The following is a 57671-nucleotide window of genomic DNA, read 5'->3' as shown; positions in this document are numbered from 1 at the left end:
CACTAATCACCAAGTGCCAACTGGGGAAATAGTATATGTAAACAATGGACAAAGAAATTCAACCCTTTTAAGAAATCAATTAAGTTTGGTTAAGTCTTATGGCGATCATAGTATTAATTTTATTGGGGGTACAGAACTCAATTGGAATGAATATGAATCGCAAGATGATTGGTTGTATGGGTTTAACGAAAGAAATTATAAGAATATTGTACCAGACGCATACTCTGGATTAACAAATGCTTTTTCTTTGCCTTGGGTGACTACTTCCTTGCCGAGAGGAGGAAATAGCACAATGACTACATATAAGCTTTTCTCATTATATTCAAATTTAGCTTATACGTTTAAGGATAAATATACTTTCAGTGGAAGTGTTAGAACAGATGCATCAAATAGCATAGTCGACGACAATAGTAAAAGGTATTCACCATTCTGGTCAGTTGGTAGTAGCTGGCAATTGTCGAAAGAAGCCTTTGCTCAAAATATAGATTGGTTAAATCGACTGACCTTAAGAACCACTTATGGTGTAAATGGTAATGCCCCTACCTCGACAGCGAGTGTGCCTGTTATTCAATTTGAATCAGGAAATATACCATGGAGTGGAGCAGGTGCAGATAATGCGTATTTGGTTGAGTTAGGTAATCCTACTCTTGGCTGGGAAAAAGTAAAACAGTTTAATGTTGCAATAGATTTTGCTGTATTAGGCAATAAACTATACGGAAGCTTAGAGTATTATAACAAAAACTCCGTTGAGCAATTGGCATCCATTTCTTTACCATCAACAGATGGAACCACATCTCAGGTTTTCAATGCTGCTTCTATGACAAATAAAGGATTTGAATTAAACGTGAATGGAAATATTAATTTAGGTCCGGTAAAGTGGAATTCTACTCTAAACTTCGCCTATAATGATAATATGGTAACTGATGTGAAAGAGGTTGAAATACTACTTGGCTCTATAGGACGTAAAAGATTTGTAGAAAACTATTCATATCGACCAGCATGGTATTACAAATATAATGGTTTAGATGATAATGGTATACCAACGGTATTAGGTAAGAATGGTACTGTTTATGGTGCAGATATGTCTATTTCAGGTACTGGCGTCTCTGCAACAGATATATTGTGGAATAAAGGTAGCTACATTGCACCGGTAGTATCTTCATTAACAAACGAGTTTTCTTATAAAGGTTTTAGCTTATTGGCAACCATTACTGGTAAATTTGGACATTATATGCCTGTAAGTGGTTTTGGATATGGAACTTCTCATTTTACGCAAAATTATCATGAAAATCTTAATCAAATGATAAGTGGAAATGCTGAAGAAGTTGGTGAGTTTCCTTTATCTGATAAAGTAGTTCCAGGTTATGGTAATTATACTCAAAGTGCTAGCCTCTTAAAATCAAGACTTGAGGATGCATCATATATTAAGTTAAAGGATATTATGCTTTCTTATCAGCTCCCTAAGTCAATAATTTCAAAAATTGGTTGTTCTGGAGTTCGATTTTATGCTCAAGTGAGTAATGTTGGTTTGTTGTGGAAGGCCAATGATCTTGGGATTGATCCAGAATATCCCAAGGGAGGGTCATTCTTTAGACCTGAAAGAACGTATACGCTAGGCTTAAATCTTAAATTTTAATTAAGGAGGATTACAATGAAAAAATTACTATATATACTATTAACCGTATTTATCTTGACATCCTGTGAGACTTATTTGGATGTTAAACCGGATAAAAACAGACAGGAAATAGAATTAGTTTCTGATATAGATTTAATGTTCGACCGTACCTTCACGGGGTATCTGACCGATATAGACTTCCCAAATATTACTGGTGATCTGATATTTTATGAGAATGCTTACACTAGGTTAAGTGCTCAAATACCATTAACATCTGTTCAAGAAAGTGTTTGGAAAGACGAATTGTCAACTGTTACGGATAATTCATGGAGTCAGGCATATGAGGCCATATGGTTTGCCAATTACGTTATCGGCTCAATAGATGATTTAGAGGGAAATGCCTCTGATAAGAAGAATCTAAAAGCAGAAGCATATTTGCTTAAGGCATTTAAACAATTTAATTTGGCATTAAAACATAGTTTATACCCTTCGGTGGAGAATAAGGATGAACTAGGAATCATTATAAAAAATGAAACTGCGTTTGGACAAACTACTGTGAGGGCTACAATAGAGGAAACATTTGCTCAAATTGAATCAGACCTTATTGAAGGTCTTAAAATTGATAAATCAAGAACTGACAGCTGGAGAGAAAGTGATGCTTCAGCCGCCGCTTTAGCGGCTAGGTATTATCTATATGTTCACGATTTTGTCAATGCCAAAAAATACGCAGAAATGGCTTTGTCGCTTCACTCAACAATGGTTAATCTAGAAACAGATGTGTTTTTTATACCAGGTTTTGGAGGTAAATTAACGGGGAGTAATGCTTTTGTAGGAGCCCGTGCACCAGAATTTTATACGACAACTTGGGATAGTCAATATAAAATATACTATGAAATAACAAGCCCTTTCAAGATGGCTAGCAATGAATTGCTAGCTATATATCAGCCAGAAGATCTGAGACTACAATATTTTTATTCAGATGGGTTATTAAGTACATTTTTTGGTCTAACAGAGAATAATGTTTTATACAACAGAACACTTAATATGATGACTGGAACGGATGTTGCAGAGATCTATTTGATACTAGCGGAGTGTGCTGCCAGAAATAATGACTTGACGACTTGCATGCAAAATGTAGAAATAGTTAGAGAGAATCGATTTGATGGTGCGGATTATACGGCTTTACCAATTCCAGGAACTGTAAAGGAAGCTATAGAATTGATTGTTGATGAAAGAAGAAGAGAGTTCGCATTTACATCATTAAGATGGTATGATGTGAAACGTTTAAATGCAGAAGGTTTAATAGATCCGATAATTCTGTCGAAGAATTATTACGAAGTGGGAGAGACTGCTGTGGACTTTGATACACCGAAAGTATACACGCTTGAGCCAAATTCAAGAAAATATGCACGCCCTATACCTAAAGAGGTAATTATTTTAACAGAAGGGTCTGTTAAGCAAAATACCTACTAATTCATTGATAAACCAAAATTCTGAGATAGGAGGCAATTAGCCTCCTATTTTCAGCTAATGGCATAATTAACCTTAATTAACCTAAAAGAAGCAGTTAGTACTTTTGGGGTAACTGTCTGAGGTAATTGTGTGAAGTTGCTATTGGCTAGGAGTTTTAAGTATTTGGAACACTAATAATTCAACATAAGAGATATGAATTTTCAAAGAAATTTAAAGTGGTTATTGGTAGTTATTGTTCTGCCATTGATCTTTGCCTGTAATACAGATAAAACAAGTTATGAGCTAAAAATTAGTGGTGGCGAAAACTTACCCGAAGGAGCCAAAGCTACTATTACCAGAAGACGTGTAGATAGTATTAGATTAAAAGAAGTGCTGGTAGATGATACCTTCAAAAATGGTATTATCGCTTGTAAAGGCAATGTGGAAAGTGTTCATTTAATAAGTCTTAACTTGCGATCAGCAGATGGAAAACCTGTGTCACCTATTATTATAATGGCGCTTGAGCCAGGTAAGACTGAGATTAACTTTTCATCGGGTACAGATTTTACAGTAAAAGGGGGTAAATATAGTGAGATGCTTGTTAATCCGGTAAGTAGTGACTTGGCATGCCAAAAAGCGCAAAAGGCTGTAGTCGATTATATGATTAAAGGTTTTTCATATGAGGATGAGAAAGCTTTTAAGGAATATTACAGGCTTGTAGATGTTTCAACAAAAGCACGACGTAAAATTCTACGCCAAGTGTATCAACAACAGAATGATCCATTGGCGAAGTTTTTGTTACACAGGGCAGGTTACGTTTCTGGGGATTATAAAGCCGATATGAAAACTAAAGAAGAACTGGCTAACCAGTTGGGTGATAACCGAGAGGCTGTTATAGCAAAAGTTGAGATTGAACTTACAAAAAAGGCACGAATTATTCAAGCTACTTTAGATGTGGGAAAAACCATGAAAGATTTTAAAGCCAGTAATCTTGAAGGCCAGGAGATTCAATTATCTGAAGTATTAAAAAAGAATAAGTATGTGTTGGTTGAGCTATGGGCATCTTGGTGTGGACCTTGCCGTGCAGAGATTCCACACATGAAAAGAGCTTATGAGGAATATCATGATAAAGGCTTTGAGATTATCTCATTTTCATTAGATGATAAACGTAAAGCCTGGGAAAAAGCATCGATAAAAGACGGAATCCCTTGGATAAACACAAGTGATTTGCTAGGTTATAATAGCCCTATAGCTGCCATGTTTGGTAAGCCAGGTGTGCCAGCAAATTGGTTAGTGGATACGAGCACTGGTAAAATTATTGCCAAGCAAGTTAGAGGTGAGGCCTTGGATCATAAATTGGAGAAGCTTTTGAAGTAGCCTTTTTATTGAGGTACAATCTATTATCGTAAAATTTAATGAAACAAAAATTGAAATAAAATGAAAACACTAAAATTATTATTAATTGCTGCAATTACAGTTTGTAATTTTGCCTGCGCACAACAAAAACCAATCGAATACAGTTTAATTTCGGGTAAACTTGAGAATTATAACAACACTGAGTTAGCCTTATTCTGGCTTGATCGCTCAGAGCAAATCATTAAAGTTTCAGAAGATGGAACTTTTGCTGATACCATTAAACGAGAGGGTGAATTGTACCTGTATCTGGGAAGAGCATTAACCAAAATTTATGCTGTAAATGGTGCCGACTTAAAAATTTCAGCAGATGCTAATGATTTTTCAACCTCGGTAACAGTAAGTGGTGAAAAATCGGGTATGAGTAAGTATTTAATAAGCAAAGAAAAATCTCAAACTGTTGTAAGGAGTAATAGAAAAGCTATATTTTCGCTTGAAGAAAAGGCGTTTTTGGATAATGCCGATAAAAATTTAGCCCAACTGGAAGCTGAGCTCGAAAAGGTGGATGATATAACAGATGAATTAAGAAGCCTGGAAGAACGTCGCTTGAAAGCAGAGTATTTAACCTCATTGATTACATATCCTAATGCGCACAGAAAGTATGCTGAAAATGTGGCCTACGAAGCTTCGAAAGAATTACAGCAAGCGGTATCAGTAATTGATTATAACGATGGTGATTTATACAATTACTCGGTGGAGTATCGGTATTTAATAACGAGTGCTAGCAGCAATAAAGCTAGAAAATTGGTAGAATCAGGAGAGGCACCTACGCATGCCATTGCAAGTTTAATGGTAGCCGAAACAGTGCAAAACGAAAGCATTCGCGAAGATATGTTATATGCAACAGTTGCCAATAAATTTTCCTATTTCGAAAATATAGAAACGATATATGAGAAATACATGGCCTTGGCCAAAGATGAAGACAAGAGGGCGGCAGTAACTGAGGAATACAAATCGGTAAGCAAGCTTGGTAAAGGAAAACCATCGCCAAAATTTCATAATTACGAAAATCACGCGGGTGGAACATCATCGCTCGACGATTTCAAAGGCAAATATGTTTACATCGATTTATGGGCAACTTGGTGCGGACCATGTAAACAACAAATTCCTCACCTTGAAAAGATCGAGGAAATGTACCACGGTAAGAACATTGTGTTTGTAAGTATTTCAACCGATAAAAAAGAAAAGGGAAAACAAGCCTGGAGAAAGATGGTGGCCAACAAAGAAATGGGCGGTGTACAACTTATCGCTTCCGATGAGCAGTTTGCGAAGGAGTATTCCGTGTCAGGTATTCCGCGTTTTATCTTGATTGACCCAGAAGGCAATATTGTGGATAATAACGCTCCTCGCCCATCAGATCCTAAACTGATTACGCTATTTACAGAGTTGGGGCTTTAGGTATTATGGCTAAAAGAGATTTTAATAAAAGGTAAACGTCGTATCCATTTCGTAAGGTGATCAACGAATAGCAAGGGAGAAAACCTCTTAAAGGGAAAAACAGCCCTTGGATCAATAAAAGTGATTTGAAAGTTTATAAAAGCCCGATCGCAAAAATGTTTTCACAGCCAGCTGTTCCAGCTAATTGGCTGGTAGAAGCAAGCACTGGTGAAATTATTGCTAAGCATGTAAGAGGAAAAGCATTGGACCATAAGCTTGAGGAACTTTTAAAATAGCCAATATACTATAGAAGAACATAGAGCAATTTCTGAAAGGAGATTGCTCTAGTTGAACTTGGTCATTATGGTCTAAACAAACACATTTAAAAAGATAATTAAACTAATAAAATTAAACAATGAAACATTTACTAAGTATACTATTAGTTGTACTTGTGCTGATCTCATGTCAGGAAAAGAAAAGTGAAAACACTGCCAATGTAAAAATAAAGGTAGAAGGGCTGGATATTTGTGAATTCGATGTTAGAAGAGGTTTTGGTGATAAAAATCCTTTCAAAGTAAATATGGAAAATGGAGAGTTGTTATTGGAGATTCCCAATGTAACCGAACCTGAATATATACTTCTGTCATCTATGGAAGAAGGGACTCATTATGGTATAAGATTCTTTATTGAAAAAGGAGAGAGTAGCTTTGAGGGGAAATTGGTTCCAAACGAACAGTATCCTAAACATAAGTTTATAAAAAAAACAAAGCTAATAGCCTCTACTGTTAATAAAATTGACGAAGAATGGAATAAGAAACAGATGGATGTTTTCAAACGCTCGAATAAGTATTTCAAGGAGTATAACAGAGAAGAAGCAACAGCTTATTCTGATAAGTTGAGAGCTGAGCTAGAAGAATGGAAGCTTAATTGGGTAAAAAGCCATCCCAATAGTTGGTTTTCAGCTTATCAGGTGAATACTGTTATATCAGGAGGAAGTGATGTTGCTATGCATGAACTATTATTGTCCTATTTGGATCCTAAGATGGATAACAAGCAGGTGAGAAGCATGAAGGCAAAGATAAAAGAGATGAAGAATACTGATGTAAAGTTGGAAGATCTGATTCAAGCTAAAAACGTACACTATAAGGTTGATCAAACTTACAAAGGTTCAGATTTCAAGAATGTAACTTATATGTCAGCCATTGAAGGTAACAAGCTGTGTATGCTAAGTAAAGCAGGAGAGTTTAAGATTGTAGATGCCAATGGGAAGGTTGAGAGTTCTTTTCAACCTAATTCTAAAAGTCCGGCAACAAGTTTTGCAGTAAGCGGGGAGAGTGAGATTTATGCTTTAACTCCCAACTACAAAATCATTGTAAAGAAGCACAGAGGTAGAGAGATTAAAAAGCAGGTGGTTGATGGTGTTGCCTGTGTTGTTTTTGACGCAAAAGGAACAGAGAAGAAGCGATTTAAATTTGAGGGATTGGGAGCCGCTTCAGGCGCTAAATTTATGAATGACAAGCTGATTGTTTCAGACTGTAAAACTTCAAGATTATATATCTACGACGCAAAGACAGGAGAGAAAAAATCAGAGATTGCTGATATGCGAACATGTTGTGGTATCCTTGATTTCTGTATCGGGTCAGATAATCAATTGTTGGTAGCTGACTTGGGAGCATTTCGTGTTCAAGGCTACAAATTAAATGGTGAAAAAATATTGGCTTTCGGACAAAGAGGAAAAGAGTTGGAACAGTTTCACGGCTGTTGTAATCCTGTTAATATTGGTTGTTTGTCCAGCGGAGCCATTGTAACTGTTGAGAAAAGTCCTACGCGAATTAAAATTTACTCTCAAGACGGAGCACGTTTGATTGATGGAGTAGAAGAATTGGTTCAAGGGTGTGCATACATCCCAATGGCCATTGATAATAAGGATAATCTGTATTTAGCTTCTCCAGATAAGGGTTTGGTGAAATGTGTATCGGTAAAATCTTAAGGTTTATTTGTTTAAACAGATAAGGAATAGGCTATGTTTTTTGTGTTAGTCATAAATATATATTCATTTGATTTAGAGTAGAAATATATCCTGAAATGGGTACAGGGTGTATTTCATTAGATTAGTTATGGAGCAAGTCGTTTAAGGCTTGCTCTTTTTTACTTTCTTAAATTCAACATGCTTTATGGCCTGTTTTAGTCTTTTGGCGGGTCTGAATTTGATGTTAACCTTCTTAATTTTATCCGCTTTAACTCCTTCAGGAGTATCGGATGGTTCACCACTTATAGAAGGATAAATGATACCAATTCCTGGTATATCAACACTGTATCCTTCTTCCATATAATTTGCAATTTGAGATTCAAGAGCAAATAAAACATGTCTTATGGCGTGTTCATTTAAACTTGTGTTACGACTAATATCATTGCACATTTTTTCTATATCGATTTTCCTTGTTCTACAAATTTGAGGGTAATATTTAGCTTTTGCATTCTTTCTCAAGTTTGGATTCCGAATTGGTAATGCTTTGAATTCTATGCTCATTTGTTTTTTGTTTTGGTTTTAGCAAATTTCCTTAAAAAGGACAATTAAAACTGTTGGTAAGCTTCGCAAGATTGAGTTTTAATTTATGCAAAAACGCTGCCTACTTTGGCAGCGTTTCGGTTGTACGTTCCGCAAAAAATTGCGGAAGCTTTCGCAAAATGTTGCGGAACGTTGCGCAATTTATTGCGCAAAGCTTAAAATGAAATGCTACATTTTGTGATACTTTAGTTTTGTAAGCATTTCCTTTAATTTCTTGCCAGGCGTGAAAAGAATTTTCGATTTTCTCACACAATTGGCATTTACTTCGTCAGCAGTCTCAACTCCTTCGCTGCTCACGCTAATTCGGAAACTACCAATGTCTCCTAGTTTTACCGATTTACCATCGGATAGCTCACTTGGGATCACATCGATTAGTGCATACAATACGGCTCTGGTATCAGCACCACTTACCGTACTAATTAGAGCGATTTTTTCCGATAACTCTTCGATATCGATATTACCGCTAATCATGTTTGTAGCATAGAATTTTTTTTCTCCACCACCAGCTACACCTGGTTGGCCTTTTTCTGTGGCTTTAATGTTTATTGCCATAGGAATAAAGATTTTTATCAGCAATCCCTTTATTCTTCACTTTTAGTCAATATAAATAGCCATCTGTCCAGAGTAACTGAGTATTGGTATAAAAGCAGATGTAAGAACACAGTTTATTGCTGAATTAATGTATTTTTGAAAAGAGCCCATTGGCCTCCTCTTACAAGTGTGACCGGCAAGTTTTACCTGTTTGATGACCAGCCAATGGGTTGTCTTTTCAAAAGTTACACCCAAGTTAAATAAATGTTATGACAATTCCACCTGCCAAATGTGTCAAGTTTTTCAAACTCAACTAAATTAACTTTATTTAACAGATTCGGTTTTATTGGTGTATAGATTAATTGATCGGAATCATTTTTAGGTATGGCTTGTATCTAACAGACTTTTGGATTTTCCGTAAGCTTTTTTACTTTTACCACGGTTAATATGGAGCAACACGAACAAGATATCATTCAAAAATTCAAGAATGGAGATCAAACAGGTCTTCGTATGTTGTTCGATTTGTATTATACACCCCTTTGTGTATTTGCCTATAAATATTTCGATTCCTACGAGAAAGCAGAAGACATTGTGCAGGAAGCTTTCATTACCCTATGGGAGAAAAATAGAATGATTAATTTTACTGGTTCTATTAAATCTTACCTTTTTAGTATTGTTCGCAACAATTCCATCAATCAAATAAAGAAAGATCTAAAATTTCGATTCGAAGAAATGGAGAGTAAAGCCTACGATATCATCGAAGACAAATACGAAAGTCAGCAATTGGAAGAAAGAAAAGAAAGTCTATATAAAGAGATTGCTCTTTTGCCCGCCCAATGCAAAGCCGTTTTCGAAGCCATAGCTTTCGAGAAAATGAAATATGCCGAAGTTGCTGAAGATATGGATATATCCATCAATACAGTAAAAACACATTATTCCAGAGCTTTAAAGCAGTTGCGAAGCAATTTGGATGTATTGGTGATGATTCTACTACCGTAATCAGTTATCAGTTATCAGTTATCAGTTATCAGCGGATAGCTGAATGATTCAAGTTGTTTTACTTGAAAGCATTTGTGAACCTGTCAGCTTCTACATTCAATAGAAATAAAATTACGAATTGTCAATTACGAATTACGTTTTGCATACTCATTGTTCATTGTTCATTGTTCATTGTCAATTGTTCTGTACCTTAAAAGATATTTTTAAAAAAGTTGAAAAAACTTGTCACCCGTTTTCAAAAAACACACTTATAGCTATAAACAATGGGGAAAATGAACATTTCGCAAGAACATATTATAGAGTTAATTCAAGAATATCAACAAGGAAGAATTTCTGAAGAGGGATTTCAGAAACTTCAGGAGTGGCTGAATGAAGATGAGGCCAATGCTGATGAATTTGCCAAATACCTGGCTCTTTTTAAAGAAAGTGGGGCTTTGAGTAATCTGGATCAAATTCAAAAAGAAGATGCATGGTTGAACATTAGCAAATCTCTGTCGAAGCCTGAAAAGAAATCGAAAGTAAGAAGATTACATACTTGGTTGCCTTATGCTGCAGCAGTTGTGGTTTTATTTACAGTTGGCTATTTCATGATTGAGCAGGTAAGAACGGATTATGATTTTGGAAAGGATTACAATTTTGCGGAAATATCAAGCATTGGTTCAAAAAAGGCTGTACTTACACTTGAAAATGGACAAAAAGTGAACCTTGAGGAAAATGACAAGGAGTTGATTACTGAGGCAGATGGAACTTTGATTCAAAAGAATGCTGACAGCGAATTGATATATGATAATGCTTCTTCGGCTAAAGACAGAGTGATTTACAATCAAATTGAAATTCCAAGAGGAGGAGAGTATTCGCTGGTATTAGCCGATGGAACAAAAGTGTGGTTGAATTCGGAATCGAGCCTTAGATATCCTGTGCAGTTTGTGGGAAACAAAAGGAAAGTGGAATTAACTGGAGAAGCTTATTTCGAAGTAAGTCATAATCCAGATATGCCATTTATTATAGCATCGCACGATACCGAAATAAAGGTGCTGGGAACAAGTTTTAATGTATCAGCTTACCATGATGAGGAGCACATTTCAACTACTTTGGTTGAGGGTAGTGTAGAGCTAAGCTGTTTGGGGAATAAGGAGTTGTTGAAGCCAGGATTTCAGGCAACTGTAAAAAAAGGAGACAATCGATTTAAGGTAGAAAGGGTAAATACTAATTTGTATACCTCCTGGAAAGATGGAGTGTTCCGTTATAAAGATCAGTCATTGGAAGAAATTTGCCATCAGTTAAGCCGATGGTACAATGTTGAATTCTTCTTTACCGATCACAGATATCGTGAGTACCGATTTACGGGTGCAGCCAAGAAAAACAAAAGCTTGAACTTTACACTCGAAATGATAGAAAAGATGGCAGATGTACAGTTTGCCATTAAAGATGATAAAATTATTGTAGGGAAACCTGAATAAAGATATTGTGCTTTTGTGGCGGCCACCCCAAAGCACATAAAAAAAACAGGAAATGCGGCCACATTCCCTGTTTTACAAATAACAAACCATTGAGAATTGTGTCAATGGTAGTATTAATCTAGACCATAAAGTTATGAAAAAAAACCTTATGTGGAGGTGTATGTCACCTACCATTCGAAAAACCCTGCTTGTTATGAAGCTAAGTTTTATTTTAATTCTTGTTGGCAGCTTGCAGCTTTCTGCATCTGTTCTTCTCGGACAACAAGTTAGTGTTCAGGCCAAAACATCATTGGTTGATGTGTTGGAAGATCTGAATAATCAAACTGGTACTTATTTCATGTACAATGTAAATGAAATAGATGATGAGATTGAAGTTCAGCTGGATATGGAAGATGCCAGTCTGGAAGAAGTGTTGAATGAAATTTGTCAGCAAGCACCGGTAAAGTACGAAATTGTTGAGGATTTTGTAATCATTACCAAACAAGATCCTGTTCCTGTTATAGAGGAAGTGCAGGAAAAGAAAGAACTAAAAGGAAGAGTAACCGATAAATATGGGGAGCCTTTACCGGGTGTATCTGTTGTAATTAAGGGGAGCACAACGGGTGTTGCTACCGACATTAATGGGAACTATACTTTGGAATTGGAAGATAAAAATGCAGTATTGATTTTCTCTTTTGTTGGAATGTTGCCACAAGAAAGAAACTATACTGGCCAGATGGTTCTAAATGTAACATTGTTATCAAGCACCGAAGGATTGGATGAAGTTGTTGTAACTGGTTATTTTAATAAAGGGAAGACTGGTTTTGCAGGTGCTGTTTCAACTTTTAAGCAAGAGGATATTCAGAAAATATCAACTGGTAATATGTTGACGACACTTTCTGTATTGGATGCAGGATTTAGAATTCAAGAAAGTAACACTCAAGGATCAAATCCTAATGCCGTGCCTGATTTTACGATCAGGGGTAGAGGAAGTTTCCAAAATGAATCGACTCAACCAATATTTATTGTTGATGGATTTCAAAATACTGCTGAATATGTGATGGATCTGGACCCTAACCGTATAAAGTCAATGAGTATTTTAAAAGATGCTGCCGCTACAATTTTGTATGGATCAAGAGCTGGTAATGGTGTTGTTGTTATCGAAACAGTTGCTCCAAAGGCGGGAGAGTTGAGAGTAACTTATGATTTTAGACCAAATTTTTCTTTTCCTGATCTAAGTGATTATAATCTTATGGATGCGAGAGAGAAGCTGGAATTTGAAAAATTAGCTGGACTTTATGAAGGGAGTGATGCTGAAGATCAAATTGAAAAGAATAGATTATACAACGATAAGTATAAAATTATTCAGGAAGGCGTTGATACTTATTGGTTATCTCAACCTGTTCAAAATTCCGTGTCACAATCACATTCCCTTTACGTAGAAGGAGGTGTGGATAAGGTAAGATATGGTATTGATGCATCTTATCGAAATAACAGAGGAGTCATTAAAGACTCAGGTAACGATAAGTTTGATTTGGGTTTTAAATTGATCTATCGTATTGCTGATAAGATCACCATTCAAAATTATGCATCGTTTTCATAAAAGAAACGTTATGATTCACCCTATGGAAGTTTTAGTACTTATGCCTCTCTAAATCCTTACGAGAGATTTAAGGATGAAAATGGGGAAATGCTACCATTATTATCTAATGGTGATACCAACCCACTTTTTGATGCTAACCTCCCATTCAAAGATGAAACTATTTCGAATAATGTGATTGAACGATTTAACTTTGATTGGAATATTAATAAAGCGTTACGCTTAAAGGCTAGTTTTTATATTAACTATGGTGATTCGAATTCATCAAGTTATAGATCTCCATTTAGTTCATCCTATACATTGAAGCAAATCTTGGATGAAGGCTATGGTTACTTGCCTGTTGATAAAAGGGGGGAAATGTCTAAAAATGATAGTAAGTCACTAGATGTTTCAAGTAATGTTGTTTTAAATTACAATAAGCAAATAGGAAATCATACCTTGTTTTTTGGTCTTGGAGGTGAATTAGAATACAGAAAGTATGATGGTTATGGGTTTTCAGTTCAAGGCTTTCCGAATGATAAATTTCAGGATGTTGCATTTGCTATGCAATATAAAGAAGGATCTAAACCTTATAGTTCATCATCAAAATCAAAATCGGTAGGTGTATTTCTTAATGGGAATTATATTTATAATGATAAATATTTTGCGGATTTATCTATTCGTTACGATGGGTCATCTAAGTTTGGAGCAGATAATAAGTTTGCAGCTTTCTGGTCTGTAGGTGGTGGATGGAATATTCATAAAGAAAACTTTTTTAGTAATGGATTTTTGGAGGAGTTGAAGCTGAGATATAACTATGGTGTAACAGGAAATCAAGAGTTTTCAGCTCACCAGGCAATAACCACTTATGCATACAGAACAGACCTTTTATATGATAACACTATTTCAGCTACATTAAAAGCTTATGGAAATCCGAATTTGAAATGGCAAGAACAAAAATCTCACAACTTAGGATTAGATTTTGTTCTAAAAGAAGGAAGAATAAGAACAAGTCTTAATTATTATCAGAAGAGAACAACAGGAATGTTGGCCGATATTACAGTGGCTCCATCTCTAGGTTTTCCAAGTGGAACATACAAAGCAAATTTAGGGGAGATTGAGAATATAGGTTACGAAGCCAATATCAATGCTGTGCTAATCCGTAATCAGGAAAAGGATTTGGAGTGGGGTATTGGCTTACAATTAGCGCATAATGAAAGTAAGATATTAAAAATATCAGATGCCTTAAAAACCATTAATGATGCTAATAATGCAGCAAAAAAAGTTCCTGGCTTGGTGTATGAAGAAGGAGAATCATTAACAACGATTAAAGCCGTTAAATCTTTAGGTATTGACCCTGCGACTGGTGAAGAACTATTTCTCAAAAAAGATGGTCAAACTATTACAAGGATTTGGGATGCTGAGGATAAGATAATTGGAGGGAATTCAGAGCCTGTACTGTTTGGAAATATTAGTAATAATCTTTACTACAAAAGTTGGAATTTAAATATGGTTTTTACCTATTCGTTAGGTGGCGATATTTACAACCAAACCGTGGTTGATAAGATTGAAAATTTGAATCCAAATTTCAATGGAGACAAACGTGCATTGACTAATAGATGGAAAAAGCCAGGTGACGAAACATCTTATAAGGCAATTAATACAAGTGATAAAACTTTCATCTCAACACGCTTTATTCAAAATCAAAACATATTGCAGTTAAGTAATTTATCACTTTCATATCAGTTCGACAGTAAAAAATTATCTAAGTATAGAATTGATGCTCTACGATTAAGTTTTTATGCGAACGATCTGTTTAGATTATCCAATGTGGAAGTTGAGAGAGGTACGGATTATCCATTTGCCCGTAGCTTTGGTTTTGGATTAAATGTAAGATTCTAATGTGAAACGATTAAAAATTCTGTAAAAGATGAAACAAATATTAACATTCATAACCATATTTTCGTGCTTTTTGTTACTAACGTCGTGTAATGATTGGCTAGATGTTACGCCTCAGGGAGATGCTGAAGCCGAAGAACTATTGTCTACCACAGCTGGTGTTAATTCAGCTGTTGCTGGACTCTATTATAATTTAATACAAACTAATTCACATGCAGGGGATTTGAGTTTTGGCACCTTAGATGTTCTTGCTCAATATTATGAAGTATCTGATGTTAATCATCAAGATTATTATTTTGCACAATATGATTATAATAATATAAGAGTAAAATCGAGAATAAATTCTTGGTGGAAAAATTATTATCTGAGCGTTGCTCAAGCCAACCAAATTTTGTCTGAACTAGACAATAATAGTGGCAACATTGATACTCCAGAATTGTTCGAAGGAGAATTGTTGGCTTTAAGAGCATTTATACATTTGCAAGTATATCAGTTGTTTGGTCCTGTTGTTCAAAACCAAGCGGACCTGGAGCAAAAGGCGATTCCATATCGATACGAATTCAATGAATTGCCTACCGAGTTTTTAACATGCGAGCAAGTATTAACTAACGCTAAAAATGATTTGTTAAAAGCATTGGAGTTGTTGGAAAATGATCCAATAAGGAAAGGGCATAAGCGTTTGGATAATAATGAATCAATGCTGGCATATAATAATATCCTGGCTAATCGTGTTGGACGATTAAATTACTTTGCTGTTATGGGAATGCTTGTTCGTGTTGAACAATTGTTACTTAATCAAAGTGAGACTGATGGAGCATTCTATTGGGCTAACCGTATTGTAAAAGAAACTGAAAGTGGTGATCAAAATATTGCTTTTACTACCAAAGAGGAAGTAGAAGGATCAGGCCCTGGTGCAAGAGATTTATTATACTCATCGGAGATTATTTTTTCATTGCATATTAATAATTTATATAAAGTTGCAGGGAAAAAATTTTCATTACCAGGTTATAATGGAAAACAAGGCTTAATGCTAACTGTTAATAGCGCAAGTTTTGACAACTTTGTTAACTATGTATATGGTCGTGAGCCAGATGGGGCTGGTACAGATTACCGATTGAATTATTGGTTTAATCAAAACTCTGGTAGTTCCAACTTTCCTTTCCAAAAATATAGAGAACCAGAAGATCAAAATAAGATTTATAAAATCTCCTATCCTGAAGTAGCGGTGCTAAGATTGTCAGAAATTTATTATGCAATGTGTGAGTCGAAAATAAATGTTGATAATGTGAAAGCATTAGAATACTTAAATGAGGTTCGAACTAAGCGTGGACTTCCAGAATTGGATAATTCAGAAGCAGATAATGTAGCGATTTACCTGATGAGAGAAAGAAGAAAAGAGTTTATGGGAGATGGCAGAACGTTTTTAATCAATAAAAGATTGTTTACAAATATAGAAGCATCTTCTTCTTTAAATATTGAAGCTTCAAAAGCCATATTTGAGTTACCAATACCAGAGGATGAGTTTACTTATGGCCCGGAAGAAAAGAGCAGTAATAATTAAACAATTGGACTAATGAGAAAAGAAATTTTATATACAGGATGGCTTTTAATGATCTTTCTATTAAGTTCATGTGAAAGTGAGAATGAGTTTCTAAGTTTTAATAATGATAAGGCTTATATCTATTTTGATATGCCAAAAAATTATAATTCCAGAGGCGATGAATTAATTGAAAGACAAGATAGTTTGGAATATTCATTTGCATTGGATTTAAATGATGTTGACTCTTATATATTTAAAGTACCTATAGCTATTTCTGGGCTTCCTTCGGATATCGATCGATCTTACAAAGTTGAGTTAATTAAAGAGGAAAGTAATGTTGTTGATTCAGATTGGGATAAAACAGCGCTTATTAATCCGATTTTTAGAAAAGGAGTCATGTTCGATACATTGCTTGTAAAGGTGAATCGTACAGAGGAGTTAAAGTCTCAGAAAAAAAGTTTGATTTTACAGATTGAAGCCAATGAAAATTTCGAAAAGGGGCGAGAAGATTTGTTAACGACGAAGTTAATTTTTTCAGATATCTTGAATCCTCCAATTTGGTGGGAAGATTGGAAAGATATATTTGGCAACTTCTATCTGGAGACTTATCTGAAATGGCAGGAAATCTATTTTGAAGGAGCGGATCCTAATATACCACCTTCCTATATTAAAGTAAGTAAAGACTCGAATTTACCATATTATTGGGATAATATGCCGGTAGGAAGATCTGCGGGAAGCCAAAGCCATACTCCATCTGTATTCATGTTTATCGCACAATTGCGTGATTACTTTGAAAACAATGAAGTGTACGGAACAAACCCTGATGGAAGTAAAACAAGGATCAAAATCTATTAATCTAAAATTTAAATTATGAAATTTTCTAAATATATAATATTCGTAATGGCTATATTAGTTTATAGTTGTTCCGAAGATCTTGGAAACTACGATTATAAAGATCTGAATAACATCAGTGTATCAGATATTCCTGCAGACACATCTATTCAGGTGCTGAGTCGTTTGGTTTTGGAACCCATTATAGAAAGAGATTTGGTGGAAGATGAAAAGGCACTTGAATTTGTTTGGAGATTAGGAAATGATACGATTTCTACAGAGAGGAACTTGGATTACATCATTCCAACGAGCACTCAGTTTGGAACAAATGACTGTTTTTTTACGGTATTAGATAAGAATACAGGTGTTAGATATTATTTTGATTTTAAATTAAATGTGACATCAGCTTTTGGTTTTGGTTACTATGTGCTGTCCGAAAAGCAAGACCAATCTTCTTTAATATCATATCTTCGAACTGATTATGAAGAATATCCTGAATGGACAAAAACAAACATGATTGGAAATATTGAAATAGGAAATAAAGCCAGTCAAATGAGTAAAAAGTTTTCTTATCAATCAAGTTTTAGAGATTATGGATGGACTTTTAATATTCTAACTAAAGAGGGTGAATATCCATTAATTGAAACCAATTCATTTAGTTTTTTGCCTACTTCTTTAGCCAATAAGGACTCCTATGTAGGAGGAGCAAATGGAAAAGAGTTTGCACCTAAGGCACTGGTTACTGGAAATTCAGTGATTTACTTTCAGACAGGTGATGGATATGCTCCATATGCTTCAGGTCTTTTAAATCCTCCTGCTTCTTTTGGGCAGGATTATGAATGGACGTTGTCGGGCCTTTGGCAAATGGGACAATCGAGTGATGTTCTTTGGGGGTATGATAAAATATCTAATAAACTATATACTATAACCTATACTAAAAGTGATCCAATAAATGGGATTGTTGGGAATCCTTACTTGTATGATAATGTACAAGAAATTGAGGGACTTCCATCATTAGATGGTTATAGTGTTATGAATATGTTGAGGAATTCGTCATATAATGCGGACTATACTTCAAAGACAGAGAATCTTGATGTAGTTGTTTATAACAATTCTGGAATTACAATTCATAATAAAAAGACAGTTCAGGAATTAGAATGGTATCAACCTAAGGGAGATCCGGTAATTACTAATTCAAGTACGGCTTTACCAGTATCAGGATTAAATGATGAAAGTGTATGCCAGTTGGTTGGAACCAATTTTTATTTTATTATTGGTAATAGTATATACACATCACCTTCACTTAACCCTAAGTTAACTAAGATCGTTGATATTCCTGCTGAATTTGGTAAGCCTCTTAAATTTGAGATGAGTATTAAAGGTTCAAAGCTTTGGGTAGCTACATACGATGAAAGTAGCACTGAAGAGTTAAAAGGATCTGTTATAGTTGTTGACCCTGCAAATAAAACTATAGATAATACGTTTAAAAACGTTTGTGGAAAACCAGCTCAAATGCTTACTGCTGATGGAAATCCTTGGTGGTAAACATACATTTCTTTTATAGTCCTAATAGAAACTTTTAGGACAAATCTATTTCTACTTTGTTCAGACGATATAGTCAAAGAAATTATTATTGTTTGAGCAAAGTGGAAATAGCAAATCAATTCACTTTTTTAATACAATTGTTATGTATAGATTATATACGTTATTGGCATGCCTTACCCTTTTTTCTTGTGGAAACAGTAAGATGAAACTAAAGGTTGACTGTAGTGACCTTGAAAGTGCTGAAGCCTCAATACTTGTAAAGTCTGTAAAAGGATACGACACCTTGGCCCAGTTTAATAATTTTGTTGCCTATTTTGAGTATGAAACAGAAGTGGTTTCACCACGATATATTTATGTTAGTGTTGAGAATCAAAGGTATCCTCTTGGTATTATGCAGGAAACAGGAGAGTTTGATTTGAAAATGCTAAAGGGTGGAGCATTCAATTATACTGGGGGAAAATACGATCAGAAATTTCGTCAACTTTATCAGGATGAGAAATATCAGAAACACAATTTGCACTACCGTAAAGAAGCCGAAAAATTAGATTGGCAAACAGCAAATAGCAAAGAGAAAGAAAGAGTCTATGCCATTTCCGGTAAGGCTAATCAACGAATTGCAGAACTTTACGACAGTTTGAGATATATGAATCCTATACATGCCGTTTTAGCCTGTGGGGTTTCTCGTAATTTGGGATCTAAACCTGCTCAAACGATAAAACTAATTAATCAATTGGATCGCAAGGTTTACGAAACTGAGATAAAATATTGGAACAAGATATATAAAGAAACCAATAGCTTGATAGCCATTCAGAAAAAAGTTTCTGTAGGTAAAAAATTCTATGATTTCAACTTTAAGGATGTTGAAGGAAAACGAGTTGCTTTAAAAGATATACTGAAGGAAAACAAATATGTCTTGATTGAGTTTTGGGCAAGTTGGTGTGGTCCTTGTCGTAAAGAAATTCCATATCTAAAAAAGGACTACGAAGAGTATCATAATAAGGGCTTTGAGATTATCTCAATATCGTGCGACAAAGATGAAAGCCAATGGTTAAAGGCTCTAAAGAAGGAAAATTTACAATGGTATAATGTAAGAGATATTGATAGGTTTGCCGATAAATGTGGTGTAAAAGGTATTCCTGCCAATTGGTTACTTGATAATACAGGTGTTATTGTAGCTAAAGATCTTCGAGGGCATCATGTTGAAGAATTCTTGCAGGGATACTTAAAATAATAGATTTTGGTTATTAATGGTATATGTAAAAAAAATATAATGAGAAAATCAATTATAGCTATTCTGTTTATAGGGTTTTTAATAACAATCTCAAAGCTGTCTTTTTGTCAACCTGAAATTCATCAACACGGTGAAGTTTGGAATATTGGTGATTTTGGAGAGGATAGAATAAATATCATTTATATGGGTGATGGATTCACCAAAAAAGATCTTGTAAAAGGTCATATGTATGATTTAGCAGCTATAGCTTGTTATAATCGAATATTCTCAACTGAGCCTTTTAAAACATATAGGAACTATTTCAATTTTCAGGTTATTTATCTTGAAAGTAAAGATGAAGGTATCGATTATGGCGATGATGGAATCATAAAAACTACTGTGCTTAATTGTGGGTTTGGTAATTTTGGTAAGCAAAGAAATATTGGTTCATCTTCAGATGATAAAATTATATTTTATGCTGAAAAAGTATTAGGTAGAGAGAAATCTCCAAAAGATTTTATTATAGTTGGAGTAAATGATAAAAAATACGGTGGATTTGCTCCTTGGGAAAGTAATGTTGCTTATTACAGTGCTGCGGCTAAAACAGAAAATAGAGATGTGAATGCACTGCATGAATTTGGTCATGCTTTTGGTCTCTTGGCCGATGAATACAGTTTTGCAAAAAGATATTATTCATTGCCTGAAGAGTTTTATCTATACAAAAATACTGAAAGTGCGTATAATATTTCATATCATTCTGATCCTAAAAAAGTAAAATGGAGTAAGTTTATTGGCTTACCTGGTTACGAAGATATTGGTGTGTTTGAAGGCGGGCACACATATGAAAAAGGTTTGTATAGACCAACAAAGCAAAGTATAATGAGAGGTTTTAAGAAAACAACATTTAATGCTCCTTCTAGGTATCAAATTTATAATCGTATTCATAGTTTAATGGGGAAAGCATGTAGCTTTGAAGATTTTTTAAAAAATGATAAAAACAATAAATAATCAATTGTTATTTATATGTGAAATATGTTAATACTATGTATTGCCTTGTTTTCTTGTAATAAGAACAAAAAAATAGCTTGTAGCAAGCTTAAATGTACAAATGCTTCAATATTTGTAAAGTTGATACATGGTGCAACCTCTTGGCCCATTTCAAAATTATGTGATAAAAATAAGTACAATGGCTTAACGCTGTAGAAAAAGAAATTTACCATGGCACAAGGTAAGAGGTATGAAGAGTCTTATAGAAAAATGTAGTGTAAAGTGTATTCCTGCTAATTTCTTGTTTGGTAATAAAGGTACAATTGTGTTAAAAATTTTCGAGGACATCATGTTGAAGATTTTTTAGAAAAGAATTTAAATCATTAAGAACTTAAATTCATGTAGTAATTACATGAACAAATTTGAATATGAAAAAAAGATATATTGCAATATTAATAATTGGTTTTATTATGTCTTCTTGTAACAAAGAGGTTGTAACTATTGATGGTAAATTAATAGGATATGAGAATTCATCAGTAGAATTAAAGTTGAAAACCATGAATGATAATGAAAAAGTCATTTCTACTGATATAAAAGTAAAGGAAGAAAACTTTAGTTTTGAGATTAATGAAATAAAACCTCCATATAAGTTAACATTGGTTTTAGAAGATAAGAGAGAAGTAAATTATTGGGTGTTTAAATATGGGAAGTTTAGTTTTAATCTTAATTCAAAGAATTTATCTGATTTAAAAATCAATGATTCATTTGAGAATTCAGAACTTGCCAGGGTGAATGAGACATATAATAAGATGTACCTAAGGCCATTGAAAGAGCAAATGGATTGGGTAGCCAATTATGAGGCAACGGAGCACGAGGCAATTAATGAAGCGGATAAGGCTAAATTGAAAAGATACAAAGATCAGGTAAAAAAGGCCTATCGTTTGCGCAAAAAATCTATTCTAAAAACGATAAGGAAAGCACCTCAAAATCCTATATCTATGGCTTTATTTTTTGATGAGTTTGAGACGTTAACTTCTTGGCAAAAGAAAGAATGCCTTAAGTTGGCTCAAAAGTATTATTCTGATTGTGGAATTAATTGGCAGTTAAAAAATTAAAATACCCCTTATAACTGTTGAGAAACGTTTAGTTAGTTGGTAGGAGTAGAACCTGGTTTAGGCCTTGTTTTGTGTGAGGTGTGTCACAAGTTTTCATTTATATCATCTTTGGTCGGATCTGATTAAATGGAATTAAAACGAGGTCTTGGGGTCTACACTTTCTAGCCCTCCAATATTGTGTATATTGGTAATGTGTGTCATATTTAAGATCTATAAAAGCAGATGGAAGGAATGATTCTTCTATTAAGGACACCGAATCGAAATAATTAAGAATGAAACATTCTTCCATCTACTGTGATCAATTATTGATTTTTAAAGGTTTTAATTCCTGCAAAAACAGCTTTATCACCTAACATTCTTTCAATTCTAAGCAATTGGTTGAACTTAGAAATTCTTTCACTTCTGCAACCAGATCCCGTTTTTAAATGTCCTGCGCCTAATGCAACAGTAAGATCTGCAATGGTGGTATCTTCGGTTTCAGCAGAACGATGAGAAACAAAACAATTGTAATTATTTTCACTAGCTAGCTGCATGGTGTCCAGTGTTTCGCTTAATGTTCCAGTTTGATTGAGCTTGATAAGAATGGAGTTGGCCACACTTTTATCTATACCTTCTTGAAGGATCTTAGGATTGGTACAATAAATGTCATCTCCAACCAACTCAACTTTTTCTCCAAGTTTTTCGGTTAGCAATTGCCAGCGATGCCAGTCGTTTTCAGCCATCCCATCTTCAAGTAGAACGATTGGATACTTTTCAACCCATTCTACCCAAATGGTCACCATTTCTTCCGAAGTTTTAAAACTCTTATCGGATTTGAAGAAATGATATTGTCCATCCTTCCACATTTCACTTGAGGCAGGGTCCAGACAAATGGAAATATCCTGGCCAGCTACGTAACCAGCTGATTTAATTGCCTCCAAAATTACTTCAACAGCCTCTTCGTTAGATTTTAGGTTTGGAGCAAAACCACCTTCATCTCCAACAGCTGTATTGTATCCTTTTGAATACAATACTTTTTTTAATGAGTGGAAAGTTTCAATACCCATTCGGATGGCAGTTTCAAAATTAGGTGCATTATGAGGTGCTATCATAAATTCCATGAAGGAAGCAAAAGCAGATTGGTTAAAGGTGATGAAGAAACATGAATTCAATTGGATGAATGTTTTTGATACCGGAGATCAAATCATGGGAGGACAGTTTGGCTCTGTTGGGAAGAACTTATTAATCGATGCGAATGGAATCATTATTGGTTTTGACCTACACCCATTGGAGATTGAAGCCCTATTGGAGAAATGAGTTTTTCTTATGGGCTCCATATAAAGTAAAATTAACCTCTACAATTTAAGTATCGTACAATTTTATCCTCATAATTCCGGGAGTTTTTAGGTGAAAGTAAATGAAGCAGGTTAATTATGGAGTAGGCACAACCAATTGTGCCTACTCCTAATAAAGACATAAAAATGAAATCTTTTCAGGTTTACCTTTACGATTTGTCTCCCAAAGGTATTCATTTGATTAGTTGTAGGAGCAAGCTGTAATGGCTTGCTCTTTTCTTTCTGGCCTTTTTAATTCCATCTGCCGAAAGGCGTGTTTATAACTTTTAGAAAGTCTAAAGTTCATATTTATCTCAGGTCTCCAACCTAATGCCATTAAATTTGATTTTCAATCAAGTATTTCCAATTTTAAACTACTCATTTTGCTTATGAAATCATCTTTTTTAGTGACTAAAGTCGAAAATATGACGTTTAGCTCTAAAATGAAGTCAATTTTTAAGCTCGTAAAAATAGAAGTTGACTGAAAAATGATTAACAATAAAATAGTTCAAATGAACCTGCGATGAAATACGGACAAGCGAATTTATATACCTTATATATGTATAGCGGGTAAGTTTTGGGGATGAGCATAAACAATTTTGAGAGTAAGAATTACAAGAAATCCCGAAATTAAAGGGCTTGAGAGTGATTCTCTCATTATTTTGGTGAGTTCTCACACTTAAAAATGCTCAGATTAGAGTGTGAGAATCATTCTCACATGTGTGAGAGTGAATCTCTCACGTGAAAATCGTCAGTTTAGCTATTTTTTGACGATTCTCACATTTGAAAATTGCGATTTTCATGTTCAAGCTGGATATTTATATGTTTTTTGATGATTCTCACATTTGAAAATCGTCAGAATATAGTGTGAGAATTGCTCTCACATGTTTTTTGTGGACATTTTCACACGAAAATAGCCACAAAACACTCCAAAAAATCACTCTCACAGTTCAAGAAATGACCTCATAGGGATATAATAAAGCCGGATATTCTTAAAATGGATTAACATAAATTGGATCGTTTTTTTGGATGAAAAATTTTTTTTTGATGGACTGAATTATTGAAATGATTTTGTGATAATTTGTTATATCAATGAAAAGTTTTGAGGCTGTATGGTACTGTTTATAAGGAATTGTTGAGCTTTTCTCTTTTTGAAAACATCTTGCTATTTATGTTCTTGTTTGAGAAAATGAATGTTTTCGAATTTGAAAAATGAGATTTTCAAATTTTCTCATCTCTTATAGTAGTCATAAAAATGTATTATCAATTGTATAAGCTACTTGATAAAAGGAAGAGAAATAAATCATAATAATTGAATGAAATTTTTTATTGATTTGTGATTTGTTTTTGTGTTTCTCTTCTAATTTTAATAATGAAAAGTTTATTCTCGTTGAATTGATGGACTTGGATTGGTTGTTATATTGTTGAATCGTTCTGGCTTTTCGTTAAACCAATTTTCTTCCTAATAAGTTACGCTAACAATAAGAATTGTAACTCATTACAATTTGGTTCAACCATTGGGATGGAAGTTTTTTCTGTTCTGAATGTGTAAATCGATATAAATTTTTAAAGATTTATTTTATACGATAGATTTTAATGGGGTAAGCTCAAAAAAGAAATGACTAATCTAAATGGTTTATGATCTTGCCTCAATGTTGAATTAATATCTTATAGTTATGACTATACTTAAAAAACGACATGACTTTATCGCAGGACCTGAGAATATCTATGTTGATAAAGCCGCTGTCTACAAAAAGAAACTTCCACTCTACAAAGACATTTTAGGTTTAACAGATGAGGAAATTGCTGCTGATATTGAAATTATGGATGATGTTATTGCAAAAAAAGAGGCCAAAGACATTGCAGTAGCCAATGCCAGTGCAAAAATTGAGGAACTCAATGAGTCTAGAGGTATATTGACTCCTTACATGCGTAACAGAAGAGTTGAACTGATGGCTAAGCCTAATTATACCAAGGCAATTGGTGTCGATTTGGGAATTGAAATTACCTATACCAATCAGGATACTGCAGATATGAAGCCGGAAGTAAAAGTGGAAATGCAAGGTGGATATCCAACCATTAGGATTTCAAAACAAGGAACTGATGGAGTTCGAATTTACAGTCGAATTAATGGGGAAGGCCATTTTAAGTATTTGGATACCTGCAATGGAACCCAATACATCGATGTTCGCGAGAAGAGAGATGAGCAGTCTTATGAGTTAAGAGAATATACCTTCTTTTACATTGTTAAGGATACCAAAGTTGGGAAGGAATCGAATGTTTATAAGATCAGCTTTTAGCGGTAATTTTGATATATACGAATTAAAAAGGGCTAACTCATTTGCTTGAGTTGGCCTTTCATTTTTACTTCACAACATATCCAATGAGATGTTATCCTGACTTAGATTTCCCTCAAAATGTAGTAATTTAAATTATATCATATATAAAGATTGAATTGGTGTTTTGGAATTCCCTCCACTCCGTAGGCTTTTGCATTTTCCGTAAGCTTTTTTACTTTTATCGCAATAAATATGGAGCAACACGAACAAGATATCATTCAAAAGTTTAAAAATGGAGATCAAACAGGTCTTCGTATGTTGTTCGATTTGTATTACACTCCGCTTTGCGTATTTGCCTATAAGTACTTCGATTCCTACGAGAAAGCAGAGGACATTGTACAGGAAGCTTTCATCAATTTGTGGGAAAAGGAGAGAATGATAGAATTCACTGGTTCCATAAAGTCATACCTGTTTACTATTGTTCGCAACAATTCCATCAATCAGATAAAAAAAGATCAAAAATTTCGATTCGAAGAAATAGAGAATAAGGCCTACGATATCATCGAAGACAAATACGAAAGTCAGCAATTGGAAGAAAGAAAAGAAAAACTCTATAAAGAGATTGCTCTTTTACCTGCCCAATGCAAAGCCGTTTTCGAAGCCATCGCTTTTGAGAAAATGAAATATGCCGAAGTTGCTGAAGAAATGGATATTTCCATCAATACAGTAAAAACACATTATTCCAGAGCTTTAAAGCAGTTGCGCAGTAATTTGGATGTATTGGTGATGATTTTGATACCGTAAAGCTACAAGTGTAAAGTCAGCTCTTCTGGTCCCGAGAATCGGGATATAAAGTATAAAGTATAAAGTTGAGGAAGTAGCTATGAGTTCCGAACTTTGCATACTCATTACTCATTCAACTTTCCCATTATTCACTACTTTGAAAGATATTTTGGAAAAAAGTTGAAAAAACTTGTCACCCGTTTCCCAAAAACACACTTATAGGTTTAAACAATGAAGAAAATGCACATTTCGCAAGAACATATTATAGAGCTAATTCAAGAATATCAGCAAGGAAGGATTTCTGATTCGGGGGCTCAAAAGCTACAGGAATGGCTGAAAGAAGATGAGGCCAATGCGGAGGAGTTTGCCAAATATTTGGCTCTTTTTAAAGAGAGTGATGCTTTGAGCAAGCTGGATCAAATTCGAAAAGAAAATGCATGGTTGAATATTAGCAAATCATTATCGAAGCCTGAAAAGAGATCTAAAGTAAGAAAATTACATACCTGGTTGCCTTATGCCGCAGCGGTTGTAGTTTTATTTACAGTTGGCTATTTCATGATTGAGCAGGTAAGAAATGATTATGATTTTGAAAAGGACTACAATTTTGCGGAAATATCAAGCATTGGCACTAAAAAGGCAGTACTTACGCTTGAAAATGGACAAAAAGTGAATCTTGAAGAGAGTGACAAGGAGTTGATAACTGAAGCGGATGGGACTTTGATTCAAAAAAATGCCGATAGCGAATTGATATATGATAATGCTTCTTCTGCTAAAGACAGGGTGATTTACAATCAAATTGAAATTCCAAGAGGAGGAGAGTACTCGCTGGTATTAGCTGATGGAACAAAAGTTTGGTTGAATTCGGAATCGAGCTTAAGATATCCTGTGCAGTTTGTTGGAAACAAAAGGAAAGTGGAATTAACTGGAGAAGCCTATTTCGAAGTTACGCACAATCCGAGCAAACCATTTGTGATAGCGTCTCACGATACCGAAGTAAAGGTGCTGGGAACAAGCTTTAATATATCAGCATACGATGATGAGGAGCACATTTCAACGACTTTGGTTGAGGGTAGCGTAGAGCTAAGTTGTTTGGGCAATAAGGAGTTGTTGAAGCCCGGATTTCAGGCTACAGTAAAAAAAGGAGACAATCGATTTAAGGTAGAAAAGGTAAATACAGCATTGTATACCTCATGGAAAGATGGAGTGTTTCGTTATAAAGATCAGTCATTGGAAGAAATTTGCCATCAGTTAAGCCGATGGTACAATGTTGAATTCTTCTTTACCGATTACAAGTATCGTGAATACAGATTTACAGGTGCAGCCAAGAAAGACAAATCCTTGGACTTTACACTTGAAATGATTGAAAAGATAGCCGATGTAAAATTTGCTATTAAAGATGATAAAATAATTGTAGGGAAACCTGAATAAAGATATTGCGCTTTTGTGGCGGCCACCCAAGAGCACATAAAAAACAGGAAATGCGGCCACATTCCCTGTTTTAACAAATAACAACCATTGAGAATTGTCAATGGCAGTATTAATCTAGACCATAAAGTTATGAAAAAAAACCTTATGTGGAGGTGTATGTCACCTTCCATTCGAAAAACCCTGCTTGTTATGAAGCTAAGTTTTATTTTAATTCTTGTTGGAAGTTTGCAGCTTTCTGCATCTGTTCTTCTTGGACAACAAGTTAGTGTTCAGGTCAAATCATCATTGGTTGATGTGTTGGAAGATTTAAACCATCAAACAGGAACTTATTTCATGTACAATGTGCATGAAATAAACGATAAGATTGAAGTTCAGTTGGACATGAAAGATGCCAGTTTGGAAGAGGTGATGAATGAAATTTGTCAGCAAGCACCGGTAAAGTACGAAATTGTTGAGGATTTTGTGATCATTACCAAAAAAGATCCTGTTCCTGTTATCAAGGAAGTGCAGGAAAAGAAAAAATTGAAAGGAAAAGTAACCGATAAATATGGGGAGCCTTTACCGGGTGTATCTGTTGTAATTAAGGGTAGCACTACAGGTGTTGCTACCGACATCAACGGGAACTATACTTTGGAATTGGAAAATCCAAATGCAGTATTGATTTTCTCTTTTGTTGGAATGTTGCCTCAGGAAGTTGTTTACAATGGACAGGAGGTAGAAAACATTACATTAACTTCGGATACAGAGCAGATGGCAGAGGTTGTTGTTGTTGGATATGGAACAACTGCTGTTAGAGATTTTACAGGTTCGGTAGCCCGTGTTTCTGAGAAGGAGTTGGAAATGAAAAACGTTCCGTCTTCTATTTCACTGTTGCAGAATATGGCTGCAGGGGTAATGGTAAGCGGAAACACAGGTCGTCCGGGTGAAACGGTAAGAGTAAGAGTTCGTGGTGCCACATCGCTTACAGGTAGTAATGAACCATTGTATGTGATTGATGGTGTGCCAACCGATGATTCGGAGATTTTAAATTCCATTCCACCTTCTGATATTGCTTCGGTTGATGTGTTGAAAGATGCTTCTGCTTCGGCCATTTACGGATCAAGGGCGGCAAATGGTGTGTTGATGATCACTACCAAAAGAGGTAGATTGAATGAGAAAGCTAAATTTTCTGTTACCTACAATTACTCTACGGATTCTCAGATTAAAAATTTCTCAATGCTTAATGGAGATGAGTTCCGTTCTTTTTTAACTGATTTGGCCAACCAAACATTGGTAGTAGATCCGGGAAATAGAACGGCAGAGAACATTCTTGATCCGGATGGTGGATATGTTGGTGACGCAGACACCGATTGGTTTGATTTGGTAAAACAAACAGCAAACAGACAGAATGTAGACCTGTCAGTACGTGGTGGAAGTAAGGATATCTCTTATTTTATTTCCGGTTCCGTAATGGATCACAAGGGGATGGTTGTTCATGATGATCTGACAAGATATTCAGGTCGTGTGAATTTGGATATCAATATCAATCCTAAATTTAAAATCGGGACAAGAATCAATTTGTCTTACACGGATCAGAGCCAGTCAGGTACTTCCATGTTTTTAGCTCAGGGAGAACGTCCTGATTTACCAGTTTACAAAGAGGATGGTGTTACTTTTTATGAAGATAATCCAGTAGCAAATTCAACCAAGATCAATAACTCAGATGAATACAGGCTATCCGGTAACCTTTACGGAGAACTAACAGTATTGAAAGACCTGAAATTCAAAACTAGCTTTTCGGTAAATCAATACATGAATTACAATTATCAATTTTCACCAAGTTATTTGAGCTGGTACAATGAAGCATCGGCAAGTAAGGCTGAAAGCAGAGGTTACAATACGGTGCTTGATAATACCTTGAGCTATGCAAAAACATTTAATGAAGTTCATAATATTGACTTTGTAGGAGGTGTTTCTTACGAGGATTCTGAAAACCAGTCGGGATATCTTTCAAAGAGTGGTTTTGCAATGGATGAGATCTACACGAATGTTTCTGCAGGAACTGATTTTGATCGCTCATCGGATAGTAAGAGAGGGAGATCCCTGTTTTCTTCATTTGCTCGTTTGAATTACAAGTATAAGGATAAGTATCTTTTTACTGTTACTGCTCGTTACGATGGTTCTTCTATGTTTGGTAAGAACAATCGCTACGGATTCTTCCCATCGGGAGCAATTGCATGGAGAATCAACAAAGAGGACTTTTTGAGTGATGCTGACTTTATAAATGACCTAAAATTAAAAGTTTCAGCGGGTAAGACTGGTATTCAGAACTTAAATAGTTATTCGAACAGAGATTTGTACAGGGCTACCAAATATAATGATCAGCCAGGTATTGAGCATTCTCAGATAGGTAACAAAGACATTCAATGGGAGCTTTCAACACAGTACGATGCAGGATTGGATTTTGCATTGTTCAATTATCGATTGACAGGATCATTAGGTTATTACCGAAAAGATACAGAAGACCTAATAAGACTATTCTCTTTTCCTTCAAGTATGGCTGTAGAGGATATGTATTACAATATTGGGAGTGTAAGAAACCAGGGATTTGAGTTCAATATTAAAGCAAAGATTATTGATAGAAAAGACTTTGTGTTTGATTTGGGATTAAACCTTGCTACCAATAAGAATGAGGTTCGAAAACTGGAAGAAGAGGGTGCTGTGGAGAATTCTAGTGGAACCATTGTTCAGGGAACAGGATCACAGGTATTGGCAGTTGGACATGCCATGGGATCATTCTTTGGATATGAGTACAATGGTATCATTCAAAATCAGGAAAGAATTGATGAGTTGAATGCAAATGCTGTAGACAATGGACACTCTTCTTATTACGGAACATTGTATCCTGGAAACCTTGAATTTACAGACTTAAATGGTGATGGGAAAGTAGACAGTAAAGACAAGACAATCATCGGAAATCCTGATCCGGATTTGTTTGGAGGAATGTATACCAATATGAAATACAAGCGCTTCTCCTTAACTGCCAATTTTGGATTCCAGATTGGTGGTTTGAAGTACTATGGTAAAACATTACAAAATGTACCAAGTCAATTGGTCGGTCTTGTTGATTACAATTTGTACAATCGTTGGTCACCAGAGAATACCGATGCTGAGATTCCGGCAATTTATCTGGGACAGGGAGTTCCTGCATTGACTAAAATGAGTTTACACGATGCTTCTTATTTTAGATTACAGGACTTGAGGATTTCGTATGATATTCCAGAGATTAAAGGTTTACCTATAAGTGGACAAGTCTATGTGTCAGGAACGAATGTATTCACAATTACTTCCTATCCGGGAACCGATCCTGCGACAGTGAACGCTAATGGTAATTTTGGAGGTAACTATGAAACCAGTTATCCTGGAATTAGAACTTATTCAGTTGGATTGAAGTTAAACTTATAAAAGCAAATTCTATGAAAAGATATATAAATATATTACTAATCAGTGTTTTGCTGTTTGGTTGTTCAACAGATGATTTTTTAGAAAAATTGCCTCCGTACGAGGCTGATTTAGATGGGGCCATCACCAATGCTAAAAAGGTTGAATTGGCTTTAATCGGGGTGTATGCAAACTTATCTGCTGATGCTTACGATTCAAGGGATATTATGGTTGAAGGTAGTTTTAAAGCTGGTACCATGAGAAAACCTGAATGGTGGACAAGAGGAAATGCTGTTTGGTATTACGAACGCTACTGGCCAGTATTGTATGGTAATGGAAGTAATGAATGGTCCTATGATTATGGATTGATAAAGAATGCCAATTTTTTGTTGTCTGCTATTGAAGGAATTGATGATTTTGAAGGAAACAGAAAAGAAGAAATTGTTGGGGAATTACACTTCTTAAAAGCTTTGGCCTATGAAAGATTAATGCTACGATTCACCCAGCATTGGGATATGGATAGTAAGTTGGGTTTAATTATTCGTAACGATTTGCCTTCAATTGAAAATGTGAAGAAAGATCGATCTACAGTTGCTGATAGTTATGAAATGATTCTGGAAGAGTTGGAGATTGCAATAGATAAATGTCCTGACTATTCAGAATGTTCGCAAGCTTCAAAAGTAGCTGCCAAAGCTTTAAAAACAAGAGTACTTTTTCAGATGGAAAGATATTCAGATTGTATAAACATGGCAGATGAAGTATTGGCTCATACTGAAAATGCCTTGGCCCCTGATTATTCAACAATTTTCACTGATTGGGGAAGCACCAACGAAATTTTGTTCGGAAGAGTATTTGGAGATTCCGAAGCACCTAGTCTTGAAACGCGAATTACCTCTTTCAGTTCTGGTAAATGGGGACCATCATCAAATTATATCAGTTTGTTGGGTGATGATCCAAGGTACAATACAATTATTGGAGATACTGTAGAGGTTGATTATCGCTATGGAACAGCAGGAACTGTTTATGAAAACCCAACCGTTAAAAAGCTGGTGAATTCATCAAACAATTTACCATTAATGTATTTGCGTACAGCAGAAATTTATTTGTTGAAAGCCGAGGCTATCTATCGCAATGGAGGTTCTTATGACGATGCTTACGCACCAATTGCTGCAATTAGAGCGCGGGCAGGAGCCAATCCTGTTCCTCATGCAACACAAGAGGAAATTGAAACTGCAATTTGTAACGAGTGGTTAATCGAAATGTCATTTGAAAACTGGCATGAATATTTTGCATTACGCCGTTTTGGAGCAGAAAAATTATTGGAAAGAAATGATATTCTTAGAGAATCGTTAGATAAAGCCATTGAGAAGGGGAGCGATGCTGAAGCTCAATACCGTCAGCGTATTGAAGATTTCAGAATATCCTCAATCCCATCTAGTGAGACGAATGGAAATCCAGTAGAGCAAAATCCTGGTTATTAAAAATTCAAATAGTTATAAGGTATGCAGTTTCCGTACAGTACTGCATACCTAATCCTTATTTTAGATTGAAGATGACTTTCTTTATTAGTTCATTTTTAGTGGAGATATTGCTAAAAAAAATGGGGAGAATCATCACAATAAAAGAGATAGAATGATGAAGCTAAAAATATTGCAAATTTTATTGTTGCTTTTTCTTAGTAGCAGTGTTTTTGCGGAAAAAACAGAGGGAATTCAGTTTTTTCATGGCAATTGGAAAGAGGCCAAGGTAAAAGCTCAAAAGGAAGACAAGTTGCTATTTATAGATTTTTACACGCAATGGTGTGGACCATGCCTAAATATGGCTAAAACAGTGTTTGTTTTGCCAGAGGTTGGGGAATTCTACAATAGTAAATTTGTTTGCCTAAAGATAGATGCTGAAACAGAAGAAGGTAAATTGCTGGCTAAGAAATATGCAGTGAAATCTTACCCAACTTATGCATTCATAAAACCTGAAAACGAAAAGATTGTACACAGAAGTGGAGGGAGAAAATCATCAGAAAAATTTATTGCCGTTGGGAAAGCAGCATTGCAGCCTCAAACCACATCGGAATACATCCTTTCACAATATGATGAGGGGAATCGTGACCAGTATTTTATGATCAATTACGTAAGGTATATGTCATCAATTTACAAACGAGATGCTGTAAAGGCAGGCTTCGATGAAATCATTAAGAATGGAGGAAAATTAACCGAACCTGTAATATGGAAACTGTATAATGATTGCATTTTAGGATATGATAATACATATTTGAAAGAGGTCTCCGATAATTACAACAAGTTTGTTGAACTATTTGGGAAGGAAGAGGTTGATAAGAAGTTGGCAAATGAAACACAGTACTGCAGTGCAGAAGTAATGACTACATTGTGTGATTTTGAAGGAAAAGAGTTTAATATTCGATTGAAGAAGATTTCTGATAATATTTATTCCAAAAAGGATTATAAGCAGGCTACAAAATCGATCGATGCATTGTTAGCTGATTCCACGCTTAACAAACAAAAGGTGATTGATCGATTAAAGTTCTTGGTAAGGCTAAACAAACGTTACGGACCAGATTATCCCGATGAATGGTTTTACAAATGTGTAGAGTATTTGCGTTATATCGCATACAATGATACCACAAGGGATGATGCGAGAATACATTACGATTATGCCTTGGCCCTGGAAATGATGCTTGAGAGAAGCGCCAAAACTGGAGTAGAGATTCCTAAAAATCTACAAACAGCACCTGAGCTTGGCAAAAAGGAATACTCAAGTCGTCCCACTGAGTTAAAGATGAAGCCGAAGTATCGAAAAAAATAAATGCCTAACAAAAGAGGGTGTCCAAAAAGTTCAATATTATTGTCATTCTGATCCCGAGGACTCAGGAGAAGAATCTGTCCCTTTGATTAACAGATGTTTCACTTCATTCTACATGACATTGTATTCGATTGAACTTACTTTTTGGACACCCTCTTTTTTATTTTGAAAGGATTTTAGATTCCTACAAATACTTTTTTACAATCTCATCCATCTTCTCCAATTCCGATTTTACCCATTTCGAAGGAAAGAAGGGTTTGCAAAGTTCTTTTAATTCTTCATTCAGCACTTTTATCTTACTCACATATTCTTCTTTGGGTGATTGTGTCTGAAGTTTGTCATACATTAGAATCATCTGTCGTTTTGCCCAAAAATAATCTGAAGGAGTGTTGTGTGCTTTTTCAAGCATTTCCTGAATAGATTGTATTGCCTTTTCATAATCTTTAGATAGTCGACTGATGGTAAATTGTGTCATGTAGGCTGAGCCAAATGTTGGCATTTCAGCTATATATTTACTAGCATATTCATTAGCCTTTTCTTTATTCTCAAGGTTTAGATAGCATCTCGAAAGCAGATTGTATTTGTAAGCTGGCTGTAATTCCAATTGATTCACTTTTTCAATCATCTGAAGATAATCTTCCTTTTCCAATTTCTTTTTTTTGGAATAATTTTCCCTATACCATTTTTTAAAGACCAATCTGTTTTTCAGGTAATCTTCATCAGGTATAGTTTGTTTCTCTTTATAGATAGAAACATCTTGTGTCGCAATATCATATTCTAAAAATTGATTGCATCCGGCAAGCATTTCGCCATAGGCAAAATAGATTTTTTGATTGGTGTTGTCCATGATGCAGGACTTTACAGTGATATCATTGTTTATGGAACATCCCCATGAAGTATCATGTGGCAATTCGTAGTAGGCGGTAGACGAAACCATTTGGTATGCCTTTTCTACCAAGTTTTTGTTAGAGATGTTTTGGTAAAGCTCTTTAAGCTTGTCTTCTCGTGTGATATTGCTTTCTCCATGCATGTTAATCGGACTGTATTCAAATCTTCCTTTTTCAGATACAGCAAGGTTGGTAACACCAACATAATTATCCTGCATTTTATTTTTGATGCATTGTCCTCTGGTCAATTCATACATCGCACCCGAATGATCCTTATTGCTACCAACGGTGATAAACCAGCCATGTGTGCTGTAATTGTTAAAGATTTCATCAACCTCGTTCAATTCATCTGCATTTTCCATTACATAGCGCAACTCAAAAGGCATGGGCATGCCAGTCACATAATCACTTTCCATTTTGTCTTCGGGTATTGGGCAGCCATTCATATTAATCGACATACTTAGCCCATTGTGATTCATACCCGTATAAGCACCGGGATAGCATACGAAACTCAGAATGGTAGTTGGAATTTTATCCTTTCGATGATAATTCACAATTAAAGGGAACTTGGTGAAAACTTCAATTCCAGGCCAGTCGAGGTTTCTGCCATGCACTATGCCATTCTCATTTTTTAAAACAAAGGAAGTACAACTAATCTCAAAAAAGATTTGAGGAAAGTAAGCAATGGTTTTTACATCTCGCAAGTTTAGGTCGCAACCTTCAGCCATTCCTTCCAATTCTTGTATAAATTCTTTAGGCATCCGCTTTTCTATTTTCCTGATTTTGGATTGCAATACCATATTGGCAATCCATTTTTTTAGAAAAAACTTGCCAACATATTTTTCCACAACACTGTCAACTTTAACCTGCATTTCCACGATTTGATCATTCATTAGAACGCCGTACTGTAAACCCATTTCGTAAGAGTCACCTTTAACAGTTAGGAAAGGAACTCCTTCCTTTACAAACAGACTTCCCTGGTGAAAGGTTCTGATTCCGTTTTTTTCATTGTATTGGTAATCTTTTGCGTAAATCAGCAAAGAGGATAGAAGAAGAGCTGTTAAAATGCTCAGGTGTTTTAATTTCATAGCAATGATACTTAGCTTAACAATTGATTTAGGTTTTGAAAGTTATACAAACTTTTAACAATTTATTAATTGCCAGCCAAGTATTGTGCCAAATGATCATGTGTAAGATTAACAGTAAGTTGAGAAATGGGAAGGAGGATAATTGTTGGATTATCCAACAGTATATGTTCGATTACGATAAACAATCTTTATTATTGTTCACTGTTAATATTTCACTCCTGTTATTATTTCCGACAAGTCCCATAATTTCTTAGCAATTCCTTCATCATGAGAAAGTTTATTTGATTTTACTTTTACCGGATATCCTTGCATTTCGAAGAATTTAGCCGGACCATAGTAATCGCCTGCTTTTGCATTGGGGTCGAATCCCGCACGAAGCGATGGTAAAATCCCCATGGCAGGAACTTGTGAGAAGAAATTGTTCAGAAATCGAATTCCTCCTTTATGTCTTTGTAGTTCGGTTCTTGTCCAACCAGGATGAGCTGCAGTTACCATGGGTGCATCAGCATCATTTTTGAACTTTCTTACCAATTCGTAGGCAAAATACAGGTTTGCTAATTTGCTGTCGCCATATGCCTTGTTGGTATTGTATTTTCTGTTTTCCCAATTCAGGTCAGATAAATTAATATTTCCGAATTTGTGTGCAACACTTGAAGTAACTACAATTCTTGAATTCTTGGTCTTTTTAAGCAGAGGCATTAAAAGTCCTGTAAGAGCAAAATGTCCCAAATGATTGGTTCCCATTTGCACTTCAAAGCCATCTTCTGTTTTGCCAAAAGGACACATCATGATACCAGCATTATTGATGAGAACATCCAACCGGTTGAAATACTTGTTGAAGTTTTCCGCAAAATCTTTAACCGATTCCAAACAGGTTAAATCAAGTGGCATAACTTTAATAATGGCTTTCGGATTTGTATTTTGAATTTCAGCAGCAACCAGATCTCCTTTCTCTGTGTTTCGTACTGCCATAACCAGAGTGGCCTGCTTATCAGTCAGAATTCTCACAGCTTCTTTTCCAATTCCACTTGTCGATCCCGTTACAATTATAACTCTTCCTTTCTGATTTGGAATATTGGATTCATCCCATTTCATGTTTGTCATACTTTTTCTTTTAAATTATCTTATTTTGTTGCTAATGACAAAATTAGAGGAGTCTAATTTCAAAAATGTATAGTAATTACTGAAGCTTGTACTCTTTTTACAGTTAAAATGAGATTTTTAACGATTAAGTCTTTACTCTACCATTTTATTAAAATTAATGATTAGCTTGTTGTACGTGTATTATAATTCTTGAATCAGATTAAACTCTTTGGCGTTGGTAATTTGCATTAAATCCATTGGATTTAGTTTTACTCTAAAATTTACTTTTCCACCGCTAACAATAATTTGCTCCATTGATACAGAACTAATCTCTAAAAAGGTTTGGTATTGTTTTTTCATGCCAACCGGCGAGCATCCTCCTTTTATATAGCCAGTGTTTTGTAACAATTCCTTTTCGGGTAACATCAAAATTTTCTTTTCACCTGCAGCTTTAGCAGCTTTTTTCAAATCCAATTCACTCGACAGCGGAATGATAAAAACGTAGAGCTCATTGCTAATGCCACGTGTAACAAGAGTTTTGTGAATAAGAGAAGCATCAGGATCACTCATGTCTCTGGCTTTTAGATTGGTGGAATCTTTCGCCTCATAGTTAACTCTATGTTTATCAAGTAGTCGTAATGCGTTTGTTTTAATCGTCTTTGCCATAATGTTTAATTCTTAGAGGCGAAATTAAAAAAAATGGATTAGTCAGGGAACAATATGATCTTTTACCAAGAAAGTTTTGGAAGTAGGGGGATATATTGCATTCCAAGTTTAAGGTATAAAAAAAGACCCATCTTTGTTTGATGAGTCTCTTCTGGTGAACACGGAGGGAGTCGAACCCCCAACCTCCACAGCCGTAATGTGGTGCACTATCCAGTTATGCTACGCGTCCGTTTCCTTAAAAAGGCGGTGCAAATATAGGAAAAATTACCCATTAATTGCAAGTCTTTTCAGTAGAAAATACGAAAAATCATCTTTTTTGTTTTACAATCAAGTAATTAAATTTTGATATTTATTGGATGATAGATTAGATCCAATTTTTATTTTTTTGAGCTTGATTTTATCAAAGTTTATTGCATAAAAAAAGACTCATCTTAGTTTGATGAGTCTCTTTTGGTGAACACGGAGGGAGTCGAACCCCCAACCTCCACAGCCGTAATGTGGTGCACTATCCAGTTATGCTACGCGTCCGTTTTTCCTTAAAGGCGCTGCAAATATAGGGAAAAATAGAAATGCAATGCAAGTGTTTTTTATATTTTTTTTGTAAGATGAAACTTCCAGAACCCTTTCCAATTCTTAAAAAACTATAAATCTTTCAGATAGAAGGAAAAGATCAATCGAAAAAAAATTAATTTTACATTTACTGGAATTTAAAATCATCAGTTGATGTAATTCTCTAAGTATTTTTCTATTTTTGTTATGTAAAACCAAATTGACTTTTAGCAATGAAGAAGTTTCTTAAAATTTTCGGAGGAATTGTAGTTTTCCTTTTAGCACTACTGATTATTCTACCTTACTTTTTTAAAGATCAGATATTTGAAAGGGTAAAAGCTGAAATTGATAACAATGTTGATGCAAAAGTAGAAATCGGAGATCTTTCTCTATCAATGCTTAAAAACTTCCCAAACCTTTATATTGAATTGCAAAATGTAAGTGTGGTGGGTAAAAATGAATTTGCATCGGATACATTGGCTTTTGTAGGCAAACTTTATACAGCTGTAGATTTATCTTCAGCTTTATCAGGATCGCAAATTAAAGTAGGTGCGATTGTGTTGGCTGATTCAAAAGTAAATGCGAAAGTTTTAGAAACAGGCAAGGCCAATTGGGACATAGTAAAGTCAACAGGCGAAGAAGTTGTGGAAGAGGAATCGGGAGAAGCTTCTGACTTTAAAGTAATTTTTGATGAGGTTAGAATAGAAAATTTTGGATTGCTATATGATGATGCCGCTATGAAGGCTGTTTTTGCGGTGGAAGATTTGGATTTGAACTTAAGTGGTGATTTTTCGGCAAAGGAAACCAACCTAAATGTTGCAACCACTTTAACCGGTATTAGTGTTGATTATGAAGGAGCCAAATACTTGAACAATGCAAGCCTGAATTTAACTGCTAATCTTGCAGCTGATCTTGAAAACATGATCTTTAAATTCATGGAAAATCAATTGGGTATTAATGATCTGCACTTTGGGATTGATGGTCAGGTAGGAATGCTTGACAATGGATATAGCATGGATATTAAATTAAATGCTGAGAAGACAGATTTCAAATCATTATTAGCTATGGTGCCTGAGGTATTCAAATCTGATTTGGAAGGTCTGGAAACTTCAGGTGAATTTGAATTAAATGCTTTTGCAAAAGGAGAATACAAAGAAGAATTGTATCCTGCTTTTGGAGCCAAATTAAAAGTGGGTAAAGCAAGTTTAAAATATGCTGACTTGCCAGAGTCAGTGCAGAACATTCAGATTGATGCCCAAGTGAATCATCCAGGAGGTGAATTGGATTTGCTTACAACAGACGTCAATAAATTCCATTTTGAGGTAGCCAACAATCCTTTTGATGCAGAATTACATATAAAAAATCCAATAACAGATCCACTTTTAAGTGGATTCTTTAAAGGAATTGTTGATTTTGAAAAGATTAAGCATGCCATTCCTATGGACAGTATAAATATTGCTGGTATGGTTAATTCTGATGTGGTTTTTAAAGGGCGCTACTCGGTAATTGAAAAAGAGGAGTTTGAGAAATTTATGGCGAAAGGAAGTGTTGTGTTGAATAATTTTGTATTCACAACACCAGATTTTCCACAAGGAGTTAAAATCATAAAATCAGTTCTTGATTTCACTCCACGTTATATTAGCCTTAACTCATTTGATTCTAGAATTGGAAAATCAGATATTCAGCTGAAAGGAAAGATTGAGAATTACATTCCTTATGCAATGAAGGGGAAAGTTCTTAAGGGTAATTTTAATATGAGTTCGAAGATGATGGATTTGAACGAATTCATGACCGCAGAAGCTGAGGAAGTTGAAAATTCAGCAGATACAGTTCCATTGTCGGTTATCGAGGTTCCTGCAAATCTAGATTTACGATTAAGTTCATATTTTAATACCATTCGTTTTGATAAAATGGACATTAAAGATGTTAAAGGATTAATCGTGGTAAAGAATGCATCAGCCAAGCTTACCAACCTTTCTATGAATATGCTTAAAGGGAATATGACCATGAATGGAATGTACAAAACCATTGATGTGACTAAGCCTGAGATTGATTTTGGTTTAGACATCAATAATTTTGATATCAACAATGCATACCATTCACTAAGTATGATTAAGCAAATGATGCCAATAGCCATGAACTGCGAAGGAAAGGTTTCATCGGATATGAACATTACTGGTTTGCTTGATTCTGAAATGAATCCAATTCCTGCAAGTTTAAATGGAAAAGGAGCTTTACATTCTCGCAAAATCTTAATTAAGGAAAACAAGGCTTTTGATGCTTTGGCTGCAGCCTTAAAAAATGATGAATACAAGAGAATTTCTGTTACTCAATTCGATATGGAATTTGAAATCACAAATGGAAATGTGCTTGTGAAACCATTTACGACTAAAGTTGCAGGTAATCCGGCAACCATATATGGAACACAGTCGGTTGATGGCAAGCTTGATTTCACCATGGATATGAAATTGCCAAAAGAAGATTTGGGAGGTGATATCAACAAACTTTTTGCCCAGGTACCAGGTCTTGATAATGTACCAGCATTTGATGTAGCAGTTAAAATTACCGGAACGGTTGATAATCCCGTGGTAAAGCCAGATTTAAGCAAGGCAATAAAGCAGGCTCAGAAAGCAATTGCCAAAGAGTTAGAAAGAAAAGCCAAAAAGGAATTAGAGAAAAAAGGAAAAGATCTGTTGAAGAAACTATTTAAGTAATTACTAGAAAATAATATTGAAAGCGGATGACTATTGGGTTATTCGCTTTTTTTGACTTTAGTGCAATAAAAAAGGACGGCAACCACTCCGTCCTTTTTCATATTCACTTTAAAACCTGAACTTTCCATGGAAAATTCATAAGCAATATATGAATAAAATTAAAATGGAACAATTTAATAGATTAAAAATAATTAAACAGGGTGTTGTCGAACAGATTAAATATCATTTGAATAATAGCTTTAGAAAAGGAAAAAATAGGAGAGTATATAAAATACAAAAGAGGATGGTAACCACTCCATCCTCTTCTATCTATTCACTTTAAACCTTAAAAACGGAAATCGTTTTGAATCTTCTACGCCGTATGTTTTTAAAAGGTTCTAAAAAAAGTGGTATTTTAACTCATTCTAAATAATTTCAAAGGCGAAATTTCAATAATTCTGACATGGTTTTGTAATATTCATGCTCAATTTCAAGATAAGTATCAACACTTTCGTAATAATAAATATTCTCTGTAAGGTATTCAATACTTGATATTTCGCCAAGGGTTAAGGCCTTTTGAAGAAGTGTGTCGTAATGCTTCTCTGTAAAAACCCCTTTATACTCTTTCATACTTTTCTCAAGGTTCAAAAAGTTTCGAAAAAGTTTCAGAAATTTATTCTCAAGTTCCATTTTGCCAATTAAATATTCTTCTCTATTAAATTGTTCCAGCAACCTTGCTCTTTTAACTTTGTTCTTATTTTCCCATAAAGGAATGCTAAGTCCAAGTTTAATTCCATTGGCTTGTTTCATGATATCAGAATTTAAATAGCGATATCCAATGCTAAACTTGGGTAGCGAGTTTGTTTTTACAAGAGAAGTTTCTTTGGCAGAAATTTCCTCTTTAGTACTCAATAGCTTTAATTGTGGATCAGCATTCAATGATTGAGTTAATAATTCCTTCATACCCTGATCGATACTCATTAAAGGATATTCAAGCAAGTTGAGATCAATTTGCTTACCTCCGTTTAGTTTAATAAGATCATCAGTAAGGTTAGAAACTTTACTCTCAATCATTTTTAATTGATTTGCCGTATTCAAACGAAGCATTTTAATCTTATTGGCTTCAAGAATGGTTGCATCTCCTTCCTCCAGTCTTTTTTGGAACAAATCATTTAATCTTTCCGCATTGGTCAATCTGGATTGAAGTTCTGCTTTTTGTTTGTTGTAGTAAATCAGCTTAATACAAAGCAGTTTTGCTTCCAACAGGATGTCTTGTCTCGATTTTGCTTTGTAGTTTTCCGTATTGGCAATTTGCGCCTTTTTAAGTTGATTCTTATACAGGTAACTTGTCGGAAAATCAAAACTTTGACTTACCAATATTTCATATGGTTTTCCTTCATCTGACGAAAAGCTTTTTTCCCATTCCAGTTCAGGATTGTCCAAATTGGTTTGCGCTTTGAATCCTAGATTCTGTGCTTCAAAAAACTGTTCGTTTGCTTTTAGTACAGGATTGTTCTTCTCGATTGCAGAAAGCACATCCTGAACAGTATTCTGAGCCTTTGCAGAAAGGCTCAGAATTGATATCATGATTACGAATACAATTTTATTCATCTTCTTGTTTTTTCTTGTTTAACACCAAATAAACGATCGGAATAACATAGATATTAAGCAGGGTAGAAGTAAGTAAACCACCCAATATTACAACTGCCATTGGGCTCTGAATTTCATTACCAGGCTGATCGCTTGCCAAAGCCATTGGAATTAATGCCAGTGCTGCCGTTAATGCCGTCATCAAAATAGGACTTAGTCGATTCACCGATCCATTTAAAATGATCTCTTTTAACTGTAATCCTTTTTCTTTTAGGCTCTGATAGTTGGATATTAGCAAAATTCCATTTCTGGTAGCAATTCCAAATAAGGTAATGAAACCAATAATTGCGGGAATACTTAGCATGCCTGAAGTGAAGAAAATGGTAAATACTCCACCAATTAATGCCAAAGGAAGGTTAAGCATGATGATTCCAGCCAATTGAGAACTTCTAAATTCCTGAAATAACAACAGAAAGATGATTAGTAAACTGAAAATCGAGGTGATCATTAAAACTTTTGATGCTTTTGCCTCACTTTCGAACTGTCCTCCGTACTCAATACGATATCCTTCTGGTAATTTGATATTCTCATCAACACTGTTTTGTATGTCAGCTACAATGCCACTTAAATCTCTATCGGCAACATTGGCCGAAACAACCAGTTTGCGTTGTACATTTTCCCTGTTTATGGTATTTGGTCCTGATAAAGGTTGGATATCCGCCACATAGCTAAATGGAATTTTTTTCCCATCCCATGTGTCAATTAGTGCATTTCTTATGGCTTCAATACTTCCTCGATTCTCTTCGTTATATTTCACGATCAGGTCAAAAGCTCTGATCCCTTCAAATACATCAGAAACCTTGGCGCCACCAAATGCTACATGAATAAATTCCGAAAACTGGGTGATGGAGATGCCGTATTTTGCCAGCATATCTCTTCTTGGTTTAATTCTTACTTGGGGGATTTCTACCTGCTGTTCAACGTTTACATCCACTACACCTTCAATAGTTGAAATAGATGTTTTAATTTGATTCGCAGTCTGAAACATGAGATTCAAATCGTCACCAAACATTTTGATTGCAATATTGGCTTTTGTACCAGACAGAATATGGTCAATTCTGTGACTTAAAGGCTGACCAATAGCAAAGTTTACTCCTTGAATTTGATTCAACTTCTCACGTACCTCCTGTAGAAATTCTGATTTACTTCGATCGGTCAAAGTAAATGGAACTTCTATTTCCGAAGTGTTTACACCAAAAGAGTGTTCATCCAATTCTGAACGACCTGTTCTTCTGGCTGTCAATCGAACTTCGGGAATAGTAAGAAGTGCTTCTTCAGCCAAGACCTTAACTTTATTTGATTCCTCAAGAGCAATTCCTGGTTTGGTAATGGCAGTAATGGTTAAAGAACCTTCGTTAAAATCAGGCAAGAAGTTGCGTCCAAGGCTTGTTAAAGTAATAATGGATGCAATAAACAAAACACCAGCACCACCTAATATTAATTTTTTGTGATTTAAAGCTTTTTGAAGCGAACTCTTATACCCTTTATTTAAACGAGACACCAACCAACTCTCGTTACTCTTTTTATCAAGCATTTTATCGCTTGTAAGCATGAAACTACACAAAACGGGAGTCAGAGTAATGGCTACAATTAATGATGCAAATAAGGCAACGATAAATGCGATGCCAAGGGGTTGTAGCATTCGTCCTTCCATTCCGCTAAGGAAGAAAAGAGGTAAAAATGCAGCAATGATGATAAAGGTTGCATTAATAATGGATGATCGAATTTCGCAAGAAGCATCGTAAACTACTATTAAAGGATTTTTACGTTCTTCTTTTGGCAGAAGATGATTTTGTCGCAATCGCTTGTAAACATTTTCCACATCAATAATGGCATCATCTACCAAATCACCAATGGCAATTGCCATTCCTCCAAGCGTCATGGTATTAATGGTAATGTCTAAAAACTTAAGGGTAATTACAGTTACCAATAAAGAAATTGGAATCGCCAACAGTGAAATCATTGTAGTTCTGTAATTCATTAAAAACAGGAACAGAATTACAATTACAAAAACAGATCCTTCCAATAAGGCTTTTTGCACATTGCCAATGGATGAATTAATAAAATCCGCTTGTCGGAAAATGTGCGTATTTACATTCACACCCTCAGGTAATGATTTTGCGAGTTCTTCAATCGAAGCATCAAGCTTTTCTGTCAATTTTAGAGTGTTAACGCCAGGTTGTTTTTTAACGGTCAGCAAAACCGATTGTTTGGCATTAATGGTTCCCAATCCAATTTTAGGAGCTGCTGCAGCTTTAACTTCAGCAATGTCGCTAATTCGGATGGGTACATTCTTATACATTTTTACAACCGAATTGCCTAGCTCTTCAAAATCAGAAGTTCTCGCAATTCCTCTAATGTTGTATTGATTTCCATATTCGTTAATGAATCCACCAGCTGAGTTTTGATTCGTAGCTTCAGCCGCTTTCATCAACTCATCGATACTTACATTATAGTATCTCATTTTTTGTGGGTTGGCAAGAATCTGATATTGTTTGTATTCTCCACCAATAACAACAACCTGGGCAACACCATTAATGGCAAGTAAATGTGGCCTGATAGTCCAGTCGGCAATGGTTCTTAACTCCATAGGGTCAACATTGTCCGATTGAAGTCCAATCATTAATACTTCACCCATAATTGAGGATTGTGGTGCAAGAGTAGGGTTACCAGCACCTTCGGGTAACATTTCAGACAAAGGCATTAGTTTCTCACTAACAATTTGTCTGGCCTTGTAAATGTCAGTTCCCCATTCAAATTCAATCCAAACAATCGAGAATCCTGCCGATGAGGATGAACGTAATCTTCTAACATCAGTGGCTCCATTTACGGCTGTTTCTATTGGAAAAGTAACAAGTTTTTCTACTTCTTCCGGTGCCATACCGTGAGCCTCGGTCATAACAACTACTGTTGGAGCTGTTAAATCCGGAAACACATCCACATCCATATTTAATGTAGTGTAGCTGCCACCAATAATGAGTAAGGCAGAAACAAACATTACAAGAATGCGGTTGTGTAGCGCATATTGTATGATTTTATTTAGCACAATGTATCTTTTTAAATTCTTAATTCGGTTAATTGATCCAGGCTCCTAGTGTTCGTGAGAATGAGCTGGTAATGATCCTGCAAGGGAAGCAAGTTTTACAAAGTATGCTCCTTCGCTAACCACTCTTTCGCCAGCACGAAGACCTTTTATGATTTCTACCTCACGACCATTGTCGGCACCTATTGTAATAAATCTTTTCTCAAAGCTTTCACCTCCGGTTTGTACAAATACATATTTCAAACCTTGATCTTCAAGAATTGCCGATTTTTCGATGTGCAATACATTTTTGGTATGTTCAGATTTTAGATAAACCTCAACAAATGAGCCTGAGTATAGTTCTGGCGTTAAGTCCAATTCAAAATACAATGGCGTAGTATAATCATCCTCATGAATATCTTTTCCATAGGCTATCATTCTGCCATTTAGCTCTTCGGTGCTAAATACCTTATTGCGATAAGGAAGTTTAAAGTTTGCCGATTTAATATTAGGAAGTTCTTTTAAATGCTTTTGGTAAACATCCGCTTTCAGCATCAATTTTGAACCCTGATCTACTTTGGCAAGTACAGTACCTTTTTCAACATATTGACCTTCGTTCACAAATACGTCGCAAACAAATCCGTTTACCGGAGAAAGAATGGAAAGTCCGCTGGCATTATAGTTTTTGTTGATGCTGTTGAATTTAACTTGGGCATTTTCGTAAGCCGCTTTAGCTTCTAAAAATGTTTTTTCCGTTACAATTTTATCTTCTCGCAAAGAGCTTGCTCTATCGAACTCAGCTTTGGCTTTTTCAAGTTCCAGTTTTGCTTCGATATATAGAGTAGACAGGTTGTTACCAGCCAATCCTTTCCCGGTAATGATAAATAATGAAGTATTCTTGTCAACTGTTTTACCTGCAACAATATCGGTAGAACTAAAATGAACTACACCACTGGTTTTGGCAACCACTTGCTTTTCCATATTAACCGCAGGTTGTAATGTACCAGTTGTTTTGATAATGTTTTGGAAGTTTGAATTTTTAACTTCAGAAGTAGCAAAATCAATTTTCCAGGCTTGTTCTTTTAAAAAGCCAATTTCATTATCACTTGATGTTTCATGATCATCTGCATTATCAGCATCTTCATGATCTTTATAAACAGGGATGTTTTTAGCTACGAACTTTTCTTTGCCATACTTCGAATTTACCTCAAATACCAATGTAGCTGAGCCAGCCTTTTTAGGCATTAGTGCAGGTGTGAAAATACCATCTCTTGCAGGCGAATTTACCGTGTTCGAGTACCCTTTTCCTGCTACCATTAAAATGACTTTAACGCTTCCTTCGGTGTAAGGTTTATAGGTTTTAAGATTGGTTAAATGTGTAGTAAACTTCGAAACATGATCCAGCATGAGTTTAGGAAACTCCACGAATAACTCCGTATTCTCGTTGTACAAGGTCAAACTCATTGTTGAATGATCCTCTTCATCATGTGCTGCGTGAGTATCAGGGCCATGTGCGTGTCCGCCATGATCGTGTCCATGCGAATTGTTATTTGGTTTACATGCTATTAAAAATGATAAGGCTAAGCTTATCCAGATATATCGTTTCATTTTTTTCTCTTTCTTGTATTTATAACTCAAAATTTCATTAGCTGAGTCGGAGTTAACTTTCTCCAACTCAGCTTTAATGTTTAAGGTCTACATGATTTTTAGTGGGTGAGTTACTAAATAGTACTTAAAATTAAAATGTATAGTGTAAACATTACAATCACTCATTTAAGCTTGTATTGAATAAACTGATTTAAAAAACATTTTCGTACACACTTTAAGTACTACAAGTATTCTAAGTACTTTAGGCACTTCTTTAGAATTACCCATTATAAATCATTCAGCACCATGTTTAATGTTTGTGTCCGTGGTCGTGATCGTGGTCATGTCCATGATCGTGACCTTCTTCGTGCTTGGTACTGTCTACATCAAATTCTTCTTGATGGTGAGCATCATTATCATGAGAATGTGAATGAGCTCCATCACCGTGGTCATGATCGTGATCATGTCCTTCATGAGAATGGATTTCTTCTTTTTTCTCTGATTTTTTACCTGCATTACCACAGGAGGTAAGTACTAGTCCACAAATGGATAGGACAAATAATAATTTTTTCATAGGATTGAAATTTGAGTTAGGTTGCAGATACCAGTTGATAATTCACTTAAGAATACCTGGTGAAAGCTCTACAACTTTTGTTATAAATAATTTGAATGTTTTGCGTATTTGTACATGATTTTATTGTACTATAATATATGATACAATAATATCATGACAACTTTAATAAGTTGTTGAATTTCAGCCTTAGGCTAAGAATGAATTGGGCGGACCTCTCCTGTGAGGAATGAACCTGATCGGCTCGGGAGTTAATTTTTGATTGCGTAAATTAAAGCTTTGAAGCTTTTGAGTTTCTTCACAATCTAACTGAATGTTATCCGATTGTAAAAAAACTTTGTAGGCATTATCCTTCTGAACTCTATTGTGAGTTAGAATACAACATGTTTCCGCATTTGCTTCATGAGAATGGTTCCAATGAATACCATTGTGTTGGTGTGTATTGGCATGTGAATGTTCATATAGATGCTGATGAACCTGAATTACCGAAACATGATTGTGATCATCAATCTGGTGTAGGTGATGATTATGAGGAATGATATCATGAGCCAACAATACCAACATTGGTATTATCATTGCTAAGCACATCATATAATTTTTCAAATTCCTCATTTACGAAAATGTTTGCGACAAATATAAATTTTCAAAGATAGAATTCCAATACCTAAATCATATGATTATGATTTCTTTAACAAAAAATCCATGAAATACATTTCATGGATTTACAAATATATAGAATTGTTTAGCTGCTAATATAGTTCGTGGCTAATTTTACCTTCGAGTTTTTTAGCAGGATTTCCTACATAAACACCCCATTCTTCCGTTTTTTGTTTTGTTAAACTTGCACCCATAGCAAGTAAAGTTCCTTTTGCCAAATGCGAATAATCTCTGATGGTAGCATTAACACCCAAAAAACAATGCGATTCAATGGTGCAGTGTCCCGACATTACAACATGTGATGTAAAAAGCACATGATCTTTTATTTCACCATGATGACCAATGTGGTTACCGCTCCATAGAACTACGTTATTGCCTATTTTGGTGAAAGGTTGTAATGTGTTATCCTCAAGAATAAAACAGTTTTCTCCTATTTCATTGCCACATACCGTTGCTTTTGAGCTGATGTATGAAATGTATTCATAGCCTTTTTCTTTTCCGGCCAGGTATACTTTCTCTCTTAACTGATTCATTTTTCTTCCAGTCATGGGGGCAAACAATTTGTATTGGCTTGGTGGATATTTATCTTCCAAACTTTCGAATGCAACCACTGGCAGTCCTTTAAATGATTTTTCTTTTAGATATTCCTGGTTTACAGTGAAAGCAACTACTTCGTTCTCACTATCATGCTCAAGGTACCAATGAGCCAATTCGGCTGTATCCAATATTCCGAAAATAATAACTTTAGCCATGTTGAAATTTGTTTAAGGTGAATGATTAAGAAATTTTGTGATAACCTACAGTACTTGTGAATATTGTAGATTATTTTGTTATTCTATTTAAATTACTGAATATCACAATGCAAAACAAATTTGATTTTACATGATTAGGAATAGGTGCTTCGAAAAACGCACAAAAAAAAGCTCGCAGAATATTCTGCGAGCTTTTCAATATTTTTAATCTAGCCTTAAGACTCTTTGCTACATTCTTTTTTGCAATCACTTTTGCATTCTGTTGTTGCTTCTGCTTTGTGATGATCACATTCTCCAGAGCATTTTTTTTCTGTAGTTTCTGCAGTGGCTTCAGTTTTTGTACCGTGAGCACAACCAGCACATTCTCCTTTACATTCTTCTTTTTTCTCAGCAACTACTTCAGTTTTTTCTTTTGAACAACAAGATTTTTCTGATGTAGCTTCTTTTTTAGTTTTGTTTCCACAAGAGCTTAGTACGAATCCGCAGATTGCGATTGCAAATAATAGTTTTTTCATTTTTCTGATCTATTTAATAAATAATAATTACCCCGTTGTTTAACGAAGCGTGAATATATCTGTTATTTGCGGGTTTTGCAAGCTCTATAAAGAATAGATTTGTTAAAAATGTTTTAACAAACATCTCTTTGTAATGTATGCTTTCTAAGAAAAAAATCAATAAAAATATAAATTAAATCAAGTTAAAAGCTTGACATATAAATATAAAAATGCTAAATTGGTGTGTTGCATAATAAAAAGGCATACGTTAAGTGTATTGTGGAATCCTATTAATCCTAAGAAAGCACGTGGATTCTTTTTTAAAACAAGAGAAAGTAGCAAAAGGGAATCCGTTTGTAGAAAGAATGAACGAGTAAGTAGCAAAAATGAACGAATAAGTAACAGGAATGAATAGGTAAGTAGAAGAAATGAATCGATTTGTAGGAAGAATGAATGAGTAAGTAAGAAGAATGAATGGATTAATAGCAAGAATGAATGGATTAATAGCAAGAATGAATGGATTAATAGCAAGAATGAATGGATAAATAGAATGTTGAATCGTGAAGTTGAGATTTATTAAGGAGAAGGGGAAGACAGATTTTAAATGAGAAGAATTGTTTAACCAACTAAATAATAATAATCAAACTAGAAAATCATGGCAAGTTATTTTAAATTTAGACGTGAAGAATTACCAGTTGTAGGTCATTTACTATTAAGCTTATTGCAACGCGATAGAGTAAAGTTCGAAGAATACTCACCAAAATACAACGATGAATTCATTGCTTCTGTAAGTACTCAAATCCACAAGGTACAAGATTTAACAACTACCCAATCCCTAACCGGGGAAATCAAAACCATAACCAGTGAATTGTATCAAAGTTTGGATGATTTGATTCCTAAACTAAACAGATTGGCCAGCTATGTGCAATCTGCAAACAAATTGCTTGTGGTGAAATATGCCGACTTTGGCATTCGTGAAGCTAGAAAAGATATTAGAAAAAGAAATGTTGAAGCATATTGCGCAAGGCAAAAAGTAATTGAGCAGAATATTGCCAAAAATATCGATCAGCTTAAAGCAGAAGGTTACAAAGAGGAATTTGGCCTTGAAATTCAGTCTGACACAAAGGCTATTTATGAGAAAAATCTTCTTCAGGAGCAGAAGTTAAGAGAACGCAAAGAACATGTAAACAATAATCTTGGCGAATTTGATATTCTTTGGACAATGCTTTCGGATATATCGAGAAAAGGAAAAGTAGTAATGGCTCATGACAAGCAAAAAGCAGAAGAGTACATGTTTACCCATATCATTAAAAAAGTAAGAAATGTTTCTGTTAAGAAGACTCCTGTTGTAATAGCTCCTCCAGTTGTAACAGAGCCAGCAAAAGAAAAAGAAGAACCTCAAATGGAAAATGTTGAGTCGTAAATAAAATAAAAAAAATAGTAAAGAGACTTAAACTCTATTAAAGGTCTCTTTATTTTTTTTGTTTGAGAAAATAATGTCAATAATTTAACTAAATCACAAAACAAATGAGAGAATTAAAAAAACTAAGCTTGATTTCGATTTGCCTACTAATAGGTTTTATTGCAAATGGGCAAATTCAGTGGATGAGTTCATATGCCGAAGCAAAGAAAATTGCTAAAGAACAAAACAAACTAATAGTAGTAGATTGTTGGGCCAACTGGTGCGGACCTTGCAAAAAAATGGATGAGGATGTTTGGGAAAAAGATGATATGGAAATTTACGCTGCAAAATATGTTTTTGTGAAATTGGATTTAAGTAGCGGTTTTTCAAATCCAGATTTTCTGGTAAAAGCAATACCAAAAATTTTTATTACTGACGCATGGAATAATCAGTTTGAGTCCATTACTGGGTATCAATCGCTTAAGCGAATGGAAAATTTACTTACTGCTTACAGTTTTTCTTTAGAAAATATTTATAAATCTACAGTTGAATTTGAGAAAGACGATGAAAATGTTGATAAGGCATTGCAGCTTGCAATGTGTTATCAGAAGCAGAGTACGTTAGTTGAACATGATGCTAAAAAATCTCTTAAATATAAAAGCAGATTTTGCTTTAAGCAGGCCGAGAAACTATTAAAAAAATCGAAGAATAAGGATTTATCACAAAAAGTACAGATACTATCTTGCTTAAATAAAAGTGGTAAGAAAGCTTTAAAAGTTTTAAGTTCTTGTAAACCGTGCAACGAAGAGAATGGAAATTTGAAAGCAGCATTACTCGCGAGAATTTATTTGTCTTTAGAACAAGTTGATAATGCTAAAGAGCAATATGCAAAAATAAAAGACTTGCAACTTCCGTATTATGATTTTATTGCATCGGAAAGAAAACAGTTGCAGTAAGTCAATAGATATTGGGTTTGCAGATTTTAAGGAATAAAAAATAAGTGTATCTCTAACATGAAAGGGATACACTTATTAAAAATTTGTGATTCATTGGAATCATCTGGTCACACGACCCACATTGATCATTACTTTCTGAAGGCATAATTGTATTCTTTGTTGTTCGAAACTAAACGTACTTTGTACTCTCCTTCAGGTAAGGCTGCAACATTAAACTTCTTTGAAAAAGTTGGAGCTGATGTATATGATTCTTCGAATACTTCATTTCCCAATGCATCAGTAATAGAAAGGTTGAATGTTTTATTTTCAAAAGCAAGGTAACTAACATACAAGTTGTTGTCTGCAGATCTGAAAAAAGTTTTTTCAGCAAGTTCTTTAGAGTCTGTAACTTTAAGTTTTTTTCCTTCAATGACGAACTCTTTTTCAACATTTTCTTCTGCACCACTTAGTACAATTTTGTAAATACCATCTTCCAAATAAGAAAAGTCAAATAGTTTCTGATCGGTAGTTGCGCTATTTACTTTTTTAGAGTAGTAAAGGTTTCCTTCTCTATCGTAGATTTTCATTTTTAAAACCGATTCAGTAGGGTTGATGATAGAAACGATAGATAAATCTGTATCCAAATATGGATTGATTTTAATGTTACCAGTGGCAAAAGCTGAACTTGCGCCTAAGAATAGTAATGCTCCCAATACAATTCCTTTTAGATTTACTTTTTTTGTTTTCATACGAATAATATTTAATAATTAAATGTTAATAAAATCAGCTCTTGATTATTCTCTCATGCTGACATTGTAAATCTATGTATTATTCGTAGAAATGATCTAAATAAAATTCCCTGAAAGTGGAAAAATAACAAAAAAATGAACTTATAACGGTTGCGGAAACTCCCGAAATTGTTTGCGTTACATTGATTTAATAAAGAATTTTGTCATTATTAACATGATTTGTCCATTTTTCATGTTTATGATAACGTTTACGGAAAATTGCAAAAAGGTCAAAACGTCATTTTTTAGCTTGTCCTGATAAAAAAGTGATCAAAAATGTTGGAAATCTTTGTTTCGAAAATGCTCATTTGGACCATTAAAACTTCATTCCCGTTTCTTTTTGAAGAAATTTATTCTGTGTCGATTTCTAATCACAGATTAATATATTTCATCAATCGTTTTGATTGCTGATAGGTATTGAACTATTTTTGGTGCAAAATTTTAAAAATATGCGAATAAAGTTTAAAGCATAGACTTAAAGATTATCTGATAAAAAGAATTTGTGCTTGATGGGCATTGGAAGGACATGCTACTTATCCGAAGAAAATTTTTAGAAAGGCGGGGAAGCTTCGAAGAATTGAGAAGATCACCCCGCCGCACTTAAAGTTTTCAAGTAGAAGAAGATTGTTCTTACGCGCCCTTCCCGAAGCTTCGGGATTGTTTACTTTCTCATCAATGGAGAAAGTAAAAGCCTTCCGGCTTGAGGAAAAAGGCATATAGGTAATTTTCAAACTATAATTTGCATATCATACCAATAGTGTTTAAAAATTAAAATGGTATTATGAGCTACCAAAACTTAATAGACTTTTCAGTTCATCCATCCGATGTAGATCGATTCGATAACAAATGGGAGGGATTAAAAGAATATATCAACACACAAGAATTAGATGGAGTAGAGTTATTAATAGGTTACGATCATCCATCTGACGAAATCCCAAAGGAGGTAGTAAAATCAATTCATTTGCCTTTTTGGGTAACATGGTTGGATGTTTGGCGAAAAGGAGAGGAGGCTGCAAAATATTATTTCCCGGATGTAAATACTGATTATTTGCAATTTTGTTGTGGAGGAAGGAATGCTTCCGAAATGGTGCAAACGCAAAAAAAGTTATGGGAGCAAGCAAGTTTGTTTAATCCAGCTCATGCCGTTATACATGCTGCCCATGTTGAGTTAGATCACGCCTTTTCACGCGATTTTACTTATAAGAATATCGAAGTGAGTTCTAATTTGGCCGAGATGCTAAACCGTACGGCACAAGAATTCACCGATGGAGAACCTCCGGTTACTTTGGCTATTGAAAATTTGTGGTGGCCAGGTTTGGATCTGCTATTTCCAGCAGAAGTTGATGATTTTGCAGGAAGGTTAGAGTTTAGCAATTGGAATGTTTTGTTGGACACAGGACATTTAATGAATACAAATCCAGCTCTGCGTTGCGAGGATGAAGCTATCGATTTTGTTTTGGATAGAATATCAAGATTGTCAAAAGATGTACAGGCCAAAATTAAAAGTTTGCACCTGAATTGCAGTTTGTCGGGAGAGTATCAGTTAAAACAGATACAAAATGGTTTTCCTCAGGATTGGGAAAAACTTACTCATCGCGAAAAATATTCGGCAGCTCGTAAGCATGTTTTGCAAATTGACCAACATTTGCCATTTCAAACGGAGCGTGTGAAGGAGATTATTGCAGAAGTGCAACCAGAGATTGTAGTTCATGAATTTATCACAAAAGATATTGATGAATTTACAGGCAAATTAGAAGTACAGCGAAATAATTTATTGTAGGACACGCCATGGCGTGTCCATTTTTAGATCATCTATTTTATACGATTCCATGTATTGTATATGCATCCCGAATAATCTTTTCCTGGAGCAGCCAATTCAAATCCTTCTTTAAATGTGTTTTCGTCAACGATCTCAAAAGTGATTCTTGCCCTAAATCCTTTAGGAACATTTTCTACCGCTTCTGTTTCAAAAACAAATACACCTTCTTTCGAATTATCCAATACAAATTGATTTACATAGCCTTCGATATTAAACTGTCGATAGATGATTTTCTTACGAAATCCATCGAAACTAATGTATCCTTTATCGATATGTAATTCGCCTTCAGGATATTTTTCGCTTGGTTCAAACTTGGTTTCTACATTTAATGTAATGTACCGACCATTCATTTCTGTTGCAAAAGATTGCTTCCCAATTCCTTTTCCAGCTTTGCCGGTTGTCTCACTTTCCCAATTCCCCATAAAATACTCTAGACAAGAGAAATGTTCTGGTAATTTTTGATCTTGTGCCATCCCAATAAGTGGGAAGAATAGCAATGCGAATAGTAGTTTTTTCATATTTGTTGATTTGTATAATTTAGAATGAGAAAGGTACCATTTATTTGAATTTGTTGAGTTATAGTTTGTTTAATTAATTGACATTGCAGGTAATTCTGCGTAAATTCTTATTTATTTTAAATTAGGAGGATTTAATAATGGAGTTATCACTTTACGAAAGATTAGGCGGAAGCGAAGGGATTACAAAAATAGCTTGTGATACTGTTGACTTACATCTAAAAAACCCGACAATTTCACCACGTTTTTTTAAGAGCGATGTGGCTGCGTTAAAAATAGCAGCTGCAACTTTTTTTATTATGGGAACAGGTGGTCCAAGTGTTTATGAAGGAAAAGATATGTTATCTACTCACAAGGGAATGAACATTAGTGATGTTGAGTTTAATGCTGTTCTGGATGATATATTGCAGGCACTTGAAATGAATAATGTTGGACAAAAGGAAAAAGAAGAAGTTCTTTTTGTTTTGTATGGTATGAAGAAAGATATTGTGGCAGTATGACACAATTTAAATTTCAGAGTGAGCGTAAGTGAAACTGTGAAATTGCCGATATATAATTAGTTAGGCATGTAGAGAGTAATGCGAACAAATGGCTTTTACTAATTAATAATCGGTATATTACCATATTGAATGTTTTTTTAAGAGATTAGATCCGCCTTGGTTTGATCTCTTTTTTTTATGAATTCAAGCATTTCCAATTGTTCTAAAACTTATTTTTATTTCCAAAATATTGCATAGCTTTGCAGCAATTGGGTTTCTTGTCTCAAGAATGAAAAGGGAATTTGGTGAAAATCCAAAGCTGTCCCCGCAGCCGTAATACTTTCTTAGGATAGTTAAGTCGGAATACCTGCCTAATTAATGAAACTATTTCGTGACTTCGGGGAACTGAGTAACGGGAGTATAATTTTAAGAATTGTATTTTCTTATCATCCTTCCCCACAATAATTTGTGGAAGAAATGAACTTATTAAAAACGATCGGCCTAAACTTGTTGCTTCTGACTGTTTTAGGTTTTGTTGCATGTCAATCAGGAGGGCAAAAAAAGAAGACTTTACAAAATTCAGAATCAAATGTTGCTGATAAGGCTTTTTATCATCAAACAAAACTGAAGTATGCAAAAGGATTCGAAATCAAAATTCTTGATAATAATTTGAAGGAATTGATAGTTTGGGATCCTTGGAACAAAGGCAAGGTCTTTCAGAAATATTACCTTAAAAACAGAGGAGACAAGTTTGAAGGGCAAATTCCTGATGATGGTTTGTTGGTAGAAGTTCCTGTTAGAAGTATTGCCGCGCTATCGAGTACGCAAATCGGAATTTTGAAATTCTTAGGTGTAGAGGATAAAATAGTAGCTGTTTCTTTGCCGAATAGGATTTACGATGAAGAAATCGACAAGAAAGCTAAGTCTGGTAAAATTCAGGCGGTAGGTCATGCAGAAACCTTAAATTTCGAAAAAATTGTTGAAATTGATCCTGATTTGGTGATGGTAGCAGGTTTTATGAAGATCACCGATCGTGAAACCAAATTAATGCAAGCTGGATTGCCTGTTGCATATAATATCGAATGGATGGAAGCTTCGCCTTTGGCTCGTGCCGAATGGGCCAAGTTTATCGCTGCCTTTTTTAATAAAGAAGCTGAGGCTGAGCAACACTTCGATGAGGTTGAAAAAAGGTATAATGATTTAAAATCAATTGTAACTACTGTTAAGAATAAACCTACAATTCTTTCAGGATATAACTTTAAAGGCACTTGGTATATGCCAGGAGGGCAATCTTATTTGGCTCAATTTCTTAGGGATGGAAAGGCTGATTATTGTTGGTTTTCGGATAGTACAAGCGGGAGTATGCCTTTAAGTTTTGAAACTGTGTTCGACAAACAACATGATGCCGATATTTGGTTTGGTCCCGGACAATGTAAGACAATAAAAGATCTGGAGAACCTTGATGATAGGTACACATTGTTTGAGTCGTACAAAACAAAGCAGGTATATTGTTATACCAAAAGAATGAAGGAGAGTGGTGCCAATGATTGGTTTGAATCTGGAGTAATGCAGCCTGATGTGGTATTTAAGGATATTATTAAAATTCTGCATCCGGAGTTGTTACCGGATTATGAATTGCATTTTTATCAGAAACTGAATTAAAAGAACTATGATTTCTCAGAAAGGTAAAATTGTATCTATTTTATTTGGAGGTTTAGGCCTTATCATCATTACTTTATTATTGCTAGATCTAATTTTTGGATCAGTAAATATTCCTTTTGAGAAAGTGTTTGCGATATTGGCAGGAAATGAGGTGAAAACTTCTTGGAATTATATTGTTCTTAATTTTAGATTGCCCAAAGCATTAACAGCTATTTTTGTAGGTGCAGGATT

The 57671-nt window shown here is 34.9% G+C and carries 43 protein-coding genes, 2 tRNA genes, 1 pseudogene and 1 riboswitch (2 of these 47 cut by a window edge); of the genes and pseudogenes, 29 read left to right on the top strand and 17 right to left on the bottom strand.

Annotated features, from left to right (window positions below):
- From M0051_RS00670 to M0051_RS00650, 5 genes are all read left to right on the top strand, one after another.
- Positions 1 to 1636: the end of a SusC/RagA family TonB-linked outer membrane protein gene (locus M0051_RS00670; RefSeq protein WP_306739619.1), read on the top strand. 1994 nt of this gene lie to the left of the window's left edge; the window shows 1636 of its 3630 coding nt (coding positions 1995-3630); the start codon falls outside the window, past its left edge; it ends in the stop codon at positions 1634 to 1636.
- A gap of 54 nt (positions 1637 to 1690) precedes the next feature.
- A complete protein-coding gene (locus M0051_RS00665) occupies positions 1691 to 3088 on the top strand; it encodes a RagB/SusD family nutrient uptake outer membrane protein (RefSeq protein WP_306739618.1) in 1398 nt (465 codons plus the stop codon).
- Positions 3089 to 3280: 192 nt separating this feature from the next.
- Positions 3281 to 4444 (top strand): TlpA disulfide reductase family protein, encoded by a 1164-nt coding sequence (locus tag M0051_RS00660; RefSeq protein ID WP_306739617.1) that lies wholly within the window; start codon positions 3281 to 3283, stop codon positions 4442 to 4444.
- Positions 4445 to 4504: 60 nt separating this feature from the next.
- On the top strand, positions 4505 to 5878 hold the full coding sequence (locus M0051_RS00655) for a TlpA disulfide reductase family protein (RefSeq protein ID WP_306739616.1): 1374 nt from the start codon (positions 4505 to 4507) through the stop codon (positions 5876 to 5878).
- Positions 5879 to 6272: 394 nt separating this feature from the next.
- Positions 6273 to 7847, top strand: a complete 1575-nt coding sequence (locus M0051_RS00650; RefSeq protein WP_306739615.1) for a hypothetical protein — start codon at positions 6273 to 6275, stop codon at positions 7845 to 7847.
- Between the two features lie 141 nt (positions 7848 to 7988).
- On the opposite strand, the gene M0051_RS00645 is transcribed toward M0051_RS00650, so the two are convergent.
- Both M0051_RS00645 and M0051_RS00640 read right to left on the bottom strand, forming a co-directional pair.
- Positions 7989 to 8387, bottom strand: coding sequence for a DNA-binding domain-containing protein (locus M0051_RS00645; RefSeq protein ID WP_306739614.1), 399 nt, complete (start codon positions 8385 to 8387; stop codon positions 7989 to 7991).
- A 207-nt stretch (positions 8388 to 8594) separates the two neighbouring features.
- On the bottom strand, positions 8595 to 8978 hold the full coding sequence (locus M0051_RS00640; RefSeq protein WP_306739613.1) for an HU family DNA-binding protein: 384 nt from the start codon (positions 8976 to 8978) through the stop codon (positions 8595 to 8597).
- Between the two features lie 426 nt (positions 8979 to 9404).
- Here M0051_RS00640 and M0051_RS00635 point away from each other — a divergent pair, with 426 nt between their 5' ends.
- From M0051_RS00635 to M0051_RS00590, 10 genes and pseudogenes are all read left to right on the top strand, one after another.
- Positions 9405 to 9956 (top strand): RNA polymerase sigma factor, encoded by a 552-nt coding sequence (locus tag M0051_RS00635; RefSeq protein WP_306739612.1) that lies wholly within the window; start codon positions 9405 to 9407, stop codon positions 9954 to 9956.
- 272 nt (positions 9957 to 10228) lie between these two features.
- A complete protein-coding gene (locus M0051_RS00630) occupies positions 10229 to 11416 on the top strand; it encodes a FecR family protein (RefSeq protein ID WP_306739611.1) in 1188 nt (395 codons plus the stop codon).
- A 133-nt stretch (positions 11417 to 11549) separates the two neighbouring features.
- A complete protein-coding gene (locus M0051_RS00625; RefSeq protein WP_306739610.1) occupies positions 11550 to 12998 on the top strand; it encodes a carboxypeptidase-like regulatory domain-containing protein in 1449 nt (482 codons plus the stop codon).
- A 45-nt stretch (positions 12999 to 13043) separates the two neighbouring features.
- Positions 13044 to 14876 (top strand): annotated as a pseudogene (locus M0051_RS00620) (TonB-dependent receptor domain-containing protein); the annotation flags it as partial.
- 28 nt (positions 14877 to 14904) lie between these two features.
- Entirely contained in the window at positions 14905 to 16434 is a 1530-nt protein-coding gene (locus M0051_RS00615; RefSeq protein WP_306739609.1) for a RagB/SusD family nutrient uptake outer membrane protein, read from the top strand.
- 12 nt (positions 16435 to 16446) lie between these two features.
- On the top strand, positions 16447 to 17268 hold the full coding sequence (locus M0051_RS00610) for a DUF4843 domain-containing protein (protein WP_306739608.1): 822 nt from the start codon (positions 16447 to 16449) through the stop codon (positions 17266 to 17268).
- Between the two features lie 45 nt (positions 17269 to 17313).
- Complete coding sequence (locus tag M0051_RS00605) at positions 17314 to 18789, top strand: PKD-like family lipoprotein (protein WP_306739607.1); 1476 nt, start codon at positions 17314 to 17316, stop codon at positions 18787 to 18789.
- A 142-nt stretch (positions 18790 to 18931) separates the two neighbouring features.
- Positions 18932 to 20020 carry a TlpA disulfide reductase family protein gene (locus tag M0051_RS00600; protein ID WP_306739606.1) on the top strand — a complete coding sequence of 363 codons (1089 nt, stop codon included), beginning with the start codon at positions 18932 to 18934 and terminating at the stop codon, positions 20018 to 20020.
- 39 nt (positions 20021 to 20059) lie between these two features.
- Positions 20060 to 21007 carry a M64 family metallopeptidase gene (locus M0051_RS00595; RefSeq protein ID WP_306739605.1) on the top strand — a complete coding sequence of 316 codons (948 nt, stop codon included), beginning with the start codon at positions 20060 to 20062 and terminating at the stop codon, positions 21005 to 21007.
- Positions 21008 to 21414: 407 nt separating this feature from the next.
- The gene (locus M0051_RS00590; protein WP_306739604.1) at positions 21415 to 22101 is read left to right on the top strand and encodes a hypothetical protein; all 687 of its coding nucleotides are present in this window, start codon (positions 21415 to 21417) and stop codon (positions 22099 to 22101) included.
- Positions 22102 to 22403: 302 nt separating this feature from the next.
- Here M0051_RS00590 and M0051_RS00585 read toward each other — a convergent pair whose 3' ends face one another.
- On the bottom strand, positions 22404 to 23192 hold the full coding sequence (locus M0051_RS00585) for a hypothetical protein (RefSeq protein WP_306739603.1): 789 nt from the start codon (positions 23190 to 23192) through the stop codon (positions 22404 to 22406).
- A 7-nt stretch (positions 23193 to 23199) separates the two neighbouring features.
- Here M0051_RS00585 and M0051_RS00580 point away from each other — a divergent pair, with 7 nt between their 5' ends.
- From M0051_RS00580 to M0051_RS00550, 7 genes are all read left to right on the top strand, one after another.
- On the top strand, positions 23200 to 23397 hold the full coding sequence (locus M0051_RS00580) for a hypothetical protein (RefSeq protein ID WP_306739602.1): 198 nt from the start codon (positions 23200 to 23202) through the stop codon (positions 23395 to 23397).
- A gap of 1693 nt (positions 23398 to 25090) precedes the next feature.
- Complete coding sequence (locus tag M0051_RS00575; protein WP_306739601.1) at positions 25091 to 25714, top strand: hypothetical protein; 624 nt, start codon at positions 25091 to 25093, stop codon at positions 25712 to 25714.
- A gap of 231 nt (positions 25715 to 25945) precedes the next feature.
- Positions 25946 to 26497, top strand: coding sequence for an RNA polymerase sigma factor (locus tag M0051_RS00570; RefSeq protein WP_306739600.1), 552 nt, complete (start codon positions 25946 to 25948; stop codon positions 26495 to 26497).
- Between the two features lie 210 nt (positions 26498 to 26707).
- Positions 26708 to 27904: a FecR family protein gene (locus tag M0051_RS00565; protein ID WP_306739599.1), complete on the top strand. Its 1197-nt coding sequence runs from the start codon at positions 26708 to 26710 to the stop codon at positions 27902 to 27904.
- A gap of 129 nt (positions 27905 to 28033) precedes the next feature.
- Positions 28034 to 31348, top strand: coding sequence for a TonB-dependent receptor (locus tag M0051_RS00560; protein ID WP_306739598.1), 3315 nt, complete (start codon positions 28034 to 28036; stop codon positions 31346 to 31348).
- A gap of 11 nt (positions 31349 to 31359) precedes the next feature.
- Positions 31360 to 32805 (top strand): RagB/SusD family nutrient uptake outer membrane protein, encoded by a 1446-nt coding sequence (locus M0051_RS00555; RefSeq protein ID WP_306739597.1) that lies wholly within the window; start codon positions 31360 to 31362, stop codon positions 32803 to 32805.
- A gap of 151 nt (positions 32806 to 32956) precedes the next feature.
- Positions 32957 to 34144 carry a thioredoxin family protein gene (locus M0051_RS00550; RefSeq protein ID WP_306739596.1) on the top strand — a complete coding sequence of 396 codons (1188 nt, stop codon included), beginning with the start codon at positions 32957 to 32959 and terminating at the stop codon, positions 34142 to 34144.
- A gap of 181 nt (positions 34145 to 34325) precedes the next feature.
- Here M0051_RS00550 and M0051_RS00545 read toward each other — a convergent pair whose 3' ends face one another.
- The 5 genes from M0051_RS00545 to M0051_RS00525 all read right to left on the bottom strand — a co-directional run bounded on the left by M0051_RS00545 (position 34326) and on the right by M0051_RS00525 (position 38393).
- Positions 34326 to 36116, bottom strand: coding sequence for a C45 family peptidase (locus M0051_RS00545; RefSeq protein WP_306739595.1), 1791 nt, complete (start codon positions 36114 to 36116; stop codon positions 34326 to 34328).
- Between the two features lie 204 nt (positions 36117 to 36320).
- Entirely contained in the window at positions 36321 to 37220 is a 900-nt protein-coding gene (locus tag M0051_RS00540) for an oxidoreductase (protein WP_306739594.1), read from the bottom strand.
- 180 nt (positions 37221 to 37400) lie between these two features.
- A complete protein-coding gene (locus M0051_RS00535; protein WP_306739593.1) occupies positions 37401 to 37865 on the bottom strand; it encodes a YbaK/EbsC family protein in 465 nt (154 codons plus the stop codon).
- A gap of 152 nt (positions 37866 to 38017) precedes the next feature.
- A tRNA-Arg gene (locus tag M0051_RS00530) sits at positions 38018 to 38094 on the bottom strand.
- 222 nt (positions 38095 to 38316) lie between these two features.
- A tRNA-Arg gene (locus M0051_RS00525) sits at positions 38317 to 38393 on the bottom strand.
- Positions 38394 to 38647: 254 nt separating this feature from the next.
- Between M0051_RS00525 and M0051_RS00520 the strand changes: the two genes are divergently transcribed.
- Positions 38648 to 41128, top strand: coding sequence for an AsmA-like C-terminal region-containing protein (locus tag M0051_RS00520; protein ID WP_306739592.1), 2481 nt, complete (start codon positions 38648 to 38650; stop codon positions 41126 to 41128).
- A 414-nt stretch (positions 41129 to 41542) separates the two neighbouring features.
- Here M0051_RS00520 and M0051_RS00515 read toward each other — a convergent pair whose 3' ends face one another.
- The 7 genes from M0051_RS00515 to M0051_RS00485 all read right to left on the bottom strand — a co-directional run bounded on the left by M0051_RS00515 (position 41543) and on the right by M0051_RS00485 (position 49861).
- Positions 41543 to 42718: a TolC family protein gene (locus M0051_RS00515; protein ID WP_306739591.1), complete on the bottom strand. Its 1176-nt coding sequence runs from the start codon at positions 42716 to 42718 to the stop codon at positions 41543 to 41545.
- Positions 42711 to 45803 carry an efflux RND transporter permease subunit gene (locus M0051_RS00510; protein ID WP_306739590.1) on the bottom strand — a complete coding sequence of 1031 codons (3093 nt, stop codon included), beginning with the start codon at positions 45801 to 45803 and terminating at the stop codon, positions 42711 to 42713. The genes M0051_RS00515 and M0051_RS00510 overlap by 8 nt, the downstream gene beginning before the upstream one ends.
- A 45-nt stretch (positions 45804 to 45848) precedes the next feature.
- Positions 45849 to 47387: an efflux RND transporter periplasmic adaptor subunit gene (locus M0051_RS00505; protein ID WP_306739589.1), complete on the bottom strand. Its 1539-nt coding sequence runs from the start codon at positions 47385 to 47387 to the stop codon at positions 45849 to 45851.
- A 289-nt stretch (positions 47388 to 47676) separates the two neighbouring features.
- A complete protein-coding gene (locus M0051_RS00500; RefSeq protein WP_306739588.1) occupies positions 47677 to 47940 on the bottom strand; it encodes a hypothetical protein in 264 nt (87 codons plus the stop codon).
- Positions 47941 to 48126: 186 nt separating this feature from the next.
- On the bottom strand, positions 48127 to 48549 hold the full coding sequence (locus tag M0051_RS00495; RefSeq protein WP_306739587.1) for a hypothetical protein: 423 nt from the start codon (positions 48547 to 48549) through the stop codon (positions 48127 to 48129).
- A gap of 137 nt (positions 48550 to 48686) precedes the next feature.
- On the bottom strand, positions 48687 to 49346 hold the full coding sequence (locus M0051_RS00490) for an acetyltransferase (RefSeq protein ID WP_306739586.1): 660 nt from the start codon (positions 49344 to 49346) through the stop codon (positions 48687 to 48689).
- Between the two features lie 215 nt (positions 49347 to 49561).
- On the bottom strand, positions 49562 to 49861 hold the full coding sequence (locus tag M0051_RS00485) for a hypothetical protein (RefSeq protein WP_306739585.1): 300 nt from the start codon (positions 49859 to 49861) through the stop codon (positions 49562 to 49564).
- A 634-nt stretch (positions 49862 to 50495) separates the two neighbouring features.
- Between M0051_RS00485 and M0051_RS00480 the strand changes: the two genes are divergently transcribed.
- Both M0051_RS00480 and M0051_RS00475 read left to right on the top strand, forming a co-directional pair.
- A complete protein-coding gene (locus M0051_RS00480; protein ID WP_306739584.1) occupies positions 50496 to 51263 on the top strand; it encodes a hypothetical protein in 768 nt (255 codons plus the stop codon).
- A gap of 104 nt (positions 51264 to 51367) precedes the next feature.
- Complete coding sequence (locus tag M0051_RS00475) at positions 51368 to 52198, top strand: thioredoxin family protein (protein ID WP_306739583.1); 831 nt, start codon at positions 51368 to 51370, stop codon at positions 52196 to 52198.
- A 128-nt stretch (positions 52199 to 52326) separates the two neighbouring features.
- Here the strand turns inward: M0051_RS00475 and M0051_RS00470 are convergent, their stop codons facing one another.
- Entirely contained in the window at positions 52327 to 52926 is a 600-nt protein-coding gene (locus M0051_RS00470) for a hypothetical protein (protein WP_306739582.1), read from the bottom strand.
- An 820-nt stretch (positions 52927 to 53746) separates the two neighbouring features.
- Here M0051_RS00470 and M0051_RS00465 point away from each other — a divergent pair.
- Complete coding sequence (locus M0051_RS00465) at positions 53747 to 54745, top strand: TIM barrel protein (protein WP_306739581.1); 999 nt, start codon at positions 53747 to 53749, stop codon at positions 54743 to 54745.
- A 32-nt stretch (positions 54746 to 54777) separates the two neighbouring features.
- Here M0051_RS00465 and M0051_RS00460 read toward each other — a convergent pair whose 3' ends face one another.
- The gene (locus M0051_RS00460; RefSeq protein ID WP_306739580.1) at positions 54778 to 55302 is read right to left on the bottom strand and encodes a hypothetical protein; all 525 of its coding nucleotides are present in this window, start codon (positions 55300 to 55302) and stop codon (positions 54778 to 54780) included.
- A 137-nt stretch (positions 55303 to 55439) separates the two neighbouring features.
- Between M0051_RS00460 and M0051_RS00455 the strand changes: the two genes are divergently transcribed.
- The 3 genes from M0051_RS00455 to M0051_RS00445 all read left to right on the top strand — a co-directional run.
- Positions 55440 to 55799: a group 1 truncated hemoglobin gene (locus tag M0051_RS00455; RefSeq protein ID WP_306739579.1), complete on the top strand. Its 360-nt coding sequence runs from the start codon at positions 55440 to 55442 to the stop codon at positions 55797 to 55799.
- Between the two features lie 233 nt (positions 55800 to 56032).
- A riboswitch (cobalamin riboswitch) is annotated at positions 56033 to 56168 on the top strand.
- An 87-nt stretch (positions 56169 to 56255) separates the two neighbouring features.
- Entirely contained in the window at positions 56256 to 57440 is a 1185-nt protein-coding gene (locus M0051_RS00450) for an ABC transporter substrate-binding protein (protein WP_306739578.1), read from the top strand.
- Between the two features lie 7 nt (positions 57441 to 57447).
- Positions 57448 to 57671: the 5' portion of an iron ABC transporter permease gene (locus M0051_RS00445; RefSeq protein ID WP_306739577.1), read on the top strand. 829 nt of this gene lie beyond the right edge of the window; 224 of the gene's 1053 nt are visible here — the first part of the coding sequence; it begins with the start codon at positions 57448 to 57450; the stop codon falls past the right edge of the window.

Source organism: Marinifilum sp. D714 (genome assembly GCF_030851345.1).
Classification (GTDB): domain Bacteria; phylum Bacteroidota; class Bacteroidia; order Bacteroidales; family Marinifilaceae; genus Marinifilum.
The sequence above is the reverse complement of the archived record's forward strand: the minus strand, read 5'-3'. Positions and strand labels throughout refer to the sequence as shown.

Bases quoted from the DNA above. Each gene is read 5' to 3' on its own strand.
- M0051_RS00660 (WP_306739617.1), top strand. From the start codon at position 3,281: ATGAATTTTCAAAGAAATTTAAAGTGGTTATTGGTAGTTATTGTTCTG.
- M0051_RS00655 (WP_306739616.1), top strand. From the start codon at position 4,505: ATGAAAACACTAAAATTATTATTAATTGCTGCAATTACAGTTTGTAAT.
- M0051_RS00650 (WP_306739615.1), top strand. From the start codon at position 6,273: ATGAAACATTTACTAAGTATACTATTAGTTGTACTTGTGCTGATCTCA.
- M0051_RS00645 (WP_306739614.1), bottom strand. From the start codon at position 8,387: ATGAGCATAGAATTCAAAGCATTACCAATTCGGAATCCAAACTTGAGA.
- M0051_RS00640 (WP_306739613.1), bottom strand. From the start codon at position 8,978: ATGGCAATAAACATTAAAGCCACAGAAAAAGGCCAACCAGGTGTAGCT.
- M0051_RS00635 (WP_306739612.1), top strand. From the start codon at position 9,405: ATGGAGCAACACGAACAAGATATCATTCAAAAATTCAAGAATGGAGAT.
- M0051_RS00630 (WP_306739611.1), top strand. From the start codon at position 10,229: ATGAACATTTCGCAAGAACATATTATAGAGTTAATTCAAGAATATCAA.
- M0051_RS00625 (WP_306739610.1), top strand. From the start codon at position 11,550: ATGAAAAAAAACCTTATGTGGAGGTGTATGTCACCTACCATTCGAAAA.
- M0051_RS00615 (WP_306739609.1), top strand. From the start codon at position 14,905: ATGAAACAAATATTAACATTCATAACCATATTTTCGTGCTTTTTGTTA.
- M0051_RS00610 (WP_306739608.1), top strand. From the start codon at position 16,447: ATGAGAAAAGAAATTTTATATACAGGATGGCTTTTAATGATCTTTCTA.
- M0051_RS00605 (WP_306739607.1), top strand. From the start codon at position 17,314: ATGGCTATATTAGTTTATAGTTGTTCCGAAGATCTTGGAAACTACGAT.
- M0051_RS00600 (WP_306739606.1), top strand. From the start codon at position 18,932: ATGTATAGATTATATACGTTATTGGCATGCCTTACCCTTTTTTCTTGT.
- M0051_RS00595 (WP_306739605.1), top strand. From the start codon at position 20,060: ATGAGAAAATCAATTATAGCTATTCTGTTTATAGGGTTTTTAATAACA.
- M0051_RS00590 (WP_306739604.1), top strand. From the start codon at position 21,415: ATGAAAAAAAGATATATTGCAATATTAATAATTGGTTTTATTATGTCT.
- M0051_RS00585 (WP_306739603.1), bottom strand. From the start codon at position 23,192: ATGATAGCACCTCATAATGCACCTAATTTTGAAACTGCCATCCGAATG.
- M0051_RS00580 (WP_306739602.1), top strand. From the start codon at position 23,200: ATGAAGGAAGCAAAAGCAGATTGGTTAAAGGTGATGAAGAAACATGAA.
- M0051_RS00575 (WP_306739601.1), top strand. From the start codon at position 25,091: ATGACTATACTTAAAAAACGACATGACTTTATCGCAGGACCTGAGAAT.
- M0051_RS00570 (WP_306739600.1), top strand. From the start codon at position 25,946: ATGGAGCAACACGAACAAGATATCATTCAAAAGTTTAAAAATGGAGAT.
- M0051_RS00565 (WP_306739599.1), top strand. From the start codon at position 26,708: ATGAAGAAAATGCACATTTCGCAAGAACATATTATAGAGCTAATTCAA.
- M0051_RS00560 (WP_306739598.1), top strand. From the start codon at position 28,034: ATGAAAAAAAACCTTATGTGGAGGTGTATGTCACCTTCCATTCGAAAA.
- M0051_RS00555 (WP_306739597.1), top strand. From the start codon at position 31,360: ATGAAAAGATATATAAATATATTACTAATCAGTGTTTTGCTGTTTGGT.
- M0051_RS00550 (WP_306739596.1), top strand. From the start codon at position 32,957: ATGATGAAGCTAAAAATATTGCAAATTTTATTGTTGCTTTTTCTTAGT.
- M0051_RS00545 (WP_306739595.1), bottom strand. From the start codon at position 36,116: ATGAAATTAAAACACCTGAGCATTTTAACAGCTCTTCTTCTATCCTCT.
- M0051_RS00540 (WP_306739594.1), bottom strand. From the start codon at position 37,220: ATGACAAACATGAAATGGGATGAATCCAATATTCCAAATCAGAAAGGA.
- M0051_RS00535 (WP_306739593.1), bottom strand. From the start codon at position 37,865: ATGGCAAAGACGATTAAAACAAACGCATTACGACTACTTGATAAACAT.
- M0051_RS00520 (WP_306739592.1), top strand. From the start codon at position 38,648: ATGAAGAAGTTTCTTAAAATTTTCGGAGGAATTGTAGTTTTCCTTTTA.
- M0051_RS00515 (WP_306739591.1), bottom strand. From the start codon at position 42,718: ATGAATAAAATTGTATTCGTAATCATGATATCAATTCTGAGCCTTTCT.
- M0051_RS00505 (WP_306739589.1), bottom strand. From the start codon at position 47,387: ATGAAACGATATATCTGGATAAGCTTAGCCTTATCATTTTTAATAGCA.
- M0051_RS00500 (WP_306739588.1), bottom strand. From the start codon at position 47,940: ATGAAAAAATTATTATTTGTCCTATCCATTTGTGGACTAGTACTTACC.
- M0051_RS00495 (WP_306739587.1), bottom strand. From the start codon at position 48,549: ATGAGGAATTTGAAAAATTATATGATGTGCTTAGCAATGATAATACCA.
- M0051_RS00490 (WP_306739586.1), bottom strand. From the start codon at position 49,346: ATGGCTAAAGTTATTATTTTCGGAATATTGGATACAGCCGAATTGGCT.
- M0051_RS00485 (WP_306739585.1), bottom strand. From the start codon at position 49,861: ATGAAAAAACTATTATTTGCAATCGCAATCTGCGGATTCGTACTAAGC.
- M0051_RS00480 (WP_306739584.1), top strand. From the start codon at position 50,496: ATGGCAAGTTATTTTAAATTTAGACGTGAAGAATTACCAGTTGTAGGT.
- M0051_RS00475 (WP_306739583.1), top strand. From the start codon at position 51,368: ATGAGAGAATTAAAAAAACTAAGCTTGATTTCGATTTGCCTACTAATA.
- M0051_RS00470 (WP_306739582.1), bottom strand. From the start codon at position 52,926: ATGAAAACAAAAAAAGTAAATCTAAAAGGAATTGTATTGGGAGCATTA.
- M0051_RS00465 (WP_306739581.1), top strand. From the start codon at position 53,747: ATGAGCTACCAAAACTTAATAGACTTTTCAGTTCATCCATCCGATGTA.
- M0051_RS00460 (WP_306739580.1), bottom strand. From the start codon at position 55,302: ATGAAAAAACTACTATTCGCATTGCTATTCTTCCCACTTATTGGGATG.
- M0051_RS00455 (WP_306739579.1), top strand. From the start codon at position 55,440: ATGGAGTTATCACTTTACGAAAGATTAGGCGGAAGCGAAGGGATTACA.
- M0051_RS00450 (WP_306739578.1), top strand. From the start codon at position 56,256: ATGAACTTATTAAAAACGATCGGCCTAAACTTGTTGCTTCTGACTGTT.